Here is a 56,798-nt window from a genome sequence, read left to right as displayed (position 1 = left end):
GCACCGGGGCGCGGTCAAGCGGGCATCGATTGACTTAAGTCTCTCGTGACCGTTTCGTTGCCTTAGTTCGCTCCTTAGTTGAAGTATTTTCGGGCCGCGAACCTGAATAAATTTCGTAATGTCCGGTACATTGCCGGGTCATGAACGCTGACGTCATCGTCGTCGGTGCCGGTCTCGCCGGCCTGGCCGCCGCCCATGAGCTGATCCTCGCCGGCAAACGGGTCGCGCTGGTCGACCAGGAGAACGCCGCCAACCTCGGTGGGCAGGCGTTCTGGTCCTTCGGCGGGCTGCTGTTCGTGGACAGCCCCGAGCAGCGGCGCCTGCGCGTCAAGGACTCGTTCGACCTGGCCTGGAGCGACTGGCAGGGCAGCGCCGCCTTCGACCGCCTCGACGACGAGGACTCCTGGGCGGTGAAGTGGGCCCGGGCGTACGTCGAGTTCGCGGCCGGCGAGAAGCGGGCGTGGCTGTCGTCGCTGGGCATGAGCTGGCTGCCCACGGTGGGCTGGCCGGAGCGCGGCGACCTGCGGGCCGACGGCCACGGCAACTCGGTGCCCCGCTTCCACGTGACCTGGGGGACCGGCACTGGTGTGGTGGCGCCGTTCGTGCGCTCGGTCCAGTCGTCCCCGCTGGTCACGTTCCACTTCCGGCACCGCGTCGACGAGCTGATCGTCTCGAACGGTGCGGTCACGGGCGTACGGGGAAAGGTCTTGACGCCGTTCGACGGCGCTCGCGGGGTGCCGTCCCCGCGCGAGGAGATCTCCGATTTCTCCCTCACGGCCCAGGCGGTCGTCGTCGCCTCGGGCGGCATCGGGGCCAACCACGATTTGGTACGCCGGTACTGGCCCCCGTCACTCGGCACGCCCCCACAGTCGATGATCACGGGCGTGCCCGCGCACGTCGACGGCCGGATGCTGGGCATCTCGGAGACGGCCGGCGCCCGCCTGGTCAACCGCGACCGCATGTGGCACTACACCGAGGGCATCCGCAACTGGGACCCGATCTGGCCCGGCCACGGCATCCGCATCCTGCCGGCGCCGTCGTCGATGTGGTTCGACGCGCTCGGCCGCCGCCTGCCGGCACCGTGCCTGCCCGGCTACGACACGATGAGCACGCTGCGGTACCTGCGGACGACGCCGGACATCGCGGCCTACGACCACTCCTGGTTCATCCTCACCCAGAAGATCATCGAGAAGGAGTTCGCACTCTCCGGCTCCGAGCAGAACCCGGACATCACGGCCGGCGACCGCCGGGCGTTCCTGAAGGAGCGCATCTTCGGCAAGGGCGCGCCGGCCCCGGTGGAGGCGTTCAAGCAGAAAGGCGAGGACTTCGTGGTCGCGTCCTCGCTGGAGGAGCTGGTGGCGGGCATGAACGCGCTGACGGACGAACCATTGCTCGACGTGGCGGCGATCCGCGACCAGATCGAGGCCCGCGACCGCCAGATGGACAACCCGTACAGCAAGGACGCCCAGGTCCAGGGCATCCGAAACTCCCGCCGCTACTGGGGCGACAAAATCGGCCGCACGGCCAGTCCACACCGCATCCTCGACCCGGCGGCGGGCCCGCTGGTAGCGGTGCGGCTCCACATCCTGACCCGCAAAACCTTGGGCGGCATCCAGACAGACTTGAACTCCCGCGCTTTGTCGCCCACCGGCGCCCCGGTCCCCGGCCTGTACGCCGCAGGCGAGGCAGCAGGCTTCGGCGGCGGCGGCGTGCACGGCTACAACGCTTTGGAAGGCACTTTCCTGGGCGGCTGCCTCTTCAGCGGCCGAGCCGCCGGCAAGTCCCTGGCCGCTTCCCTCTAGACCGCCCCCGCCCTTCTACACCGGCCTCATCCACCACGCCCCATTCACGCGCGGTGTCGCTTTCACGCGCAGTGTCGGCTTCCCGCGTGGTGTCGGCTTCCCGCGTGGTGTCGGCTTCCCGCGTGGTTTCGGCTTCCCGCGTGGTTTCGGCTCCTCGCGCGGTGTCGCCTCCACGCGTGGGGGCGGCTTCACGTGGGGCTTCTCGCGCGGTGTCGCCTTTACGCGTGGGATCGGCTTCATGTGAGGGGGTCGGCTTCACGTGAGGGGGGCGGCTTCTCGCGTAGGGGTCGGCTCCTCGCGCGGTATCGCCTTCACGCGCGGCGCCGCGCTCAACTGCGGAGTTTCCCCCCGTCCGCAGCGCTGGCTGCGTCGGCGGTGTTCGCTCGCTCTGCCGGTTTCGCGCCGTCCGCCCTGCCGGCTTCGTCTGCCGCGCCGGCGGTGCCGGACGAGTCCACGCTGGCGGCGGTCCCGGATGAGCTGGCCAGAACAGCGGCGGCGCCGACCACGGCAAGGATGCCCAGCGCGGCAGGCACGGCCCAGCCGTGGCGGATCTCGTCACCCAGCAGCGGAACCGCCACGGCGGCCGGCACGATCACCTCGACCGCCCACAGCAGCGCGGTGACCGGCGCGACGCCGCCCCGGCGCAGGGCGGCCGCATAGGCCGCGGTCCCCGCGATCCCGCTGCAGACGACGACCCACAGCAGCGGCTCCGCCAAGGTCGAGACCCAGGGCGTACGAACGTACACAGCCCGCCCGGCCAGCGCGGTAGCCGAGTACGCGAGCCCGGCCAGCCCCGCCAGGAGCAGCCCTCGCCGATCGGTCCGGGCGGCGAGCAGCACCGCCACCCCCGCGATCACCGCCACGGCGAACCCACCCACGGTCAACACCACTGTCGTCCCGTGGGCCGGCGTCGAGGCCGGCTGTTCCCGGCTGGACAGCCCGATGACGGCGAGCGCGGCCACCATCACCCCGACGGCCACGTAGTCCCGCCGGCGCAGGCGCGTTCGCAGGACCACTCCGGCCAGCAGCACGGTCAGCCCGACCGACCCGGCGAGAACGGCCTGAACCACGTACACCGGAAGGCCCCGCAGAGCCCAGAGCGAAAGCAGCCACCCGCCGCCGTCCCCGGCCAGCCCGGCCAGGTAGAGCGGTGAGGCCGCCAGGGCGAGCACCGTCCCCGGCCGGCGCGCGGCCGCCGCCTGGAGCACGGATCCGCCCGCGTAGGCGACTGCGGCGAGCACAGCGATCAAAAGACTCACAAGTTAGAGAAGCACAAACCTCCCCGTTCCCGGCTATGGAAGTGACCAGCGTTGCTTCGCCGAACCGTCACAGTTCACGACCTGCACGCGGGCCCCCGACCACCGCCCGCCGGACGGATCGGTCAGGCACCCGTTGTTCGAGGCGTTGACCACCAGCTGCCCGGAGACCCGCCATTGGGCCGTGGTCCGCCCGTCGCAGCCGACGATCTGAATCGAGCCGTCCCCCACGACCAGCGCGCACTTGCCGGCCACCCGCAGGGTCCCGTCGGACGCGAAGGTCCACGTCTGCGCGACGGACCGGTTGCACCCGAACACCTGCACGTGATTGCCGTCGAACGGCACCCCACCGTTGAGGTCGAGGCACATCCCGTTCTGCCCCCGGACGACACCGACCCGCTCAGCCGCCGGCGGCACCGGCGCGATCCCGGCGGGCACACTCGGCGTGGCACCGGTCCCACCCGGCACCGTGGTCGTCGTCGCCACAGGCGAGGCCGGCGAGGACGCGATGACCGGCGCCCCACTGGCCCCTGAGCTCGCCGGCGGCGTCGACGCGGCCGGCGCCGATTTCGTCCCGGCCGCCGTAGTCGGCCCCGACCCCGGCCCTGATCCGGCACCCGCGGTCGACCGCGTGCCGCCACCCGGCCCGCTTCCCGCCGCCGATGGCAGACCCGCATCGGCCGGCGCCGACCCAGCAGTCGCCGCAGGCCCGGAAGCCGGCGGCAGCGGCCCCTCGGCGAGCCCTGTCACCTGCGGCCGCACATCCGACCGCAGCGCCGCGTATCCCGCCGCCGCAGCCCCGAGCAACACCACCACGGCGGCCACGGCCACCACGACCAGCCGCCGACGACGGCCGCCCGGCCCTCTCAGCCTCCCCGGCCCTCGCAACCCGCCCGGTCCTCGCCGTCCGCCGGGCAGAATGATCACGGCCGTGGCGTCATCCGCGCCGTCCCGAGTCCGCCGAGCCTCAGCGTCTTTCGCCGCCGCCGGCCAGGTTTGCTCCGACCCGCCGCGGTCACCGCTGCCCGCCGAAACCCCCAGCGCGCCCGAAGCATCCGGCGCAACTGAGGTGTCCGAGGTGTCCGGCGCTTCGGAGTCGCGAAGCACGAACGGCCGGACAAGCAGCGGATCCCGCTCGTCACCCACGTCGTCGCCTGTCACGAAACCCCCGCCGCCGTCGAGCCCTCAAGAGACGATCGACCGACCAACCTACCCGCGATGATCGAGCCCACACCGCCCGCCGAACATCCGACTTTCCACCCGTTGCGCCCGCCCGGACAGCGAACGCCCTCGTTCCGTCGACAAGCCGACACAGGCACAGCCGTCACCACGCTCACTTCCCCGGCGGCGCTCAAGATCGCCAAAAACCTACCTCGTGACCCTCCACGCCCGACACTCGCACCCTTCGTGGAGTCAGCGTTTCCAGAAGGCCTTTCGTGTCGGAGCCGGACCGGGGTCAGCGGGCGGCGGCGTGGCCGCGGCGCCGGCGAAAGCGCTCAAGGTCTGGAGAGCGGCCTCCCACTTCTCGTCGACCGCGGTGTCGCCTCGCAGTAGTGCCACCAGGTCGGCCAACGGCCGGAACGTCTCGTCGCCGGCCGACCCGACCAGAACGTCGAGCCGGCTGGCCAGGTCGTCGAGCAGATCACGCCGCTCCCAGACCGGAAGCCCGGCCGCGTCGCGGAGGCGCTGGACCTCAGTCGCCGCCAGCGAGCGCATCTCGTCGACAGACGGAGCCGAACTGCCCGTACCGGCCAGCTTGGCGAACGACGCCCTCGCCCTCGGCGAGGCGAAGCCCGAGGCGGCAGCCGTCCGCCGGCCGCCGGGCGCGCCGCCGAGCACCGCCCCGGCGCCGGCACCGGCCGACGTCTCAGCGGCGCCGTCGAAGCTCAACAACGCGGGACCGGCCGGCGCCGGCGCGCCCGGCGGCATCGGCGGAGCGAACGACGCCGCCGCCATGCGAAGCATCGCCGGCGCGACGTCGCCCGGCCCCTCCCAGCCCTGGGGAAGCTCGACCGGCTGAGTCACCCGCCGGGTCTGGCCGCCCTCGTTGACGACCCGGCTGTCCACCGCGACGAACGCGGTGAACCGGCACAACACGCCGTACCGCAAGGAGGTGGCGACGATGCGCTGCTCGAGGCTTCGATCGCCGGCCGCGTACGCGTCTTCGAGGTCGCGCAGCCGGGCCCGCGCCCACTGTGCCGTGATCGCGCTTTCCGACCGTTCCTCCAGGGCGATCGTCGTGCTGAACTCACGGTCGTCGCGGGTACGGCCGGTCACCGTGAACCGCCCGCCGGTGGCCGAGCCGGCGTAGCGGCCGCTCACCACGAGGGGGACTCCCGGGTAGATTCCCGGCAGCCGGGCCGGGGTGCGCTCGTCGTCGATCAGGCGCAGTCCCTCGGCGCTGACCCGCAGGCCGGACACGACCGGCGAGCCGATCCGGCGATGGATGTGCTCCATCGCCTCGTCGAGCCGGTCCTCGCTCTCCACCAGTTCGGCCCGGCCCGCGCCCAGGGCGGCCAGCCGGCCCAGGAATCCGGCGTTGACCGCGCGGTCGATGCCGATCGTGTGGATGCGGGTGGTGCCGATCAGCGGCGTGATGTCGTGAACGATCTGGTCCTCGTTGCCGACCTGGCCGTCGGTCACCAGTACGAGCACGCGGTCGCGGTCCTCGCTGGCCCGGAGCAGCCCGAGTCCCTGCGACAGCGGGGTGAGCAACTCGGTGCCACCGCGGGCGCCGGCCCGGGCGAGGTGTTCCACGGCCCGGAAGCGGTTACGGTCGGACGCTTCGACCAGGCCCTCGCCGAGGTCGTCGGGCCGGTCGACCTGGTGGTCGAAGGTGAGCACGGCGAAGCGGTCGGCGCCGGTCAGTGTGTCGACGACGCGGGCGGCGGCGCGGCGCGCGGCCACCATCTTCCACCCGCCCATGCTCCCCGAACGGTCGAGGAGCAGCACCACGTCCTTGGGGCGGGCGGGCGCGGCCTCGGCCGGCGGTAGAACCACCAACTGGTACACGCCGCCGGGCTCCTCGGCCCTCTCGTCGGGCACGCCGATCGCGGTCTCGTCGCCACCCGCGTACGGCAGCCGCAGAATGAAGTCGCGGTCGGCCCGTTCGCCGGGCGTGATGCTCAGCGTGCCGTCCTGGTCGACGACGGTGTGCAGGCTTGACGTGACCTGGCCCAGGGTGAGGCCGGCGGGGTCGATGTCGACGCCGACTGACAACCGCAGCGGGTTGGGGAAGCCGGGCAGCAGAACCGGGGGAGTGATGCGGGAGGCGTCCGGCACGGCATCGGTGTCCTGCGCCTGCCCGTCACCGGCCGACGGGCCGGGCAGCGGGGTGCCCGGGATGTAGCGCGGGGCCACCACGAGCGGGAAGCGGAACGTGGCGGCGCCGTCCTCGAACGGCAGCGGGCCGACGAGGCTCAGCCGGATCGTCACCCGCTCGCCGGGCAGGATGTTCCCGACCCGCATGGTGAAGACGTCGGGCCGTTCCTCCTCGGCGATGGAGGCGCGCTGACCGGCGGCGACGGCTTTGTCGTACGTCTCGCGAGCCGCCGCCCGCTCCTGCAGCTCCGCCTCGATCGTGCGCTCGTCGGCGGTCATGGTCATGCCGGTCACGGCCGCGCGGTCGGACAGCGGAAAGACGTAGGTCGCCTCGAGCGCGACCTCGTGCACGTTGACGAATTCGGTGACCACGACGGTACGGGCGACCAGCCCGCTGATGTGCGCGCGGACGTCGAGGCGGTCGAGTGGCAGGGCGCCGCGGTCGGTGCGCAGGCAGCCGAAGCCGGAGTCGGGCAGGATCCGCACGCGGCTGATCTCGCCGGGGCTCATCGGGGCGACGGAGAAGGTCATACGGAACTCCCATCAATAAGGCCACGTGCGGCGAGCAGATCGATCAGTGGCGCGGCGGCCGCGGCGATGTCGTCGCGGTCGCGCTCGGTCAGGGGGCGGGGGACGATGAGCAGGACGCCGCCCTCGAGGGCGACGCCGGAGACGGGCTGGGCGGTCGCCCGGCGCGCCGGGCGGTCCCTCGCCTCTTCGACGATTGGCGGCGGTCTGTGGAAGGCCTGCTGCCCGGGCGGGTCTGTCCAGAAACGCGGGCGGGTCTTGGTGGCGTCGGGCGGTGGGCCGTCGCCACCCTCACCGTCACTGTCACCGAGCAGATGCTCCGGGATCTGAGCGGCGACGCGCAGGGCCTCCGGGGAGATCCAGGCGAACTCGGCCTGAATCTGCGCGAGGCTCTGGCCCAGTGCCTGGCGGCGCTTGATGGTCACCAGCTGTTGCAGGTGCCGAGGACCGTACAGGGCGGTGCGCCCCCGCATGCCCGACGGCTTGTCGACCAGGCCGATGGTCGTATACCACCGGATCGCCCGCCGGTCGGGCACGTCGCGGACGCGGGCATTGGGCGCACCGGGGTATTCGGCCGCGAGGGCTTCGCGTACCCGTTCCACCAGCTCGTCGATCGTCCACATGCCAACGAGTTTGACACTGTCATCGTGACAGTGTCAATGTGTGCGCATGACCCGATCCGCCGCCGGCAGTTGGGCGCCGCCCCGACTGATCAGCCTGTCCCACCTCAACGACCCCGACACCACCGTCGTCTATCCCGGCGACCCGGCTTTCGAGCTCGAGACGGTGGCCACCATCGGACAGGAGGGGTTCTACCTGCGCCTCGTCCACGAGGGCGAGCACACCGGCACCCACTGGGGTGCGCCCGGCCATTTCAGTTCCGGCCAGCCGCTGGCCGACGAGCTCGACCTGGAGGACCTATGCCTGCCGGCGGTGCGGATCGACGTGCGGGAGCAGTGCGCGCGCGACGCGGACTACGAGGTGACGATCGCCGATGTCGAGGAGTGGGAGCGGCGGCACGGCCGCATCCCGGACGAGTCGATGGTGATCATTTGGACCGGGTGGGACCAGCGCTGGGGCACGGAGGCCTTCCTCAACGCGGATGCCGGAGGAGTGCTCCACCAGCCGGGCTTCGCCCTCGAGACGGTGCGCTGGCTGATCGACACGGGCCGGCTCGGCCGCAGGGGTGGCACGGGGACCGACACCTTCGGCCCCGACCCGGGCCGGGACACCGGTCTGGCGGTGTCCCGGTTGGTCTATCAGCGTCATCGGATCAGCCTGGAGTGCCTGGCCAACCTGGCCGCGCTCCCGCCGACGGGCGCCTACGTCCTCTGCGGCGGCCAGATCAACAAGGCCGGTTCCGGCTCGACCGCGCTCATCTACGGCTTGCTGCCGCCTGGCTGAAGCACGCCGTTGACCGTCAGGCGGTATGGCGCGTACTGCTTGATCTTCTCGGTCGGCTCGTCGTAGGACACGATCGCCACCACCTGGGGATAGGAGGCGAGCCGGGCGAACTCGTCCAGCGTCACGATCTCCACCCGGTCCTCGCCGAGCCCGACGAGCCGCACGTGCCAGTTGTGCACCGCGACGGGCCTGATCGACGTGGGCGAGGTCCATCCGTCCAGCGTGGAGCCATCGCTGAGCGTCTGCCCGTCCAGCGTGATCGTGCCGATCCGCCATCCGCCCCGGCTACCGCCGGCGTCAGTCACGAACCGCAGACCCAAAAGGACGTTCTTTCCCGCGTACGAGGTGAGGTCGTACCGCGCGGAGACGACACCGTTGCTGGTTCCGGTGATCCCGAAACCCAGCGGCCCGACACTGGTGCGGTCGCCGCGCAGCGCCATGTAGGTACGCCCGCCGTCGGTCGACACTGTCACATAGCCGTAGTCGTATCGGTCCTCCAGCGCGTAGGAGGTCTCGAGCGTCAGCGCGGGCTTGCCGGCCGGGACAGTGACGGCCCGGACGGCGTGCGAGTCGAGGTCGTCGGTGTTGCCGGAGAAAAGCGTCTTCTCGGCCACCCGCCAGCCGGTCGGCAGCGGTGGCAGGTGCGTGGCCCCGGCGAAGCTGAGCGACCGGACGGGTGTCGGCAACGGCACGTAATCGGCGCCGTTGGGTGCCGCTCCGGGCTCGGCGTACAGGGCCTTGTTGCCGAGGTTGACCGTCGATCGCAAGCTTTTGGCCGTGACCTTCCCGGCCTCCGTCCCGATCACCGTGCCGCCGGGCTCGCCGGCGATCCGGTCGACCAGCGTCATCGTCTGAAAGTCGTGCAACACGTCGTACAGCGGCACGCCGGTCGGCAGCGCCGCCTGGATCGCGGCCAGGCCCTGGCGCATCCCGTCGCGGTGCAGCAGCGAGATCGTCCGCAGGCCGAACCGGTCCCGCAGATACAGCATGAGCTGATAGACGAGGCCGTAATCGGCCAGCACCTCGCTGGGCGTGCCCTCGTCCCACAGGTTCGGCGAGTTCTGCGGGCCGCCGCAGTCGCGCGGGTTCGCGTTGTACTTCGTCTTGACGGGGCCGAACCCCTGGAAACACATGATGTGCGTGTCGTTGCCGGGCTCGTCGACCTTGGAGCGGGCGTCCACGTAACCGACGAGGGTCTGCGCGAAATCGGCCAGCCCCTCGTTGAGCCACTTGGCCTCCCGCGGGTCGGCGTAATACTCGAGCAGGTGCTGCCACTCGTGGGCGAACGTCGACTCGTACATCCGCGGCCGGGCGGGCCGGCTCGTGCACAGGTCACCGGCCGGATCGTGCGCCGGGTCGGCGCCGAGGCGGTGCTTCCAGTCGTACGCGTCGATGGTCATGACGTTGCGGTCGAACAGCTCGTTGAGCTGCGACGAGAAGAATCCGGCGGTGTAGGTGACCGCCTTGGGGAAAGTGAAGAAGTTGGCGTCGCGGACGTTGTCGACCAGGGTGACCGTCTTGTCGCCGTCACCGGTGAAATCGCCGGCCGCCGTGGCTTTCGTGCCGTCGCGGCTGGGTGGCGTGCTGAAGACCGCGGTCTCCAAGGGGTAGATCTTCCGGTCGAACTCGTCGATCAGATCGGCCACCTGCGCGTCGGTGACCTCCACCGAGTTCTTGCGGCAGTCCGTCGCCGGGAAGGCGAGGTCCTCGGCCACCCACACCTCGATGTGCCGGCCGACCGCCCGCAGCGTGTACTTCTTGCCGTAGAACTGGCCGCTCGTGTCGTCGAGTCCCAGCCAGTTCCGCGCGGTGCCCACCGGTGGTGTCGGCTTCGGCTCGGCCGCCGCCCGGGACCGCACGTGCGGCCGATATCGGGGTTCCTTCGGCAGCACCCGCCCGTCGAAGGTGAACTGGGTGCGGTCGAGCTCGCGGGTGTCCGCGGCCGCGCCGGCCTGGTCCCGATCGGCCATCGCGGGACTGGGTGCGACGGCCAGGGGGATAAGAAGGGCGATCGCCGCAAAGGCTGCGAAGCGGACGCGGTCCATGAACGGGGACGCTACCCGTCACGTGCCGGGCGGACCGGCAACATGCGGCTATTCGAACACCGAGTGGTCGCGATCGCCCTCGGCGCGGCGGCGAGCCCGCCGGCGCAGCTGGACGACGACCATGTCGACCACCGCCACGACGGCCCAGGCGAGCAGCAGCCAGCCCGGAACCGTCCAGCCCGAGCGGAACAGCAGGATCGCCAGCACCGTGCACACGACGAAACCGAACGCGGCGAGGACGAGCCGCAGGTTCAGCGCGCTGTAGGGCTGATCGACCGTGCCGCGACGGCCGGGCGGCTGGGCACCGATGGGCATGCGCCACGGTACCCCCGCCCAGCCGCCGGCAAACTACGAGACCTCGCGGCGCAGGACGCGCCACACGCCGAGAGCGAGCGGCAGCACCACCCACACCGCGGCGGAGACACCGACCCGGGCCCACTCGCCCGAGGTCATGCCCGGCTCCGACATGGCCGTCGTCGTGGTGTTGATGTCGATCCACTCGGCCGCGGTCCGCAGGGCCTTGATCGTCCCGCCGAGGATGCTCCAGACCATCGGCACGGCGAAGAAGGCGACGATCGCCAGCGGCGTGTTCAGCAGCAGGGCACCGAAACCGATGCCCATCAGAACGAAGATCACCTGCAAGGCGACGCCTTGCCAGATCACCGAGCCGTCGATGGTCCAGGAGCCGTCGCCGCCGAGGGCCGCCCCCAGCAGGTTGGCCACGGCGCTCAGCGCCAGCGCCGCCGCGGTCGACGCGACGGCGATCAGCACCCCGGCGATCAGCTTGGCCCCGATGACCCGGCCGCGCGCCGGCACCAGGGTGAACGTGGTCAGCGCGGTGCGCTGCGACCACTCGCCGGTCATGGACAGGATGCCCAGCACCGGCAGGAGCACGGACGAGGGCAGCAGGCCGAACTGGAAGAACTCCTGGAACGTCTGCTCCTCGTCGGGCGCCCAGCCGATCATGATCGCCGAGGTGGCGGCCGTGGCGAAGGCGATCACGATGAGCAGCCACAGCCCGGCCCGGGTGTCGGCCAGCTTCCGCAACTCGATCACGGTGAGCCGGCCGATCGGCACCGGACGGGTGCCGGCCCGCTCGATCTGCGGCGGGGTCTCGAGCACGGCGGTCATCGGACAGCCTCCTTCACGGAATCACCGGCGGTCAGGGTGAGGAACATCTGCTCCAGCCCGCCGCTACCGGCCGGGCGGAGCTCGATCAGTACCAGTCCGGCGTCGGCCGCGGCCCGCCCGATCGCCTCGGCGCCGGCCTGGACGACGACGCCCCCGTCGGTCGTCTTCGTCCCGGCCAGACCGGCGCGCTTGAGCACCAGGTCGAGCCCGGCCGGGTCGAGCGCCCGGACCAGGGTGCCGGAGGCGGCGAGCAGCTCCGCCTTGTCGCCCTGGGCGACGATGCGGCCGCCGCCGATCACGACCAGGTGGTCGGCGACCGCCTCGACCTCGCGGAGCAGATGGGAGGAGAGCAGTACCGTGCCGCCCCGGTCGGCGAACTCCCGCAGCAGGCCACGCATCCAGAAGATGCCTTCCGGGTCGAGGCCGTTCGCCGGCTCGTCCAGAATCAGCACCGCCGGGTCGCCCAGCAGGGCCAAGGCCAGTCCGAGCCGCTGCCGCATGCCGAGCGAGTACGCCCGTACCCGGCGCTTGGCGGCCGTCGCGTTGAGCCCCACCCGGTCCAGCGCGCGGGGCACCTCGCGGGTGTCGACGCCCATGGTGAGCGCGGCCAGGCTGAGGACCTCGCGGCCGGTCCGCCCGGCATGCTGGGCGGAGGCGTCGAGCAGGACCCCGACGTGGCGGCCGGGGTTGCCGAGCCGCCGGTACGGGAGCCCGCTCACGGTAGCCGTTCCGGACGACGGCGGGGTGAGGCCGCAGATCATGCGCATGGTGGTCGACTTGCCGGCGCCGTTCGGCCCGAGGAAACCGGTTACCGTGCCCGGCTCGCAGGAGAACGACACATCGTCGACGGCGGGATGGTTGCCGTACCTCTTGGTGAGATGTTCGACCGTGATCATGCTTCCAGCGTGGCGGTGCCGGCCGGGCCGGCGCGTCGGCCGGAGGTCGCCGGCAAGAAACCTTGGTAGGGGCCGAACACCTACTTTGGTAGGTATCGGCCGACGCGCACCGGCTCGTAAAGTCGCCTTCGTGGGAATGCTGAAGCCTGAGTATCAGTGGCTGTTACCGGCCGGGCTGGAGTCGGCCGTCCCGACGCGCCGATCCACCCGCGACTGGGTGATCGATCTGCTCTGCTTCACGCTTGGTTACGGTTTCACGCTGCTCGTCACGATCGACCTGTTGCAGACCGACCCGAGCGTGGTGCCGGAATGGGACGGGGCGCCGACCTGGATGATCTGGCTCGATTTCGCGGCCGGCACCATCGCGGGGCTCGGCCTGTGGTGGCGGCGTGGCCGCTGGCTGATTCCGCTGGCCACGTTCGCCATGCTGGTCTCACTGTTCTCGGTGGCCGCGGCCATCACCTGCCTGATCGTGCTGTTCACCGTGGCGGTGCATCGCCGGTTCGTGGTCATGGCGGTGTTCGCCGGCGCGGCGGTGCTGACCAACGCCGCCTTCCCCGTGCTGCGGCCCGAGGGCAAGGACCCCTACTGGGAGTCGACGGCGTGGGGTGCGGTCATCATCGTGATCGTCTGCCTCTGGGGCATGGTGGTCCGCTCCCGGCGCCAGCTGGTGCTGTCGCTGCGCGACCGCGCGGAGCGCGCCGAGTCGGAGCAGCAGCTGCGGGTGGCCCAGGCGCGCTCGCTCGAGCGCAACCGGATCGCCCGCGAGATGCACGACGTGCTCGCCCACCGCATCTCGCTGCTGAGCCTGCACGCGGGCGCGCTCGAGATCAAGCCCGACGCGGCGCCGCATGACGTGGCGACCGCCGCCGGCGTCATCCGGGCCAGCGCCCACCAAGCGTTGCAGGACCTCCGCGAGGTGATCGGCGTGCTGCGGGCCGAAGGGCACGAGGGCGCGCCCGAGCCGCCCCAGCCCACGCTCGGCGCGCTGCCCGCCCTGGCCGACGAGTCACGCTCGGCGGGAGTCAAGGTCCGCTTGGATGTACGGATCGAGCCCGCCACCGTGCCGGACGGTACGGGCCGGACGGCGTACCGGATCGTGCAGGAAGGCCTCACGAACGCTCGCAAGCACGCGCCCGGCACGACGGTGGAAGTCGCTGTCGACGGCGCCGCGGGCGATGGCCTGACCATCAACATCCGCAATCCCTGGCCCCTGCTGAACCCGTCGGTCGCCATCCCCGGCACAGGGACGGGGCTGATCGGCCTCACCGAGCGGGCCACCCTGGCCGGTGGTCGCCTGAAACATGGGCGCACCCCCGACAACCAGTTCGCGCTCACCGCGTGGCTTCCGTGGCCCTCGTGAGCTCCGCCCGCGGCCCGATCCGAGGAGTGCGTCGGTGAGTGACAACGCCGGGCCGGCGGGGGAGGCGATCCGGGTGCTGGTCGTCGACGACGACGCGCTTGTTCGGGCTGGGCTGACGATGATCCTGTCGGCGGCCGCCGACGTGGCAGTGGTGGGCGAGGCCTCGGACGGTGCCGAAGTGCCGGGGGCCGTGGCGGCGCACCGGCCCGACGTGGTGCTGATGGACATCCGGATGCCGAAAGTCGACGGGCTCGCTGCGACCGAGACGCTGCGGGCGCGGAGCGGGGCGCCCGAAGTGATCGTGTTGACGACGTTCGACGCGGACGAGTACGTGTTGCGGGCCTTGCGGGCCGGGGCCAGCGGGTTCCTGCTCAAGGACACACCGCCGGCGGAGATCCTGCGGGCGGTTCGGCGGGTGGCGCAGGGTGAGGCGATGCTGTCACCCACGGTGACGCGGCAGCTGATCGCGCATGTGGCGGCGCCGGCGCAACCGTCGCAGGTCCGTGCCGCCGAACGGCTCGACCGGCTCAGCGAGCGGGAGCGGGAGGTCGCTCTCGCGCTCGGGCAGGGGCGGTCGAACGCGGAGATCTCCTCCGACCTGTACATGTCGATCGCCACCGTGAAGGCGCACGTGTCCCGCCTCCTGATCAAGCTGGAGCTGAACAACCGCGTCCAGGTCGCCCTCCTGGTTCACGACGCCGGCCTCGTCTGAGCCCGGCAAGCCGGAGAACGGGCGCCGCGACCGCGCTGGGCGAGGCGAAGCGGACCGCGCATGCGCCGAGTGCGCCTGTGCCCGACGGCAGTCGCAGCGGGCCTGCTGTGGACGAAACGGGTGGGTGGGAGCGCAGCGGGCCGGCTGCGTCTGAGGCGGGGGCGCGGCGGTTCGGCCGTGTCCGAATCGGGTGGGTGGGAACGCAGCGGGCCGGCTGCGTCTGAGGCGGGGGCGCGGCGGTTCGGCCGTGTCCGAATCGGGTGGGTGGGAACGCAGCGGGCCGGCTGCGTCTGCAGCGGGGGCGCGGCGGGTCGGCCGTGTCCGAAGCGGGTGGCGGGGCGCAGGTGGCCGGCCGTGTCCGAAGCGGGTGGGCGGGAGCGCAGCGGGCCGCCGGCGTCCGGAACGGGTGGGCGGGGGCGGCGGGCCGGCTGTGTCCGAAGCGGGTGGGCAGGGGGTGGCGCGGCGGTTGCTCGGCCGTCTGTGGCGGCGGGGCTCGCGATGCGGCCAGTGGACAGCGTGAAGTGGCTGCGTGAAGTGTTCTCTCATGTCACCCGATCGAGTGACAAGTGCTGGTGGTGGGGTTCGTGGGGAAGGGGAGGCTGGGCTGCGTCAACGGTGTTGATTCGGGGTGGAGCTTTGTATGCCGGGTGGTGCATGTGACTCAGTGCGATCTCGTGCGCACGATGTGAAACTGTCGCGCAGCGGGAGGGATCCGGGAGCTGGAGGGCCATCATGAACCACGGTGAGCGGCGGCTGCAGGACACGCTCGGTACTCGGGAGCGGGCGGACGCCTTTGCGGAGCGGCAGACCCTGCACCGCCTCAATGACAGGATGCGGCAGTTCATCGGGCGGCAGGAGATGATGTTCCTGGCGACCGCTGATGCCGGTGGGGAATGTGACAGCACCTTCCGGGCCGGGCCGGCCGGGTTCGTGCGGGTGCTGGACGAGGAGCACCTGAGCTGGCCCGAGTATCGGGGCAACGGGGTCATGGCGAGTCTGGGCAACATCACCGAGAACGGGCACGTCGGGCTTCTCTTCGTCGACTTTCAGGACTCGATCGGGCTGCACGTCAACGGCACGGCTGAGATCGTCGAGGACCCCGGTGTGCAGGATGATGTGCCGCCGGGGCTTCGGGCCCAGGTGTGGGTCGTGGCCCGGGTTCAGGAGGCCTACATCCACTGCGCGAAGCACATTCCGCGCATGATGCCCGTTCCGCGGCAGCGTGGGCGGGAGGCCGCCGTTGAGCAGCCCAAGAAGAGCGACTACTTCGTGCCGGCCCCGGCCCGGCTGCGCCCGATTCCGCCGGCCGACGCGGCGGCGTGAAGGCCAGCGGCGCAAAAGCCAGCGGCGCAAAAGCCAGCGGCGCAAAAGCCAGCGGCGCAAAAGCCAGCGGCGTGAGGGGCTGCGGGCGTGAGGGGCTGCGGGCGTGAAGGGCTGCGGGCGTGAGGGGCTGCGGGCGTGAAGGGCTGCGGGCGTAAAGAGCAGTAGCGGAAAGGGCGGTGGCGCCCCACTTGCACTGGGGGCGCCACCGGGATGCCGTCAGCGGGCCGGCGACAAGGGCCAGAGAGGCTCCTGGGCCAGGCGCTCTGATTCGCGCAGGACGCGGAGGATGTTGCCGCCCGTGAGTTTGTCCAGTTCCGGGCCTGACCAGCCACGGCTGGACAGTTCGGCCAGCAGGCGCGGGTAGCCGGAGACGTCGCGCAGGTCGTCGGGGAGTTCCGTGGTGCCGTCGAAGTCGCCGCCCAGGCCCACGTGGTCGACGCCGGCCACGTCGCGGGCGTGCTCCACGTGGTCGGCCACCAGCGTGGCGGGTACCGGCGGGCGGGGGTTGGCCGACAGCCACGGGGTGAACGACGGGTGCTCCATCGGGTCGGGGCCGGGCCAGTCCTGGACCGCCGACGGCTCCTCGCCGGGGCGGGGCGCCCGGGGCCAGCCCGCCACCGGCAGGCCCAGTCGGGCCAGTTCCTCGTCGGCGGCGGCCGACCAGGCGCGGGCCTCGGCCGAGACGAACGGGGCCACGAACGTGAGCTGGATGACGCCGCCGTTGTCGCGCAGGCGGGTCAGGACGTCGTCGGGGACGTTGCGCGGGTGATCGTGCAGGGCCCGTACGCCGGAATGGCTGAAGATCACTGGAGCGAACGCCGTGTCCAGGGCCGCGTGCATCGTCACCGGGGCGACGTGGGACAGGTCGACCAGCACGCCGATGCGCTGCATCTCGCGGACCACCGCTCGGCCCTCGTCGTTCAGGCCGCCCACCTGGGGTTCCCGCACCGCCGCGTCGGCCCAGGACAGGTTCTCGTTGTGGGTGAGGGTCACGTACCGTACGCCCAAGCGGGCGAACGACCGCAGAACGCCCAGCGACGACGCCAGGCTGTGGCCGCCCTCGATGCCGATCAGCGACGCGATTTTTCCGGCCTCGATGGCGCGGGTGACGTCGTCCGCGCTGTAGGCGATGGCGAAGTCGTCCGGATACGCCGCCACCATCCGGTAGACCGCGTCGACCTGCTCCATGGTCGCCACGACCGCCTCGGGCTCGCTCAGGTCGCCGGGCACGTACACCGACCAGAACTGCCCGCCCACCCCGCCGGCCCGCAGACGGGGGAGGTCCGTCTGCAACTCCGGCCGCGGCTCGTCGAGCCCGTCGACCGCGTATCCGTAGCGTCCGCGCAACTGCATGGGCAGGTCGTTGTGCCCGTCGATGATCGGCATCATCCTGTCTGGCTACCTGAGCGAGGCCGAGAAGCGCAAGTTGAGGAAAACCGCCTCCGCAACCTGACCGCACCGTCCGGGGCACCGGGCGCGCACCGGGCGGCCTGGAATCTCTTTCCCATGCCCGGCCACGAAGGTGCCGGACACAGCGGGGGAGTTCGTCAAGTTGCGTCGTTCGAAGCTGCAGAGGTATTCGGTCCTGACCGCCGTGCTCGCTGGTGCGGGCGCCACCGCCCTGACCGGCACCACGGCCGTCGCCGGCACCGGCGCGACGATCAAGCTCGCCGCCGGTGACGACACCTACGTCTCCACGGTCCGCACCGGCACCGTCTTCGGCGCCGAGGACAAGCTGGTCGCCGGCGTGATCGGCAAGGAGACCAAGACCTCCTTCCTCAAGTTCGCGGTTCCGGCCGGTACGAACGTCGCGTCGGCCCGCCTGACCCTGACCGCGCAGGCGAAGTTCGCCGGCCAGCTCAGCGTTCGCAAGGTGACCAGCACCGCCTGGACCGAGGGCAAGCTGACCGGCGCCACCGCGCCCACGCTCGGCGCCGTCGTCGGCACCGCCACCCCGAGCGGCACCTTCTCCGTCGACCTGGGCAAGTCGATCACGGGCCCGGGCACGTACGCGTTCGCCCTGACCTCGGCGTCGTCGGCCATGCGCTTCAACTCGGCCGAGGCCAAGACCGGCGCCCCGGTCCTCGAGGTGACCACGGAAGGCGACACGTCGCCGCCAGTGCCGGCGGCCGGAAAGGACTGCACGACGGGTGACAAGCTCGTCCCCACCTGCGGTGTCCTCTGGGGCGCGGCGGCCGGCGGCTTCACCGACGCCCCCCGCGACCAGGCCCTCAAGGACTGGGAGAAGCTCAGCGGCCGCACCTCGACCATCTTCCACACGTACCACAAGGGCGACGAGCTCTTCCCGACCAAGGCCGAGATCGCGATGACCGCGGACGCCGCGAACCCGCGCGTGCTCCTGACCAACTGGAAGATCGCGTACGGCTCGAACTGGGCCAAGGTCGCCAGGGGCGAGCAGGACAAGCGCATCGACGCTTTCGCCGCGCGCGCCAAGGCGTACGGCAAGAAGTTCTTCCTCGCCATCAACCACGAGCCGGAGAACGACGTCGTGGCCCGGGCCGGCTCGGGCTTCGAGGCGAAGGACTTCGCCGCGATGTACCGCCACACCATCGAGCGGCTGCGGGCCAAGGGCGCCACCAACGTGATCAACGTGATGGCGTACATGGGCAACGAGAAGTGGATGGCGCAGAGCTGGTGGAAGGACCTGTACCCCGGTGACGACGTCGTCGACTGGATGGGTCTCGACTCGTACGTGAGCGCCGAGAAGGGCTACTACCACTACGGCAAGTTCAACGACCTGCTCGACCGCGCGCCGACCGGCGGTGGCCTCGGCTTCTACGAGTGGGCCACCACCAAGCACGCCGCCAAGCCGCTCATGGTCGCCGAGTGGGGCGCCTACCACCGCGTGGGCAAGACCGCCGACAAGGCGCCGGTCTACCAGAGCGTCCTGCCCGAGCTGGCCAAGCGGCCGGCCATCAAGGCAATCGTGTACTTCGACACCGCCAGGGACGACGAGGGCGACCGCGACATCAGCATCAACAGCACCGCCCCGGCGCTCGCCGCGTTCAAGAAGCTCGCCGCCGACCCGGTCTTCCAGGTCAAGCTGGGCTGATACAGGCGTGGTGGGCGAGGTCAACCGAATCCCAGGTGTCCTGTGACACCCATTGTTCACACTCGTTTGACTTCCCGTAGTGCTCCCTTTCCGTACCGTTAACCACTGACGTGGGAATGCTGGAAAGGGGGTCCGCCATGGCGAAGAAGTCCAAGAAGGACAAGAAGGACAAGAAAGACAAGAAAAAGAAGAAGAAGTAGTCTTCGCGCGGCGGCTCTCCCCAGGGAGCCGCCGCGTTTGTCTCAACTGCCCCGCCCGGATCCCGACCATGCGGGCATGCGGATCCGGGTGGCCCTCGGCTTCGTCGACGCGCTGCTCATCACGACGTCCCTGTTCGTGATCTGCTGGAACCTGGTCATCCAGCCGGCGCTCGCGGCCGGTCATCCGTACGCGATCAGCCATCCGGTGGCCGACATGATCCTGGGCACGGTGGCGCTGTGCGCGCTCGCCCTGGTGCCGTTTCTTCTCGATCCTGTTGATCGTGGCTCGACGCCGACGCGACGGTCCGCTTCCCGAGCTCGTCGATCGAGCGGATCTTCGGATACCGCGTCGGTGACTCGGTCGGCGTCCGGCTGACCGACGTCACCGGCCCGTGATGATCCGCCATGCCGACGGGGTCGAGCGCCGAGCCGAGATGACCATCACGAATCTGCTCGACGACCCGTACATCAAAGGTCTGGTCCTGAACACCCGTGACATCAGTGAGGCCAGCGGCCTCCAGGAGCGTCTGCGCCACGACGCCGGTCACGACGCGCTGACCGGCCTGGCCAACCGCAGCCTGTTCCGCGAGCGGCTGGCCGCGGCCGTCGGCGAGGGCGAGGTGGCGATCCTCTTCCTCGACCTGGACGGCTTCAAGGAGATCAACGACAGTCTCGGACACGCCGCCGGCGACCAGCTGCTCGTGCAGGTGGCGCGGCGGCTGCGCGCCGCCGAGCCGCATCTGGTCGCCCGCCTCGGCGGCGACGAGTTCGCGGTGATCGTGCCGACCGGCTCGCCGGTGGACGTCGCCGACCGCGTCCTCGGCGAGCTCGAAGCCCCGTTCGTGATCGACGGGCGCGAGGTCCGCGCGGGCGCGGGCATCGGCATCGCGTCCTCTGTGGACGCGAGCGACATCGAACAGTTGCAGCGCAACGCCGACCTGGCCATGTACCGGTCGAAGGAGGCCGGCGGCGGCAGATGGACGGCGTACCACCCGAGCATGCACGACGCGCTGATGCGGCGGGTGTCGCTCGCCGACGACCTGCGCCATGCTCTCGACCGCGACGAACTGGTCCTGCACTACCAGCCGCCGGTCGACCTGCGTACCGGCGAGGTAGTGGGTTTCGAGGCGCTGGTCCGCTGGCAGCATCCGGTGCACGGCCTGGTGCCGCCGCTCGACTTCATCGGCGTCGCCGAGTCGACCGGCCTGATCGGGCCGCTGGGCCGCTGGGTCATGGCCACGGCATGCCGGCAGGCGGTGGCCTGGGGCGGCGTGCACATGGCGGTGAACGTCTCGGTCCGCCAGTTCGAGACGGGAGACCTGGCCGGCACGGTCGCCGAGGTTCTGGCCGAAACCGGCATGCCGCCGCACCTGCTCACCTTGGAGATGACCGAGAGTGTCCTGCTCACCGACACCGAGGAGCTGAGCATCCTGCGCGACATGGGCTGCGACTACGCCCAGGGATATCTGCTTTCCCGCCCGCTGCCGGCCTCGGAAGCCCTGAAATTTCTCGCTTGCCCTTTCGAACTAGCCTCCTAGGAAGTTGTACGCGGCGTCGGCCACCCCACCGCATCGGCGCCCTTCCGGGCCCGGCGAAGCGGGCTGAGTGCGACACCGGGCCGTAGCGCCGGCATCCGGGCTGAAGACTCTGGTCACCCTGGCCACCCGAAGCCGTGGGCCGGCGGAGCCCCGCGTCCGGCGGGACGCGGGGCTCCTGTACTGCGTTCGGCCGGTCCGGAGGATCAGCTGGTGGCGGTCTGAGTCAGGTCGAAGATGGTGGTGTTGCCGACCGTGGTGGCGGTGTAATGCTCGGCCACCCAGGCAGCGATCTTGCCGGCCTCCGTGGTGGTGCCGCCCATGCCGCCTCCGCCCATGCCGCCGCCGGAGATGTAGTAGTGGATCTGGCCGGCCGCCACATAGGCCTCGAACTGCTCCAAGGTCGGTGAGGCGTCGCCGCCGTTCCAGCCGCCCAGGGCGATCACCGAGGTGCCGGTGGCCAGTTCGAGATCGGCGGCGGAGGTGGCGCCGCTGACGGCGGCGCTCCACTTCGTGGTGCCGGCCTCGAGGAGGGCGTTCAGCTCCGAGTTGCTGCTCGTGCCCCCACCACCGGGCCCGCCGCCCGCGGTGGCGCCGTCGCTGGTCGCCTCGCCGCCGGTCGCCCCGTCGCCGGTCGCCTCGCCGCCGGCCGACGAGGGTCCGGTCGGCGAGCCAGTGGATGACGAGCTGGACGAAGAGGACGAGCCGGGTGGGGTGCCGTTGGGAGTGAAGGCGCCACCCCGCGTACCGCCACCGAAACCGCCCATGCCGCCGGCGGCGGACGACGGGCCCGACGTGGGGATCGAACCCGTGTGGGCCACCGTGGCCGTCGCCGCCGCGTAGGCGGCGCCTCCCGCGCCGGCCGAGAGGATCGCCGCCACCAGGGCGACCACCCCCCAGCGGCGCAGCCGTGACGCCGGCACCAGCAGCGCCACGGCGAACACCGCGCCCAGTCCCAGCGACGCCCAGCGCAGAATCGGCAGCCAGTCGGCCCGGCCCAGCAGCACCCAGCCCCACACCGCCGTGGCCAGGACCATCGCCGCCAGCATCACTCGGCCCCACACCCGGGTCCGGTAGAGCCACAGCACTCGCCCGCCGGCGCCCACCAGCGCCGCGACGCCCGGAGCCAGCGCCACCGTGTAGTACGGGTGGATCGTGCCGCTCATGTACGAGAACGTCAGGCCGGTGACCAGAACCCAGCCGCCCCACAGGAGCATCGCCGCGCGGGCCCGGTCGGTGCGCGGCGCCGTCCACGTCGCCGCCAGCACCGTGACCAGCGCGATCAGCGCCGCCGGGAGCAACCACGAAATCTCCAGGCCCATCGAGGAGCCGAAGAGGCGGCCGATGCCGGTGGCGCCGCCGAACGACGTGTTCTGGCCGCCACCGCCACCCCCTCCGTTGCCGGAGCCACCGAGGATGCGGCCCAGGCCGTTGTAGCCGAGCGCCAGCTCCCACAGCGAGTTGTTCGTCGACCCCGCGATGTACGGGCGGGACGACGCCGGCCACAGTTCGACCAGCAGCACGTACCAGCCGGCCGAGACGATCAGGGCGAGGCCGGCCACCAGCAGGTCCCGGATCCGCTTGCCCAGCCCCGTCGGCGCCGCCACCAGATAGACCAGCGCGAACGCCGGCAGCACCAGGAACGCCTGCATCATCTTGGTCAGGAAGCCGAAGCCCAGCAGCACGCCGGTCAGCGCCAGCCACTTCCAGGACGCCTTCTCGACCGCCCGGACCGTCGTGTAGGCGCCGGCCGTCATCAGCAGCACGAGCAGGGCGTCCGGGTTGTCGTAGCGGAACATCAGCACCGCGACCGGGGTCAGCGCCAGCGCCGCCCCCGCGGTCAGGCCGGCCGCCGTACCGAACCAGCGCTTCACCGCCGCGTACAGGAACCAGACGCTGGCCACGCCCATCAGGGCCTGCGGGGCCAGGATGGACCAGCTGTTCACGCCGAAGATCCGGGCGGACAGGCCCATGACCCACATCGCAGCGGGTGGTTTGTCGACCGTGATGGCGTTGCCCGCGTCGAGCGAGCCGAACAGCCACGCCTTCCAGCTCTGCGATCCGGCCTGCGCGGCCGCGGCGTAGAAGCTGTTGCCGTATCCGGAGGCGCTCAGGTCCCACAGATAGAGGACGGCGGTCGCCGCGAGCAGCACCAGGACAGGCCACCGGCGCGGTCTGCGAGGGGCCGGGGCCTCGTGCCGGGGCGCGGCCGCCGCTGGTCGTTCCATCAAGGTCGTCATGGCGTCCACGGTCGGCGGCGGGGCCGTGGCGGCTCTGTGGCCGGCCTGTGTGCCGTCTATGAGGTAGTGATCTCCACTGCGTCGCCGTCGCCGCGCTGCGATTCGTGCCAGGATGAGGATGAGAGTCCGGGTTTCGAGCGAGAGACAAGGTCAATGAGCGAACACGTTTCCGACAGCGCCGAATGGCAGGCGCTGCAGGGCCAGGCCGAGAAGTTCTCGGCGGTGCACCTGCGCGACCTGTTCGGCAGCGACTCGAAGCGCGCCGAGCGCTTCACCGCCACGGTGGCCGACCTGACCGTCGACTACAGCAAGAACCTGGTCACCGACGAGGTGGTGTCGGCGCTGCTGGCGCTCGCCGGCAAGGCGAAGCTGACCGAGCGGATCGCGGCGATGTTCGCCGGCGAGCACATCAACGTCACCGAGGACAGGGCCGTGCTGCACACGGCGCTGCGTCTTCCCCGTACGGCCAAGCTCGTGGTCGATGGGCAGGATGTGGTGGCCGAGGTGCACGAGGTGCTCGACCGCATGGGCGCGTTCAGCGACAAGGTGCGCTCGGGGGAGTGGACCGGCCACACCGGTCAGCGCATCCGGACGGTCGTGAACATCGGCATCGGCGGTTCCGACCTGGGCCCGGTGATGGCCTACGAGGCGCTGAAGGCGTACAAGGCGGCCGAGATCGAGTGCCGGTTCATCTCGAACATCGACCCCACCGACCTGTACGAGAAGACGCACGACCTCGACCCGGCGACCACCCTGTTCGTCGTCGTCTCCAAGACCTTCGGCACCCAGGAGACGCTGACCAACGCCACCGAGGCCCGCAACTGGCTGCTCAAGGGCCTCGGCGGTGACAACGCGGCGGTGGCCAAGCACTTCGTGGCGGTCAGCACGAACGCTTCCCGCGTCGCCGACTTCGGCATCGACACCGCCAACATGTTCGGCTTCTGGGACTGGGTGGGCGGCCGTTACTCGCTGCCGTCCGCGGTCGGCCTGTCCGTCATGATCGCGATCGGCAAGGAGCAGTTCGCCGACATGCTCGGCGGCTACCACACCGTCGACGAGCACTTCCGCACCCAGCCGCTGGAGAGCAACGTCCCGGCGCTGCTGGGCCTGCTCAACGTCTGGTACGACACGTTCCTCGGCGCCCAGTCGCACGCGATCCTGCCGTACTCGCAATATCTGCACCGCTTCGCCGCGTACCTCCAGCAGTTGACCATGGAGAGCAACGGCAAGTCCGTACGTCTCGACGGCAGCTCCGTGGGTTACCAGACCGGCGAGGTCTTCTGGGGCGAGCCCGGCACGAACGGCCAGCACGCGTTCTACCAGCTGATCCACCAGGGCACGAAGCTGATCCCGGCCGACTTCATCGGTTTCAGCCAGCCCAACCACGACATCGGCGAGATGCACGACCTGTTCATGTCGAACTTCTTCGCCCAGACGGGTGCGCTTGCTTTCGGCCGTACGCTCGAGCAGGTCCTCGCCGAGGGCACGCCGGAGCAGATCGCGCCGCACCGGGTGATGCAGGGCAACCACCCGACCACGACGATCATCGCGCCGAAGCTGACCCCGGCGGTGCTGGGCCAGCTGATCGCCCTGTACGAGCACATCACGTTCACCCAGGGCACGATCTGGCAGATCAACTCGTTCGACCAGTGGGGCGTCGAGCTGGGCAAGGTCATGGCCAACCAGCTCGCTCCGAAACTGACCGCCTCGTCGGCCCCGGCCGCCGACGACGACTCGTCGACGAACAACCTGATCCAGCTGTACCGCGCCGGCCGCGGCCGCTGATTTCTGTCGTACCCGGGGCCTAGGGTCGTCGTCATGGATTCCACGACGGCCCTGGGCCTTCGCATGTCAGCGCTGTTTCCGCCCGCTCTGTCGTCGGTGGCCGAGGTGGTGGAGTGGTTCGGCGCCATGCAGGCGCAGGATGTGAACAGTGGCCTGTGGTCCTTCGGCGCCCGGCTGCCCGGTTTCACACTGGCCGACGTCGAGGCCGCCGTGGAGAGACGCGAGGCCGTGCGCACGTGGCCGATGCGCGGCACGGTCCACTTCGTCCCGCCCGCGGACGTCCATTGGATGCTCGATCTGATGGGTTCGCGGGCGCTCGCCGGCGCCGCCAAACGCCGGGAGACCATCGGGCTGTCGGAGGCCGACGCCGACCGGGCGGTCGACATCCTGGGCGCGGCGCTGGCCGGGGGAGGGCGCCTGACCCGCGCCCAGTGCTTGGAGGTGCTGGCCGAGAACGGCGTCGCGACCACCGGCCAGCGGGGCTATCACCTGCTTTGGTACGCGGCCCAGCGCGGCGTGACGGTGATCGGCCCGCACATCGGCAAGGAGCAGACCTTCGTCCTGCTCGACGAGTGGGTGCCGTCCCCGCGCCGCCCGTCCCGGGAGGAGGCGCTGGCCCTGATCGCGCTGCGCTACTTCCGCAGCCACGGTCCCGCCACCCGCAAGGATTTCGCCGGCTGGACCGGCCTGACCATGACCGACTGCAAAGCCGGTATCGCGGGGGCCGAACTGGACACCGTCGACGTCGACGGCGTCGAGATGGTCGTCGCGCCCGGCTTCTCCTCCGGCGCGGTCGCGCAGTGGTGGGCGCTGCCGGGCTTCGACGAATACATGCTCGGCTACAAGGACCGCTCTCTGATGGCCACGCCGGAACAGTTGGCGGCGATCATTCCGGGTGGCAACGGGATGTTCCAGTCGACGCTGGTCCGTGACGGCCGCGTCGTGGCGACCTGGAAGCGGGCGATCACCGCCAAGGGCGTCACGATCACCGTCACTCCATTGGTGTCCTTCACCGCGAAAGATCACCGGGCGGCCGAGGAGGCGCTGGCCGTCTACGCGTCCTACCTGGGGATGCCGCTGACTGTTAAGAACCCTTGATATTTATGAAGGTGAACTCCATGATGTGGGTGTCGCACGTCACGCACGCATCGAGGGAGTCGCCATGGGTGTCCGTCGTCTTGTGTTAGCGCTGGTCACCGGGGTGGCGGTGGCGGCCGGCTCGACGGTGCTGGCCGCGCTCCCGGGCTCGGCGGCCGTCGCCTGCTCCGGGGTGACGTGGAGCGAGGGGCCGACGTACACGGCCGGGCAGCAGGTCACCTACAACGCGCACCTCTACCAGGCGCTGGTCACGCACACCGCCTGGGCCGGGGCCGGCTGGAACCCGGCCTCGACGCCGACGTTGTGGAAGGACCTCGGCGCGTGCACCGGCGGCCCGACCACCCCGCCCGTCACGACCCCGCCCGTCACGACCCCGCCCGTCACGACCCCGCCCGTCACCACTCCGCCCGTCACCACCCCGCCCGTCACCACTCCGCCGGCCACCACGCCGCCCGCCACCGGTTGTGCGGTCAAGGGGCGGCCCGCCGGCAAAGTGCTCCAGGGCTACTGGGAGAACTGGGACGGTGCCTCCAACGGCGTACACCCGGGAATGGGCTGGATCCCGATCAACGACAGCCGGATCACGCAGCACGGCTACAACGTGCTGATGGCGGCCTTCCCGGTGATCCGCTCCGACGGCACGGTGCTGTGGGAGAACGGCATGGACGCCGGGGTCAAGGTGCCCACGGCGGCCGAGATCTGCGCGGCCAAGGCCGCCGGCGCCACCGTCCTGATGTCGATCGGCGGGGCCACCGCCGGCGTCGACCTGAGCTCGGCCGCCGTCGCCGACCGGTTCGTCGCCACGATCGTGCCGATTCTCAAGCAGTACAACTTCGACGGCATCGACATCGACATCGAGACCGGCCTCACCGGCGGCGGGAACATCAACACCCTGTCGACCTCGCAGGCCAACCTGATCCGCATCATCGACGGCGTGCTGGCCCAGATGCCCGCGAACTTCGGCCTCACCATGGCCCCCGAGACCGCCTACGTCACCGGCGGCAGCGTCACCTACGGCTCGATCTGGGGCTCATACCTGCCGATCATCAAGAAGTACCTGGACAACGGCCGGCTCTGGTGGCTGAACATGCAGTACTACAACGGCTCGATGTACGGCTGCTCCGGTGACTCCTACTCGGCCGGCACGGTGCAGGGCTTCACCGTGCAGACCCAGTGCCTCAACAACGGCCTCACCATTCAGGGCACGACCATCCGGATCCCGTACGACAAGCAGGTCCCGGGCCTGCCCGCCCAGCCCGGTGCCGGCGGTGGTTACATGACGCCGTCGCTGGTCACCCAGGCCTACAACAGCGTCCCCGGCATCAAGGGCCTGATGACCTGGTCGATCAACTGGGACGGCTCCAAGTCCTGGACGTTCGGCGACAACGTCAAGCGTCTCCAGGGCCGCTGACCCGACAGGATCTGATCACCGGCCCGGACCGTCCCCGGGCCGGTGATTCTGTTCAACGGCCGGCGATCTCCGAACGCATCAGCTCCATCAGCCGGCCCATCCAGTTGGCGCCGCTCGAGTTCCAGTACTTCGAGGCCCAGTCGTTGTAGAGCAACCGCGCGTCACCTGTGCCGAGCAGCGTCGCCGCTATTGCCGGGTGGCGCTAGTCTCCGGTCCGTCCGCCACCCGCTGCGCCCGGCTTTCGGCAACACCGGCCTCGCTCCGGCGGAAATAGCCGAGCGCCTGCTCCCGGAGCTCCGGGGTCACCGTGAGCGTGTGATCCGGGTGCCGGGCCGGAATCGTCGCGCCCGGATCGGCGAGCAGGATCCGCACCGGTACGTCGTTCTGGTCCATGTCGCCGAGCATGTAGATCCGCCTGTGTTCGGGCACCGCCCGGTACAACTCGCGAACAATCTCCAGGTTGGCCCGGGTCGGGGCGGCGGCATACGCCAGCAGCGCGTTCCAGCAGCGCCGGGAGGAGTCCGGCCGATCATTGAGATCGTCAAGCTCGTCGGCGAGCTCGCCGATCACCATCTCGGGAGTCAGCCACGACTCCAGTGCTGGCACGGTTCCCCTTGCCGTACCGGCGATGATCAGCGATGCCCCTTCGGGTGGGGTCAGGGTCAGCGTGCCGTCGTCGAACGCGGCGCGGAGACCGTCGAGATCGGTGGATCCGAACCGCCAGAGGACGACGCCGTCCGCGAAGACACCGAGCGTGCTGAGCGCGTAATGATCGCCTCGGTTGACGAAGACGAGGCGTTGTCGCCCCTCGATGACGTCGTCGCCGACCATGCGCGACGTCGGGGTGCTGTCCGGCATGCCGGCGAGCCTAACGGCACGCGGGGCCGGCCCCGGCTGCTCGGCACCGCGTCTCCATCACCCCTGCAGACACAGACGCACGATCCCGGGGCGAATCACCGGCGCTCGGCGAGCGGGGGGTCGATCACGTCAAGCGCCTCCAGGGCCGCTGAGCAGCTCCCGCACGATGTCCGCGACGTCGCCGGCGCAGCCCCACGAGGTGCTGACGCCGGCGCCGCCGTGCCCGTAGTTGTGGACGAGGTGACGGCCGCCGCCCCGATCCTCGGCCTCCAGCCGCACGGTCGGCCGCATCGGCCGCAGCCCGACCCGGTGACCGAGCAGCGGCGCGTCCGCGACCTCGGGGAACACTGTCGCGCAGCGTTCGACGATGCGCCGCGCGACCACCGGGTCGGGCGCCAGGCTCTCCGAGCCGAAGGTCGCGCACCCGCCGAGCAGGAGAGCGTCGCCCTGCGGAATCAGGTAGGTCATCTCCTCGACGAAGTCGGTGTACTCGAGGAAGAAGTGGTCCAGGCCCGGGTTGCGCACCACCACGAGCTGCCCGCGGCACGCCGTCACCTCCGGATCCGGAACCAGTTCCCGCGAACCCAGCCCGGTGCAGTTGACCACGATCGGCGCCTCCGCGAACCCGTCCTCGAGCCGGTCGAGCCGTCCGGGCACCACCTCACCCGTGAACCGCTTCGCCAGCCAGGACAGGTACACCGGCATGTCCGTGATCGGTGACTCGTAGCGCCAGCCGGTCACGAACCCGGCCGGCAGATCGTCCGGGTCGCACGCGGTGGCCCATTCCGGGATCGCGACCGGCGTCCGGGACGCCTCCACGCCCGGCGTCACCCGCACCCCGGCCGTGGGGTCGGCGGCCAGCCCGGTCAGGACGTCGAAGGTGGTGGCGGTCCACCGCCGTACGTCCGGGTGGTCGGCCAGCTCCGCGTCCCAGATCGCCCCGGCCGCGGCCGAGGTCGTGTCCGCCGACACCGACTCGGCCCGGACCCGTACCCTCAGGCCCTGCTCCCGCAAGCGGATGGCGGTGGTCAGGCCGACGACGCCGGCGCCGACCACGAGAACGTCGAATCTCACACTGCCGAGGTTATGTCCTTCACCATCGAGGCGACGTCGTCCGCGCAACCCCACGACAGGCTGACGCCGGCCCCGCTGTGCCCGTAGTTGTGCACGATGTGCCGGCCGCCGCCCAGCTCCTCGTGCTCGACGCGCACCTCGGGCCGCGACGGCCGGATCCCCGTGCGGTGCCCGAGGATCTCGGCGCCGCCGATGGCCGGGAAGATCTCGCTGCACCGCCGCACGATGGCCTCGGCGATCCGGATGTCGGGCACCGGGTCGGCCTCGCCCTTCTCGGCGCTGCCGCCCAGCAGCAGCACGTCGCCCTGCGGCAGCAGATAGGTCATCTCGCCCAGCTCGTCGGTGTGCTCGGCGAAGAACTCGGTCAGACCCGGATTGTGTACGGCGACGAGCTGCCCCCGGATCGGCTGGACCGTCGGATCGGGCACCAGCTCGCGGGCGCCGACCCCGCTGCAGTTGACCACCACGTCGGTGTCGGCGAACGCGTCGCCCAGGCTGGGCAGCCGCCGGCCGAAGACGAGCTCCCCGCCCGCGGCGATCAGCCGGCGCTGCAGCTCGTGCAGGTAGGCGGGCATGTCGATGATCGGGGCCGTGTAGTGCCATCCGCTGGCGAAACCGCGTGGCAGGTCGGCGGGGGCGCAGTCGCGGTAGCCGGGCAGGCCCACCGCCCAGCCCGGGGTGGGGATCGCGACGCGTGAGGCCTCCACGCCGTCGATGACCCGGACACCCGGGAAGCCGTTCTGTGCCAGCTCGGTGAAGACGTCGTAGGAGCGGGCCGCCCAGTGCTCGACCCGGTCGTGTTTGGCGTAGATCGGGTCCCAGATGGCCCCGGCGGCGGCCGAGCTGCTCTCGCGCGGCTCCTGCTCGGCGCGCAGGCGCACGCGGACACCGCTCTCGGCCAGCAGCACACCTGTGGTCAGGCCGGAGACACCGGCGCCGACGACGAGCACATCGGGTCGGTCTGAGGTCACCTTCCGAAGCTAACTGTCATCGATCCCGTAAAGGGGGGACGTGAGAATTTCTCCGGCGACTGCCGCTTTTGGCGTCCGATCCTTGCCACCTGCCACAATGGATGGTAGGCAATGCCACGTAACGTCGACGTTCGATCACGCACGGTGTTGCAATCCGCCGACCTTTGGGTTCCAATCGAACGGCGGATCCACCGTCGAAGGTTGGGGGCCTGGACGTGGTCATCGTGGGCGAAGTCCACACCGGGCTGCTGCGCGGGCGCGACCCGATGAGCGCGAGCGCGGCGGCGCTGCTGGTCGACCTGGTGGCCGGCGAGCCTGTGCTGCGCCTGGACCGCCCCCGCGCGTACGCCCGCTCACCCGAGCGTCCCGTCGGCGTCGACTGCCCTCTCGGCGTGCCCGCACCCGCCCGTCAGGTGCGCGGCATCGGCACCGTCCTGCAGGGCGCCGCCATCACCGGCGGCCACGTCGTGCAGGGCACGGCCTGGGCCACCCTGGTGCCGGTCACGGGCAGCGCACGCCAGCCCTGGTCGCACTACCTGGCCCGGCCCGGCGTCATCGAGACCGTCGGCCGGTGCCGCCCGGCCGAGCTGGCCGCCGGCTTCGCCGCCGCCGAGCGGGCCCCGAACGCCCTCGACCTGGGCGAAATCGCGGCTCGGGCGTCCGACGTGGTGCAGAGCGCGGTCCCCGACGGCGGCCGGTCCCGCGACCGGTTGCGCCTGCCCCGGACCCGGCTGCGATTCGTCGTCGAGCGGTCCGAGACCGCCGCCCCGCCCCGCTTCGACGTGCACGACGACCAGCTGCGCCTGCTGCACGTGCACGCGGCCGATGACGTCGACGCGCGGCTGCTGGTCGCCTTCGCCGAGGACCTGGCCCTGCACGACTGGCTGCTCACCTCGGTCGACGGCATCGTCGACCGAGCGGCCATCGGCGCCCTGCCGCTCGACGAGTCGCTGCGCCGGCTGCGGCCCGCCGTCGACTACCTGCTGCACCTGTGGCTGCCCGGCGGGCGCGGCGGCGAGCCGGCCGAACGGCTCTGGGAGGTCGTGGAGAGGCGGGCCGCGCTGACCCGGCAGTGGGTGCTGCTGCGCGACCGCATCCGCGACCAGCTCGCGCTCGGGGCGGTGGCGGCCCTGTCCGCGGCGACACCGCGGTGAGCACCCTGTCGCGCCAGTTCGGCGAGGGACCCGGCGTCCTGCGGACGGCGCTGGCCACGCTCGCCACCGGCGGCCTCACCTACCTGATCACCAACGGGCTGGACCAGCCGCAGTCGGTCTGCCTGACACTGTCCGTCCTGATCGGCGGCATCGTGGTGATCATCCGCTTCCTCATCGAGTTCGAGAAGCGCCTGGCCGTCGTCGAGCGGCTGCAGAAGGACGGCATGGAGGACATGAAGAAGCTGGTCGGCGACGCCTTCACCGAGATCAGCGAGGCCACCGCGCTGTTCGGCCTGATCGAGGCCTCGGCCCTGCAGACCGACCTGGTCACCCAGCTGGTGCGCAACTCGACGAACATCTCGCCCGACTCGCCGCCGATCGTCTACCAGTTCGTCCAGGCCAAGATCAAAGAGACGTCCGACTTCCTCAAGCAGCTCGCCGAGGGCGGCACGGTCACCTACTACGGCGAGGACCGCGACTGGCTGCTCGGCCTGACCCGGCACGCCACCGAGAGCGTCGACGCGATAAGCCTGGCCGCCGTCGACCACGACCTGTGGCAGAGCGAGATCGGCCAGCGCTACCTCGACGCCCAGCGCCGGGCGGCCCGGGCCGGCAAGCGGGTGCGGCGCATCTTCGTGCTCGACGTGCCGGACATGGAGCACGAGCCCAGCCTGCGCAAGGCCTACCAGGAACAGCGCGAGATGCTCATCGACGTCCGCCTGCTGGACCGGGCGGCGGTGCCCACCCCGCTCCAGGTCCAGCTGCGCGACCTCATCATCTTCGACGACACCCTGGCGTACGAGACGACACCGACCACCAACGACCCGCAACTGGCGCAGGTGGCCGAGACCCGCCTGGTGTTGACCGACTCGCGGGTCAAGGAGTGCGCGCAGCTCTTCCGGGAGCTGTGGGACGTCTCCCGTGAGCTCGACCCGCACCCTCAGAGCAGGGCGTAACCGATCCGGCCCACCGTCTCCTCGGGCAGGTCGAGACCCTCGGCCCGGGCCCGGTCGCGCACCTGCGCCGCGGCCACCGGATCGATCGCCACGGCGCCCAGGATGGTCCGGACGGCCAGCTCGATCGGCAGGAACCGGGCGTCCATCGCGGTGAAGGACCGGTAGGCCCGAAACGGCGCCGCCTGCGGGTTGAGCCGCACGACGGGCGGCATCCGATCCCACTCGGCCGGCAGCTCGCCCGGGGTGGCCGGCTCCGGCTCGGCGATCGGCTCGCCCAGCCGGCGCACCAGGCCGAGACGCTGCAGCTGCCACACGGCGGCCAGGAACGGGCAGGACCACAGGCGGTCGCCGTCCGGCCGGTCGCTCCACAACTCGACGTCCACGAAGATCGAATGGTTCTGCACGGCGCTCTGCCGGGCCGGCTGCCACTGCCGCGGCGCCGCCATCGCCGAGGTGGGCGCGGACGGGGACCGCTCGCCGTTGCTGAGCCAGCCGGTGATCTTGGTGGCCGGCCGGCCGTTCGCCCCCTCGGCCGGCTCGTCGACCAGATGGTCCTGCACGAGGCGGGCCACGTCGACGTCGCCGGCGCGGGCGCAGCCCGACTCCCGGGCCACGTAGTCGATCGTCAGCCCCTCGGCGCGGGCCGCCTCGACCAGCATCGTGACCACGTCGCGGGGCGTGGAGAACCGGGTGAAGTAGTCGTCGATCAGGAAACACGTGCTGATCCGGGGCCGGCTGCGGGTGACTGCGGCCTCGGTCATGCGGGAGGCGGTCTCGGCCCACGGACGTACGCGCCGGAACTGCTCCCTGAGGTTTTTCTCGCCGCCCTCGAAGTCGTCCATGTAGAGATGGCCGAGCTCGAGCGAGAGGTGCGACAGGGCCACCGAGCGGGTCACAGGCCGACCCACGCGCTCGCGTCGACGATCTTCTTGGACAGGTCCTCGAAGGCGGCGACCGTACGCTCGTTGGCCGTGCGGTGCAGCCACACGTCATCGTTCGAGATCAGCTGCTCCTGCCATTGCAGCACCGGATCGAGCGGCACCTCACCGATCATGTTGAGCCGGCCGACGCCCTTGCGCGAGGCCAGATCCTGCAGGCGCCGGTTGCAGACGTCGAGCCAGGCCAGCTGCTCGGCCCGCAGGCCGGCCTGGTCGGGGGAGGAGGGATCCAGTACGGCCGTACGCACGAACCGGATCGACTCGCGCAGCTGGGCGGTGTCGTGCCCGAGATGCCCGGCGGTCTCGATGATGCCGTACCGGCCGAAGACGAGGCCGCTCGCGGCGATGATGTGCTGCCGGGTCCACCGGTGGAACACCAGCCAGCGCGCCTGCACGTCGCGCAGCGCCGCGTGCTGGGTGGCGGCCAGCACGATCTCCGTCGCGTAGGAGCGCCCGGCGCTGAGGTCGACCAGGATCAGGTCGTACTCCTCGTCGAGCCGCTGGAACAGCGTCACGCACCGGTCGACGATCCCCGGCGCGGAACTGAACTCGCCCCGCCCGGCGTCCCCGGGCACCAGGGTGAGCCGCCCGGCCCCGGCCGGCCGGCTGCGCAACGCCTCACGCTGCGAATCGGCCCACACGTTGATCCGCCGGGGCTCGGGCGACCCCTCGAGCAGGTAGGTGTGCAGGCCGCCGGACTCGACCCCGGCCAGCGCCTCGGGCAGATCGAAGATCGCCCCCGACGTCGGTGACCCGAAATCGAAGTCGAGATAGCACGCGTCGTAGCCCTGCAGCGCGTGCCGGTAGGCCAGGTTGCTGCTGGTCACCGACCGGCCCGTGCCGCCCTTGTCGGACGTCGCGAAGAGCAGCACCTCAGGCCACCCCGCTGTCGGCCCGCCGGGCCGCGGACAGCCGGTCGAGCTTGCGCAGCACCTCGCCGGCGAGGGCCATCGCGACGCCGGGCCGTTCCCGCCGTACCGAGCCGGCCCGCCGCAGCTCCGTGCCGATGCGTTCCAGCTCGACCCGCAACGTCTCGCCCCGGGTGGTGGTGCCGTTGAGCAGCTCACGGTTGTAGAGGTGGTCGGCCTCGTTGAGCATCTCGGCCGCGACCTCGGCCAGCAACAGGCTGCCCAGCGGCGGGTTGTTGATCAGGCGGGCCGCCGCGACCAGGCAGTCCACCACCCGCTTGGTGTAGTACCAGGACACGTCGCGGACGTCGTCGGGAAGGTAGTTGTAGGCACCGGCCGGCCGGTCCCAGAGCCCGTGGTCGTCGCCCTCCCGCAGCATCCGGGCGCGCAAGTGATCCCAGATGGCGTCGGCCAGGTCGAACAGGCGGCTGCGGATCGCGCTGTCGTCCAGCATGCCGGCCAGCGTCAGCGCGCGCCGGAACAGCGTGGGCGAGATGTCGGCGACCGTCCAGGCCAGCCGTGGCCCGCCGATCTCCTCGGTGCCCTCCAGCGGGAAGTGCAGGCCGGGGTACTGCACGTTGACGGCGGTCTCGGGTTGCGTCGAGCGGCGGGTGATCCGGCTGCGGTTGGCCAGTTCCTCCAGGACGCCGGCGACCCGGCTCAGCTCGGCGTTCGAGGCGCGCACGGCCTGCATGTCCTGGATGACGATGCCGCCGACCAGCAGGCTCGAGTAGTCGAACTCGATGCCGTCGGTGGTACGCCAGGGCAGGTCCTCCAGCGGCCAGCGTCCCGAGCCGAAGGTCGCGATGGTCGCCCAGTACGACCGGGTCAACTCGAACCGCAGCTGCAGCGACTGCGCGAGACGGGCCTGCTCGGTGTCGAGCAGGCCGAGCAGGCGGGTCCGCTCCGACGACAACGCCTGAATGGCGTCCATGGCGACGGTCGTGAAGTAGAGGTACGGCGCGTTCTGCGCGACGCCGGTCCGCTGCTCGCCGATCTTCGCGGTGGTCTCGATCTCGGGCGCGTCCCGGACGATGCCCCACGACCAGCCGCACTCGAAGAGCCGGTTCGGATTGTCGAGCTCGCTGCCCTCGGCGGCGCCGGATCCGATCTGGACGTCGTCGCGCAGCCGGGCGTTGATCTCCCGCAGGGTCTCGCGCAGCTCGTCGATCACCTGATGGGCCGGCCGCCGCTCCTGGTTGACGGTGCGCAGCAGCTCACGCCCGGCCGCGCTCTCGACGGTGAAGACGTTCACCGCGAAGCTGCGCAGCAACCCGGCCATCGCCGCCGACAGTCGCAGGCTGGCCGCCCGCTCCAGCTTGTCGACGCTCTCCAGCAGCTGCGGCCGGGTGACCACCTGACGGAAGATCTTCGTGAACCCGATGGTGGCCAGCATCAGGGTGACCGAGATGGAGAACGAGTCGACCACGTCGAGCTCGCGCTGCTCCCGTTTGACCTCGGCGTTCTCGTCCTCGGGCAGGAAGTACGTGTCGCCGGAGAACAGCGGCGTGCCGTCCGGCGCGGTGTACCGCTCGATGTAACCGTTCAGGGCCCGCAGCAACGTCTGCGGGATCTGCAGGTTGTCGCCGAGCGGCTTGAGCGCCTCGAGCACGTCGTTCGCGACAGCGTCGGGACGGTCGAGACGGAACATCGGTATCTCGGTGGCCGGCGACATGATGCACAGCAACTGTTCCGCGTCGCTGATCGAGTTGCTGCCGTTACGCCCGCCCGGAAGCCAGTCGTCGTCGTAATAGGACACCCGAGCCATGGCACGCCAGATGTCCAGAAGCTGCTGGCGAGGCTGGATCTGCATGGTTGCGCCGTCACCTACCCGTCCGTGGGCCTGTGTGGAGGGACGCTACTTCTTCCGGCCGGTGGCCACCATCATTCCGCAGTAGCCATCGCGGAGGTCGTTGCTCTCCACCGTCTTAATGTCCACGTTGCGCGCAACCGGGGCAAGAGCCCGGACGACGTCCTCCTCGGCGATCGAGCAGGCGGGGAAGCGCAGACCGGAGACGACATAGCCGGAGGAGTTGCGCATGAAGGCGGCGGCGAACGGCGCCCCCGCGTTCAGCGAACGGACGAACCGGCGGGTGGCCTCTTCGAACTTGTTCATCCGGACGGTGATGGACTCGGCGACGAAGAACATCGTGCCCATGTCGTACTGCCCGGGAGCCAGGGTGAACACGTTGCCCTCGACCACCTTGGCCTGGCGGTGCAGCAGGTCCCACGGGTTGTTGACGCGTTCGTAGTCCGGGCGGCCCACCGAGACGGCGTCCCAGAACTGCTTCCACGACTCCCGCGGCCGGGCGATCTCGTTCTTCAGCCACTCGCGGTTGGTGAAAGCCCGCTCGAAGAGTGTCACTCCGGAGGAGTACGGCAGCATGGTCAATGCCGGGTACAGGTTGGCCCCACTGCCGACGTCGATCGCCAGCCCCGACTTGTTGCGCGGAATCGCCCGCTGGAAGTAGTCGGAGACGATCTCGATGATGCGGCTGTCGTCCGCGCGCAGCTCGCTGTAGTTGTGGTTGAAGTAGGCCTGTGAGTCGAAGTGGTCCCAGTCCACGTCCTGATCGCCGACGGGCATGGTCGGCGTCACCACAGGATTGATCGGGGGCACAGGCGGTCCTTCCGGCGTTCCGTAGTCGACACGGCCGACGACACCATCAACTGTATGGCCGACCCTAGTCACCAGTCTCGGGGTTGCACATTAAGACATGCCCCGTCCCTTAAGCGATACGCCTCTCGGGCAATCTCTGGTTGGAAATTCGACTCTTTTCGCCCGTAACCCTTCTCCGATTCCTGCCTGTAACCGCCATCCTGCACCGTGTGACCGTTTCCGCGCCACCAGTGTCACCCGTTCGCGAGCGCCTGGGTTGTCACGGGCTCCCTCGGCGGGCTGCCTCCAGGCGACCCAGCGCGTGCAGGACGCGATAGGCGTAGGACGCCGCGACGCCCGGTCGCTCGGGCAGGTTTTCGCGGGCCGCGCGCGTTGCCGCGACACCTTGCGGGCGGCGGCGACGAGGCAGTCGACGACTCGCTCGGTGTACCCCCAGTCGAGTCGCCCTTCCGCGGCGCCCGCTTGCGAGAACACTCCCGCCGGAGAGTCCCACAGACCTTCGCCGGGGCTGTCGGGCCGCCGGCGGAGCGCCAGATGGTCCCCGATCCTGTCGGCGAGATCGATGGCCGCACGTCGTAATGCTCCGCTGGGGCTGATGGCGGCCAGCTCCACCGTGCGTTTGAGAAGCGCCGGGGCAATGTCCACGAGATTCCACGTCAGCTGTGGGCTGGTCGGCGTCTCGCTGCCGATCAACGGAAAGCTCATGCCCTGGTAATGGTTTCGCGCGGCGCCCACGTCGTCACCCGGCATGCGGGCGGTGACACCGTTGCGCTCCGCCAGCCGCTCAAGGATGGTCAACAGCCGGCGCAGCCTGTCCTCGGCGGGTCTCTCGCCCGTCATCTGCGACAAGACCGACCCGGCGACCAGCAAGCTGTAGTACTCGCTTTCACGGCCGTCGGTCGTCCTCCACGGCAGATCCTCGACCGGCCAGGCGCCGTCGGACTCGAGGGTGGCGATGGTCGCCCAATACATCCGGACGAGCTCGGCACGCACCCCCAACTGCTGAACCAACCGGAGTTGCTCGGGGTCGAGCCATGCGGGCAGCATGGTGCGGTTCGCCGCCAACGCCCGCGCCGCTTCCAGGGCGACCGTGGTGAAGTACAGATCGGGCGCGTTGTGGGCGACCCCCTCCGGCTGGCGGCCGATGACGGCGCTGGTCTCGATCGGGGAGGCCCCGCGAACGACGCCCCAGGACCAGCCGCATTCGAAGAGCCACCGGGGGCCTTCGATCGTCACGTCATCGCGCAGCCCGGCTAGGACCTCGCGCAGCGCCTCGTGCAGCTTCTCGGCAGTCTTCTCCGGCTTCTGGCGACCCTGGTCCGCCATCCGCATCAGGTGGGATCCGGCGACGCTGTCCAGGGCAAAGGTGCTGACCGTGAAACTACGAAGAAGGCCCACCATCGCGGCGCTCAGCCGCCTGCTGGCAAGGTCCTCCAAGGTGAGGGCTTGTTCGGCGGCATCGGATTTGGCGACCCGCTGGTGATCCCGCGTGAACCCGATGATCGCCAACATCAACCGCACGGATATGGCGTACGAGTACACCACATCCCATTGATCCTGCTCGGGGCTCGGCTCCATGCCGTCAACGCTGGAACGGAGATACGACCCACCGGAGAAGACGGGAGTGCCGTCCTGGCCGGTGTAGCGGTTGATGTAGGCCGTCAGTATCACGAGCAGCCGCTGCGGTATTTCGATCGCCTCACCCAGGTCGCGCAGAGCGTCCTCGACGTCCGGGCTGAGCAGGTCCGGCCGGCTGATCCGCAGCTGATCGAGCTCTGTGGACGGCGACATGAGGCAGAGAAGCTGCTCGGCGTCGCTGATCGAGTTGCCGCCGCCCGGGCGCCATCGATTCCCTTCGAGCGATGCCCTGACCGTGTATCGCCAGATGTCGAGTATCTGCTGCCGTGGCTGGATGTGCATCGGTGCGCTGTCACCTGCCCAAAGTCGAGTCGGTTCTGAGGCTAGTGGCGTTTATCCGTCTTCCCTGGGCTTGGCGGCGTCCCACAGCTCTTCGAATCGGTGCCGGCGTTTCTCGACCAGCCGGCGGTCGACCACCAGGGCGACGTTGGCGATCAGCGGGGTCACGTTCTTCTTGAGGGTATGGGCGGTGTGGAACTCGTAGCTGATCTGCTGGTCGAAGACGATGAAGTCCTCGAGATCGCTCTGGTGGAGGAAGTAGACGTTCTCCGGGCGCAGGACGCGGGTCTCGACGCCGATCCTCTGATGCGGTTCGAGCAGCTTCCCGAGCTGGTCGACGTCGGTCGCGTCCTCGGTGAGCAGGAACAGCCGCCGGACGCGGACGCCGCGCTCGATGGCCTGGCGCTGGCGGTCGAGGTAGCGCAGGCCCAGGTCGCTCTCCCAGAACTCGCCCTCGTCGACGAAGCCCCGATGCCGGTCGAACGACGTCATGCTGGTGGCGTCGATGCTGCTGCTCGCCGACTCGGTGAGCCCGAGCAGCCAGTCCGGGTCCTCGCCCTCGTGCTCCGCCCGGCCCGATCGAAGCCCGTCGAGCAGATTCGCCAGGTCGCCGATCTGACGGCGCGCGAACAGACGCGGCAGGGCCCCGGCGGGATCCATCCGGCCGGCGGACTCCACCAGCCGCACGAGGCTGTCGCCCCCGAGGCGGTCCTGCGCGCCGGCCAAGTGCGCCGCCGCCTCGCTGATCGTCGTCACCGACTCGATCACCGCGCGGGATCGGTCGGCGACGTCGATCAGGAACTGGACCATCAACGCCACTCCGGCCACGAACACCGCCAGGGTGATTCGCCATATCTCCGGCTGATCGGCGATTCCGGTCAGCAGATAGGCCAGACCGCCGGTGACGGCCGTGACCACGATCTTGATGAACACGTGCGGCCCCCCAGGTTGTCGCGCGCTGCCTCTTCGAGTGTGACCCGCGCCGCAGCGCAAGTTCTTTGATTTTGAAATAGTTGACCGATCAAAGAGGTTGTGGGTGGCAGCGACGGGATGTACGAAGTCCCGGCCAGGACTAGGAGCGGGTCATGCAGTTCGGAATCTTCAGCGTCAGTGACATCACGACGGACCCGACGACGGGCGTGACCCCGACCGAAGGCCAGCGCATCAAGGACATCGTCACGATCGCCAAGCACGCGGAGGAGGTCGGCCTCGACGTCTTCGCGCTCGGCGAGCACCACAACGAGCCCTTCTTCTCCTCCTCGCCGACCACCACCCTCGCGTACATCGCGGCCCAGACCGAGACCCTGCAGCTGAGCACCGCCACCACGCTGATCACGACCAACGACCCGGTCAAGATCGCCGAGGACTTCGCGATGCTGCAGCACCTGGCCGGTGGGCGCGTCGACCTGATGATGGGCCGCGGCAACACCGGGCCGGTCTACCCCTGGTTCGGCAAGGACATCCGGGCCGGCATCCCGCTCGCGATCGAGAACTACGCGCTGCTGCACCAGCTGTGGCGTGAGCACGTGGTCGACTGGCAGGGCAAGTTCCGCACCCCGCTGCAGAGCTTCACCAGCACCCCGCGCCCGCTCGACGACATCCCGCCGTTCGTGTGGCACGGCTCGATCCGCAGCCCCGAGATCGCCGAGCAGGCCGCCTTCTACGGTGACGGCTTCTTCGCCAACCACATCTTCTGGCCCGCCTCGCACACCCAGCGGATGATCGAGCTCTACCGCTCGCGGTTCGCCCACTACGGCCACGGCGACCCCGACCAGGCCATCGTCGGCCTCGGCGGCCAGGTGTTCATGCGCAAGAACAGCCAGGACGCGGTCAAGGAGTTCCGCCCGTACTTCGACAACGCCCCCGTCTACGGCCACGGCCCGTCGCTGGAGGACTTCACCCGCGAGACCCCGCTCACCGTCGGCAGCCCGCAGCAGGTCATCGACCGTACGCTCGGCTTCCGCGACTACGTCGGCGACTACCAGCGCCAGCTGTTCCTGATGGACCACGCCGGCCTGCCCCTCAAGACGGTCCTCGAGCAGCTGGACCTCCTCGGCAGCGAGGTCGTGCCCGTACTGCGCAAGGAGTTCGCCGCCCTCAAGCCGGCCCACGTGCCGGACGCACCCACCCACGCGTCCCTCCTCGCCGCCAAGCTGGAGAAGGACAGCAAGGAAGAGGTCCAGGCATGAAGCAGCGCAACCTCGTCGTCGTCTCGGCCGGCCTGAGCCAGCCCTCGTCGACCCGCCTGCTGGCCGACCAGCTCGCCGCGTCCGTGGTCTCCGCCGCCGCGGACGGCGACGTCGAGCTCACGGTTCAGGTCATCGAGCTACGCGACCTGGCCCACGACATCGCCAACCACCTGCTCACCGGCTTCCCGCCGGCTGCGCTCAAGGACGCCCTGGACGCGGTGGCCGCGGCCGACGCCCTGATCGCCGTCACGCCGATCTTCACCGCCAGCTACAGCGGCCTGTTCAAGTCGTTCTTCGACGTCCTCGACAAGGACGCGCTGGCCGACAAGCCGGTCCTGATCGCCGCCACGGCCGGCACGGCCCGCCATTCGCTGGCCCTGGAGCACGCTCTGCGCCCGATGTTCGCCTATCTGCACGCCGTCGTCGTCCCGACCGCCGTCTTCGCCGCCAGCGACGACTGGGGCGCCGACTCCGCCGACGGCACGCTGCGTTCCCGCATCACCCGCGCCTCCGCCGAGCTGGCTCGCGAGCTTGCCTCCCGCGAGCCCGTCACGGTGGTGGACCCGTTCGCCCTGACGGTCGATTTCAAAGATCTGCTGTAGTACGCGTCGTCGTCCACCCCACCGCAAGCGAGGCCGCCCCGGGTATTCCGGGGCGGCCTCGCTGCCACTCAAGGCCGTGACGCCCGTCTCGCGTGTGGCGGTGGTCAGGCTTTCAGCACATAGCGGTGCTCTCCCGAGAGCACCAGCTCGCCGCGCTGGTTGTGCACGGTCGCCCGGGTGGTCACCCCGCCCGTACCGTCACCCGGCTCCAGCCCGATGATGGTCAGACTGGGGTAGAGCGTGTCCCCGGCGTTGACCTCCCGAGCGTCGCCCCGGGCGCCGTGAACGCCAGCACCCGCGGCCCGTGCACCACCGGCGCCCGGTGCCCGTGCGCTTGGGCGTACACCGCGTCGTAGTGAATCGGATGGTTGTCCGCCGACACGGCCGGAAACGCCGACGCGTGCGCGTCGGTCACGGTCCGGCTGGGCGCGTTGAACACCTCACCGACCCGAAGGTCCGCGAACGTCCGGGCCGCAACGACGGTGTGCTGAGCGGGATCGAATGTCGCCATGCGCCCTGCCTGCCCACCGCACCCGGTTCCGCCATCGGTCGGTTTACTGCCGAGGGCCGAACGCCGTCGTCCCGCCCGGGTCAGCGACGGGCCGCGAACGTGATGTCGCCGCGGGTCTGCGCCCGGATGTGGTCGCTGGCCAGCATCGCGTGCGGGAAGCCGAGCTCGACGGCGCTGGCCCGGTCCAGCCGAGCGAGCTGGGCCGGGGTGAACTCGACGTCCAGCGCGCCCAGGTTCTCCCGCAGCTGCGACGACGTGCGGGCACCGATGATCGGGGAGGTCACCGCGGGGTTCTCCAGGGTCCAGGCCAGCCCGACCTGGGCGGGCGTGCGGCCCAGCTCGACGGCGATCTCCTTGACCACGTCGACGATCGCGAGGTTGCGTTCGGTGACCCCGCCGAGCGCCACGTTGAAGCTCTTGCGGGCGCTGTCGGCGGCTGTGGTGTCCGGCGCGGTCAGGTCCTGCCGGCCGTATTTGCCGGTGAGGACCCCGCCCGCGAGGGGCGACCAGAGGACCGTACCCAGCCCGAGTTCCCGGGCCATCGGCAACAGGTCCCGCTCGCCGGTGCGTTCGACCAGGTTGTACTCCAGTTGCAGCGCGACCAGTGGCGACCACCCGCGCAGGTCGGCGATGGCCTGCATGCGCGAGATCTGCCAGGCCGGGGTGTTGGAGATTCCCACGTACAGGACCTTGCCCTGGCCGACCAGGTCGTCCAGGCCGCGCAGGATCTCCTCCACGGGCGTGGTGAAGTCCCAGACGTGAAGGTAGAGCAGGTCGATGTAGTCGGTTCCCAGCTGTCGCAGGCTGGTCTCGACCGCGCCGGTCAGGCTCTTGCGGCCGGCGCCGCCGGAGTTCGGGTCGCCGGGGGTGCGCAGTGTCGTGTACTTCGTGGCCAGCACCAGGCTTTCCCGGCGGTCGCGAGCGAACTCGCCCAGCATCCGCTCGGAGGTGCCGTTGGTGTAGGTGACCGCGGTGTCGATGAAGTTGCCGCCGCGCTCGACGTAGAGGTCGAACAGCCGGCGGGCCTCGTCGCGGCCGGCGCCCCAGCCCCAGTCGTTGCCGAAGGTAGCGGCGCCGAGCGCGAGCGGCGAGACCCACAGTCCCGAACGGCCCAGCTGCCGGTAGGTGTCAAGGGTGAGTGACATCAGATTCTCCTGAGCGGATGATGAGCGGTGGGAAGGCGGGGGACCGGTCAGGCGCCGAGGCCGTAGCCGCCGGCGACGACGATGTCCTGGCCGGTCACGTAACCGGCCGCGTCCGAGGCGAGGAAGGCGACGACCTCGGCGACGCGCCGGGCGCCGATCCCGACGGTGATGACCACGGAACCGCCGTCTTCGATCAGCGGAAGCGTCTTCTGGAGGGTGAAGTACTGGCCCTTGAAGTTGATGGCGACCTGCTCGTCGAACGAAGCCTCGGTCACCTCGGTCACCGGTGCCGGCCAGGTCCCGCGCGTCGGCGCGGGTCACGAGCGCGTCGGGGAGGGCGGCCCTCGCCTGGGCGATCGTGTCGGGGTTCTGGCCCGTGACGGCGACCCGATATCCGCGGGCGTGCAGCAGTTGCGCGGTGGCCAGGCCGATTCCCGACGTCCCGCCGGTGATGAGCGCTGTGGGCATGGTGACTCCTCGACCCTAAACGGGGATGTCCCCGCTTATCGTCGCCTAGACTAAACGGGGAGTCCCCCGGTTTGCCAAGCCCGTCCGGCCCGAAACTGCGAATGTGATGACGATGACCTCTCGACCCGCCGGCCTCCGCGCCGACGCCCGCCGCAACCGTGAACACCTGATCGCCACCGCGACCGAGGTGTTCGCCTCCGGCGACCGGACGATCTCGCTCGACGCGATCGCCAAACGGGCCGGCGTCGGCAGCGCCACCCTCTACCGGCACTTCCCCACCCGCGAGGACCTGGTCGAGGAGATCTATCGCGACCAGATCCGCCCGCTCCGCGACGAGGCCCGCGCCCTTTTGGCGAGCGAGCCGCCGGTGGGCGCGCTGCACGCCTGGATGGGCCGGTTCGCCGCCTGGGCCACCGAGCGGCGCGGCCTCGGCGATGCCCTGGTCGCCATGAGCGCCACGGGCCGGTTCGGCACCGGCCCGGTCTGCGACGAGGTTCAGCAGATCCTCGGAGAACTCTTGGACGCCGGAGCGCGGGCCGGGCAATTGCGCGGCGACATCGACCCGATCGACGTGGGGAGCATGCTCGCCGGCCTGCTCTCCGTGGCCGGTGGCCCGGAGCACCGCGAACAGCTCGACCGCATGCTCGCGATCCTCATCGACGGGCTCCGGATCCGGGCCGGCGCGGCCACCGGCCGCGCCGGCCCGGGGCTCAGATGAAGCGGCCGCCGGGGAGGAACTGGGTGGGCTTCAGGGGGCGGTCGGTGATGCGGACGTCGCCGATCCAGCCGTAGAAGCCCTGCTCGTACTTCAGGTCGTACGAGGTCGCGCCGATCACGAACGGGCGGCCCACGGTGGCGATGCCGTGCGCGGGCTGGGTGGGGTTGCGGGCGATCTTCGAACCGTTCACGTAGATGATCGAGCGGCGGCCGTCGTTGACGATGGCCACGTGCTGCCAGACACCGGTGGGCAGGGCGTGGCTCCACGAGGTCGGGTTGTGGTCGCCGTCCTCGGTGTAGAGCACGTACTGCAGGAAGCGCTCCCCGGACAGGTTCAGGCTGCACGTGGGCTCGAGCTCGTCGTAGCCGCTCTTCTTGCCGGCGTCGACCGCGCGGCCCTCCCAGCTGAAGACACCCATCCAGCTGTGGTCGCCGACGAACGGCTCGGGCAGCTTGATGAAGGCCTCGATGGTGTAGCCGCCGAGGAACTTCGCGCTGTTGAGCGGGGCCTTGTCACCGGTGTGCAAGATCGCGCCGCGGTTGGGGTTCTTGCCGCCGGCGAAGTACAGGCTGGCGTGCGCCGGCGCGCCCACGTGGTGGTCCTGCGAGAGCGACACGTCGCCGGTGGCGAGACGCCGTACGGTCAAGTGGTTGCCCTTGCCGCTCAGATCCCGCACGACGGCGCCGTCGGCGACCGACTGACCGGCCGTGTCGAACCGCCAGTAGGCGGCGGTGTGCCGGTCGACGACCCGCGCGGCCGGGCGCGGTGCGGGAAGCGCCGGGGGAGCGAAGCCGGCGAACCGCTCATCGAAGTCGATCTCGAGGCTGAACCGGTCGACGTCGCTCGTGAGCTCGATCGTCTCGGCTTCCAGCGGCGTGCGCGGCGACTTCGACAGGAACCAGGGCGAGAACGTCTCCACGTCGATCCGGTTGCGGACCAGGTCGAAGTGGTAGAGCCGGATCATCGCGGCGCCGCCGTAATAGCGGTCCTGGTAGTTCGTGATGTGCACGTGGACGTCGTGCCCGGCGTCGTTCTTGAGCACGGTCCGCCCGGGCGGCCAGTAGTGGCCGTTGAGGGTCAGGAAGATCTGGTCGTTGCCCTTGATCAGCTTGTCCCAGAGCCGCTGGCCGTTGCCGGACAGGTACGCCTTCCCGCCGTCGTCGGCGTAGGCCAGGTCGTGGGTGGTCACGATCGCCGGCGTACGGGAATGGGCCTGGAGAATGCCCTGAGCCCACGTGAGGCCGCCGTCGGAGATGCGCCAGTCGAGCGCGAGGATCAGCCACTGGCGGCCGCCGGCCTCGATCAGGTGCGCGCTGTTGTAGCCGTCGGCCGAGGCGCCCAGGAAGGTCTTGCGGCCGCGGAACCGCGCCGGGCCGAAAGTGGACAGGTAAGCGGTGGTGCCGCGCTGGTCGTTGGTCGAGCTGTTCACGTCGTGGTTGCCGGCCAGGACGCTGTACGGCAGCCGCCCGTCGATCTTCTTGAACGTCTCGCCGGCCAGCTTGATCTCGGCGTCGGTGCCGTGCTCGGTGACGTCGCCCAGGTGCGTCAGGAAGGCGATGTTGTCCTCGGCGCGCTGCTCGAGCAGGTAGGAGAACGTCTCGCGCAGCGGCGCCGGGTCGGCGCTGTCGGCGTCGAACAGATACTGCGTGTCGGGCAGCACGGCCAGGGCGAAGCGCGGGCCGGCCTCGTCGAACTTGCCGGCGGACGAGTGAGCCGAGGCCGGGGTGGCGCCGAGGGCCGGTGCCACCAGGGACACTGCGGGCGCGGCCACGGCCGCGCGGAGAAGGTTACGTCGTTCCACGACCGCGAATATGGCGGCCCAACCCTAAACCCCGGCAAACACCCGGCAAGATCTTCACGCGTTCCACGCGTCGATCGCGGGCCGTCCGTGCTCGAAGGCCAGCGTCGACAGCGTGGCGGTGCCCAGCTTGAGCCGCCCGGCGAACTCGGCCGGCTGCTCGACCCAGCGGGCGCCGGCCACGCGCAGCGCGTGCCCGTGCCCGATCAGGGCGACGTCACCCTGGTCGAGGAACGTGCGCGCGTGCTTCAGCACCCGGTCGATCCGGGCGGCGATCTGCTCCGGCGACTCACCGCCGGGCGCGCCGTCGGTGAACAGCCACCACTCAGGATCGGTCTCGTGGATCGTGGCGGTGGTGATCCCCTCGTACTCGCCGTAGTTCCACTCGGCCAGATCCTCGGTCGTCTCGGTCACGGTGAGGCCGGCCAGCTCCGCGGTCCGCAGTGCCCGCTTGCGCGGGCTGGAGATCACCGCCGCGAACGTACGGTCCTTGACGCGCTCCCCGGCGGCGCGAGCCTGCCGCTCGCCCTCCTCGGTGAGCTCGAGATCGGTGTACGACGTGTGGCGCCCGTTCGCGCTCCACTCGGTCTGCCCGTGCCGGATGAGCACGATCTCGCCCATGGTGTGACTCCTTTGTCCGCCCGCGTTCTTTGTACCCCGCGAAACCGCGGACAAAGGCCCGGTCTTCCGTTCCCACGGGTGCCGTCCACCACACCAAGATCAGCGCACCCGCAGGCCACTCCTGCCGACGGTGCGGCCGGCCAGCTCCCGGTCGAGGGTCTCCTGCGCGTCGCGCATCGCGGCGGCGTACCCGGGCTCGGCCAGCCGCCGCATCCCCTCCTCCGCGGTGACCTGCTCGACCACCGCGCTGATCCACCAGATGTTGCCCCACTCGTCGCGCACCCGCCCGCCGCGCTGCCCGAACGCGTGGGTGGCGCCGGCGGTGACCACCCGAGCGCCGGCGGCGGCCGCGCGATCCATCGCGGCGTCGGCGTCGGGCACGAAGACCCGCAGCAGCGACGGCATGGCCGGCCACTCGGGACGCCGGTCGAACGCGAGCAGAACGGTGTCACCCACCCGGATCTCGGCGTGCCCGATGGTCCCGTCCTCGAGGGGCACGCGGGCGAGCTCGACCCCGTCGAACACGGTGGCGACGAAGTCCAGGAGCCGCCCGGTGTCCGGCGTGACGATCCAGGGCGCGACAGTGGTGTAGCCGTCCGGTGCGTTTCTGGTCATGACCCCGACGCTAGGCGGATTTCAGGCCAGCTTCTGACCTGAGGCCCGGACCAGTGCGGGTACGACGTAGCCGAGCAGCGCCAGCCCGGTTCCCACCCCGGCGACCAGGCCGGGCGCGACCGAGCCGGCGAGCCCGGCGATCAGCGCGACGAGGGCGACCGCGCAGACGACGGCGCCCAGCACGCGCAGCCGGGGACTGCCCAGCACCGGCGCGAGCGGAAAGAAATGCAGCCCGACCACGGCCGAGACCAGGGCCGGGGTGTACGCCGACTGCCCGGCCAGCGACAGCAGAAGCGCCCGGCCCCCGCCGCGGCGAACTCGGTCAGCACGATCAGCAGGTAGCGCCGATCGGCCGCACGGTCGCGCGGTTCCCGGCCCTCGCGCCCGGCTCTGAGGAGAATGGACAGTCCCCACCCCGCGGTCAGCAGGGCGGCCCGCTGGCCACGACCAAAAGCACACGCAGCGCACCGCCGGCCGCCGGAATGCTGAACCAGACTGCCGCGAACAAACCCAGATAGAGGCCGGCGAGGCCGGTCCGCCGCCGAGTCGACGAGTCCACTGTGAGCGCCTTTCCCGAGCACACCGCCACCACCGGGCGGCCCGCCGAGCGTACGGAAGATCACGTCAGTCCGCAGTCCGCCGAAGGTGGTCCGGCGGCGTGACCGTAATTCTCATTGATCTTGTTGGGGCGGTGCTCCTACGATGCGGCGTGAAGTTCTCCACGACGGTGTTCCTCGGGCCCGTGAGCCGCGAGCTTGTCATGCCGGCTCTGACGGCGGCGCTCGCTCCGTTCGACTACAACGGAGAGATCCGCGAGCCGTTCGACCCCAACGCGGTGTGGGATCGGTGGTGGCTGCCCCGAGCGAACCGGCTGCCGCTGCGGCCCGAGCGGGCCGGCGACGTCCGCGCCCTGCGTGTCGACGGCGACGACCGGGAGCGGGCCGCGGTCGCCGCGCCCAAAGGGATCATCGACTTCGAGGCCCTTCGCCGGTCCGCCCGCGACTATGCGGCGGCGGGGTGGGACGCCTGGGCCGGCGTCGTCCGCGCTCATCCGGCGCCGTTGCCGCTGGCGCACTTCGAGGCGGTGTACGCCGACGAGCCCGGGCAGGCCCAGCGGGAGTGGCTCGCCCAGCCGGCCGTTCAGGAGGTCGCCCGGCACGCGGAGACTCAGGAGCACCCGTACTTCACCTTCTCGCTCCTGACCGCGGATCCGGTGGCGGTCTTCGCGGGCGATCGGGAGCACTACCTCGCCGGCATCGCCGCCCAGGCCGTCGCGACGTACGCCTATGTGACGCTGGACGGACAGTGGCTCACTCAGTTCACCGATGATCGCGGATGGCCGGCCCATGTCCGGGAGATGGACCGCTACCTCGACTCAGTGCCGGACGACTGCGTCATCGCTTCGGTCCAGTGCCACATGTGAGGCGGCCTCGCCCGCTTTGGGCAGCGTGAACGACAGGGCCACGGCGACCGCGGTGAAGGCCAGGGTCCACCAGAAGGCCACGTCGAAGGAGCCGGAGTTCGCGAGGACCACGGCCAGGAGGGCCACGCCGACCGAGCCGCCGACCTGTTGGGCGATGCGGGTGACGATGCTGGCGTGCGGGATCTTCTCGTGGGGAAGGCCGACGAAGGCGACCGTCATCAGGGGGATCAGGACGATGCCCAGGCCGAGACCTCGTACGAACAAAGCGGTCATCAGCGGCCAGATCGCGGTGTGCTCGCCGGCGAGGGCGAACGGGACCGTGGCCAGGCCGACCAGGGCGAAGCCGGCCATGGCCACGGCTCGGGGGCCGACGCGGTCGAGCAGGCGGGTGGCGGCCACCCGGGAGAGCAGTGAGCCGACGCCCTGCGGGATGAGCAGCAGGCCCGCTTCGAGGGCGGTGCTGCCGCGCGACTGCTGCCAGTAGAGCGGGAGCAGGAACATCGCGCCGTAGAGGGCGGCCCCGGACAGGAACAGCAGTGACGTCGCGGCCCAGGTGTTGCGGGAGCGCAGCACGTCCAGGTCGACCAGCGCGGCCGGGCCGAGGCGCACCGCGCGCAGGACGAAGGCGGTCAGCAGGGCCGCGCCGGCCGCCAGTGGGATCAGCACGTCGGCGCGCACGAACGAGCCGGACGCGTTCGACAGGCCCCACAGCAGGACTACCAGGCCGGGGGAGAGCAGCGCGAAGCCCCGCGCGTCCAGGCGTACGCGCCGGGACGGGGTGTCGGACGGGATGAGCCGCCACGCCAGGAGCAGGCCGAGCAGGCAGAGCGGGACGTTGACCAGGAACAGCCAGCGCCAGCTGGCCGCGCCCAGGATCAGGCCGCCGATCACCGGGCCGAGGATCGGGCCGACCGCGGCCGGCAGGGCCACCACCGAGACGACGCGGTTGCGGTCGGCCTCGCCGGTCGCCTGCACGACCATCGTGGTCATCAGGGGCAGCATGGCGCCGCCGCCGGCGCCCTGGATCACGCGGAACGCGATGAGGCTGGGCGCGTTCCAAGCGAACGCGCAGAGCACCGAGCCCACCAGGAACAGGGCGAGCGCCGCCATCCACAGGCGTTTGGCGCCGACCCGGCCCTGGAGCCAGCCGACCACCGGGATGACCACGCCGAGCGCGAGCAGGTAGGCCGTGCTGACCCACTGGATCGTGCGCACGTCGGCGTGCAAGTCGGTCGCGAGCTGGTGCAGGGCCACGGCGACGATCGTCGAGTCGAGGATGACGGCCACGCCGCCGGCGATCACCGCCGCGGCGACACGGAACGGGTTGGTCATGACTAACCGCCTTAAGATACGTACCTGTATCTAACGACTTCACGGTAGGGCGGTGCGTTAAGATACGCAAGTGAGTCTTAAGACACGGCGGCGCGGCGCCGAGCTGGAGGGCGCGATCCTCGACGCGGCGTGGGAGGTGCTGGTCGAGCACGGCTACTCCGGCTTCACGTACGAGGCGGTGGCCGCGCGCGCCGGCACCAGCCGCCCGGTGCTCTACCGGCGCTGGCCGCAGCGCGAGGACCTGCTGCTGGCCACCCTTGGCAAGGGGTGGCTGGACCAGCCGATCGAGCTGCCCGACACCGGGAGCCTGCGCGAGGACGCCCTCGAGCTGCTGCGCCGGATCAACGCCGGCCGGGCCCGGATGATGATGACGCTCACCGTGCAGCTGATGGACTACTTCCGCGAGACCGGCACCAACTTCCGGGAGCTGCGCGACACGCTGCGCGGGCCGGGCCGGCCGATCGGCTTCGAGATCCTGATCGAGCGGGCGGTCGAGCGCGGCGAGCTGGCCCGCGGGCCGCGGTCGCCGCGCGTGGTGAGCCTGCCCATGGACCTGCTCCGGCACGAGATGCTGATGACGCTGAGCCCGGTGCCGGACGAGGTGATGGCCGAGATCGTCGACGACGTGTGGCTGCCCCGGCTATGAGGCGCGGGCTCGCGCTGCTCGTGGCCGGCGCGTTCTTCATGGAGATCCTGGACGCCACGGTGATCGCCCCGGCCGCCCCGCACATCGCGGCCGACCTCGGCGTGGCGCCGGTGACGATCAACGTCGCGATCACCGCGTACGTGCTGACCCTGGCCGTTCTCATCCCGATCAGCGGCTGGCTCACCGAGCGCTTCGGGGCCCGGCGGATCTTCATGACGGCCGTGGTCGTCTTCACCCTCGCCTCGGCCGGATGCGCGCTCGCGGTGAACCTGCCGATGCTGGTCGGCACGCGCATCCTGCAGGGTGCCGGCGGCGCCATGATGGTGCCGGTCGGCCGGCTCGTCGTCATCCGCACCACCGCGAAGAAGGACCTGGTGCGCGCCATCGCGTACCTGACCTGGCCCGCGCTCGTGGCCCCGCTGATCGCACCCGCTCTCGGGGGCGTGCTCAGCACGTACGCGAGCTGGCGGTTGATCTTCGTCGTGAATCTGCCCCTGGGGCTGGCCGCGCTGCTGCTGGCCCGCCGGCTGGTCCCGGACGTGCGGGCCGAGAACGCCGGGCGGCTCGACTGGCGGGGTTTCGCGCTGGTCGCGGCCGGGCTGGCCGCGCTGGTGGCCGGGCTCGAGGGGGTGGCCGGGACGCGGCCGCGCTGGCCCCTCGCCTCGGCCGAGCTGATCATCGCGGCGGTGACCCTGTCGGTCGCCGTGCGCTATCTGCTGACCACCGGCAGGCCCCTGCTCGACCTGCGCGTCCTCAAGGTCGCCACCTACCGCGTGACGGCCCTGGGCGGTTCGGTGTTCCGCGCGGTCATCGGCGCGGCGACACCGTTCCTGCTGCCGCTCTTCTTCCAGCTCGGCTTCGGCTGGTCCGCCGCCCAGGCCGGTCTGGCGATGATCGCGCTGTTCGCCGGCAACGTCGGCGTCAAGCCGGCGACCACCCCGATGATGCGCGCGCTCGGCATCCGTTCGATGATGCTGATGGCCGTTCTGGCCTCGGCGGCGATCCTGGTCGCGCTCGCCTTCACGACGAGCGGCACCCCGATCGTCCTGCTGCTCGCGGTGCTGCTGCTCAGTGGCGTCTTCCGGTCGATCGGCTTCACGACCTACAACACGATGGCCTTCGCCGACGTCCCGGCCGAGCGGATGACCGGCGCCAACTCCCTGATGTCGACGATCCAGGAGGTCGGTTCCGGCTTGGGGGTGGCTCTGGGTGCTTTGCTCGTACGGCTGGGGGCGTCGCTCACGAACGCCGAGTTCCGGTTCGCGCTGATCGCGCTGGCGGTGCTGCTCACGCTCCCGGCACTGGAGGCGATCCGACTGCCCCGCAGCGCCGGGAACGAGGTGGCGGGCCGGGCGGCCTAGGCTGCGTTCCGCGGGGCGCGGCGCGACAGCAGATCCTGTAGCGCCCCCAACATGGTTTCTCGGGTGATCACTACGAGTCTCTCGTAGGGAGCCACCCCCGCGTCCGGCGGCAACATGTGCCGCATCTCCGTCGTGCGATCTGTTCCGATGACGGCGAAATTCCCGTCAGCCAGCTCGAAGACGTCCGGACACGTCCCGTTTGTCAGACTCCCACGTTCCGACGGCGGACGGCCCAGCCGCCACTTGATGGGCGATGCCGTCAATGCGCCGGCCGCCATCCGCTGAGTGGCGGGTGGCACGCCCGAATGCTCCTCAGCAACAGAATCCATACCCGAGTCCATTCATGAATCTGTTTTCTTCGATGCACGTCCGTCGCTGGGTGCAAGCCAAACGCGACGGAAGTTGCCCAGCATCAGAAGAACGCCTCCGCCGATGCGGGGTTACGGGCCCGCCAAAAGAATCTTGGGGAGCGATTAGGGAGTGCCCGTGTTGAATGTGGCCCTCCCCGGCTTGCACCCGGGGAGGGCTTCACACACCGCTCGGACTCGGGTTAAGAGGAAACAAGCGGCTGGGGCGAAAGCGACACATTTGGCCATTTTGTCCCACTGGGGACTATTAACGGACACGCCTGCGCGCGGTTACGCCCTGGCGGGTCAGAGTGGTGCTCATTGCCGTCAAGACATCGCACCCTGTGTGCGTGACGCCGATCGGGTAATGGGTCACTTTCGTACTATTCCGGAATAGCACCACAGATCGACCCGGTATGCGGCTGGACGGTCGATGCCACGCTCACCGTATGACCACCTCGTTGGCACCACTTCCGCGCGTTCCGCGCCGGCTGGGCGGCTGGCTGATCGTCGGCAGTCTCTGCGTGACCTTCATCGCGACGATCGTGGCGTTCCCCCTCCTCATTCAGGGCTTGGTGAATGATCGTGATTGGAGGCTTCTTTCCGACGCGGGCCAGGCATACGGCGGGATTTCCGCGATCGTCGCAGGCCTGGGGCTGTGCGGAATTGCGGCATCCGTTGCCCTCCAGGTGCGGCAGACGCGGCTGGCGCAGGCCATCAGTGCTCGCGAGAGGCATTTCGAACTCGTCAAGCTCGGCCTCGAAGACCCCGCCCTGAGTTATCAGGTGGGCGACGAGACGATCGAGACGTACAAGAAAAAGGTATTGATAAACCTTTGGGTCTCGCATTGGCTTCTGGTCTGGGACATCGGCGAGGCGGACGAGCGATTTCTGCACGCCGCCCTTGATGATCTTTTCAAGGAAAGCGCCGCCCGGGAATGGTGGCGACAGCGGGGCGAGAGCTTCTCGATGCTGGACACCCGGCGGCATCGGCAGTTCATGACGATCGTGAGCCGATGCCACGCGGCCGCGGAACGGGCCGCGCAGGTCGCGCCGCCCGCCCCGGACCATGGGAACGCTGCCTAGGAGAGCGTGGCGCGGATGTCGCCCAGGCCGCGGGCCACCAGGAACTCGCCGCCGTCGGCCAGCCGGTCCCAGGCGCCGGCTTGCGCGTTCCACTTGCGCCACAGGCGGCGATCGGTGTGGACGGTCACCCGGGCCGACTCGCCGGGGGCGACGGTCACGGATTCCCAGCCGACCAGGCGTACGGGCTCGTCCGGCTCGACCGGGCGCAGGTAGACCTGCACCACCTCGCGGCTCGGGCGGGTGCCGGTGTTCGTGACGGTCGCGGTGACCGACGGCGCGTCGCCGAGCACGAGCCGCACGTCGGAGTACTCCCACGTCGCGTACCCCAGGCCGTGCCCGAGCCAGAACGCCGGCGCGGCCGCCTTGCCCGCGTAGTAGCCGCGGTAGCCGATGAACGTGCCCTCGTCGTAGCGGAGCTCGCCGTCGACCGGCGTCACCGACCAGGCCGGCGACGCCCCGTCGGCCGCCGGGAACGAGGTGACCAGCCGGCCCGCCGGCTCGATGTCGCCCAGCAGCGCCGCCGCGATCGCGTGGCCGCCCTCCTGGCCCGGCAGCCCGGCCCACAGCACCGCGTCGACCCGGGGCAGCCACGGCATGAGCACCGGGGTGGCCGCGTTGACCACCACGACCGTGCGGCGGGCCGCGCCCGCGACCGCCTCGATCAGCGCGTCCTGCGCGCCGGGCAGGGCCAGGGTGGTCTTGTCGACCGACTCGGTCTCCTGCTCCTCGGTCAGCCCCACGACCACTACCGCGACGTCGGCCGCGGCCGCCGCCCGCACCGCGTCGTCGATCACGTCCACGGTTTCACGTGAAGCCATATTCCCGACAAGTCCGTACAGGCCCATGTCCTCGAAGGCGACAGTCGCCTCGAACAGCAGCGAACCGGGCGACTCCACCACGAACGTCCGCGCCGGGGGAGTGAGCACCTCCTCGCCGATCCCGCCACCGGAGACGCGCAGCGCGAACGGCTCCGCGACCGGCGTCGACCAGTCGCCGACGCCGAGCACGCCCAGCTCCACCGGCCCGGTCGCGGCGACCACGCCGGACAGTCGGGCCGAGGCGGCCGGCGCGGCGAAGTCGTCGTCCATCCCGATCATCGTCTTGGCCAGGGCGCAGTACCGGGTCTCGAGCTCGTTCCCGGTGGCGTCGTAGATCGTCACGTCGATGCCGGGCTGCCCGTTCGACGGCGCGGTCAGGAAGCCGTTGCGCGCCGGCACCGGCCGCGTCCGCACCTCCACCCCGTCGGTCACGGTCACCCGGTCACCGAGCAGTTCGCGCAGCCCTTCCCGCACGCTGACCTGGTGGGGCGGGTTCACCTGGGCCGAGCCGCCGCCCATGTCGATCGTCTCGACCGCGTGCCGGCCGATCAGCGCCACGCTCGACGACCGCTCCAGCGGCAGCGTGCCGCCGTCGTTCTTCAGCACCGTCATACCGGCCGCCGCGAGCCGGGTCAGCTGCTCCCGGCGCACGGCCGACGAGGGCGACGGAAGCGACGAGGGCCAGTCCCGCTGGTCGCCGAGCGCGCCCACGCGCGAGGCGAGCAGCAGCAGCCGGCCCAGATGATCGTCGATCACCGCCTCCTTGACCTCGCCCGCCTCGACCGCCGCCACCAGCGCGTCGCCCCACGGGCCGTCCGGGCCCGGCATGACCAGGTCGAGACCGCCGTTGGCGGCCGCCGCGGCCGTCTTGGTGGCGAACCAGTCCGACATGATCAGGCCCGGGTAGCCCCACTCGCCCTTCACGATCTCGTTGTTGACGTGCTGCTGCTCGGTGGCGGCCTGGCCGTTCACGTCGTTGTAGGCGCCCATGATCGACCAGGCGCCGCCGTCGGAGACCGCGATCTCGAACGGCAGCAGATACAGCTCGCGCAGCGTCGCCTCGTCGACCACGCTGTTCACCGTGTTGCGATCGGTCTCCGACTCGTTGGCCACCAGATGCTTGAGGCAGGCGGCGATCCCGCTGTCCTGCATGCCGCGCACGTACGCCGCGGCCAGCTTGCCGGTCAGGAGCGGATCTTCCGAGTACGCCTCGAACAGCCGCCCGCCGAGCGGACTGCGATGCAGGTTGATCGTCGGGCCGAGCACCACGTGGATCTGCTGGGCCATCGCCTCCTCGGCCAGGAGCTTTCCCACCTCGTAGGCCGAAGCCTCGTCCCACGCCGAGGCCAGCAGCGTCGCGTTGGGAAACAGGGAAACGACCCGCCCGCCCACGAACTTCAGGCCGCGGACGCCGGTCGGACCGTCGGAGAAGCGCATCTCGCCGAGACCGATCGACGGCTCCGGCGCGAGCGAGAAAGCGGAGGCGCCGGTGAGCAGGCGAACCTTGGCCGGCAGATCGAGCGACGTGATGAGGGCGGCGAAGTCGAGCGTCATGGGCATATGGTTACACGTGTAAGTTAGATTGTCAGCATGACGGAATCGGCGACCCGACGGGTGACCAGCGCCGACGTCGCGCGCCTGGCCGGGGTCTCCCGGGCCACGGTCAGCTACGTCCTCAACGACACCCCCCGGCAGACCATCTCGGCCACTACCCGCGGCCGGGTCCTCGAGGCGGCCGCCCAGCTCGGCTACGCGCCCTCGGCCGCCGCCCGCACGCTGCGCACCGGCCGCTCCGACGTGGTGCTCTGCCTGCTGCCCGACTGGCCCATCGGCCCCGAAGTGGGCTCCCTGCTCGGCAACCTGTCGACCGCGCTGGCCCGCCACGGGCTCACCTTCGTCGTGCACCCCGGCAACCACAACGACCGCCCGATGGCCGACCTGTGGAAGGCGCTCACCCCCGCCGCGGTGATCGCCTTCACCGACTTCTCCGACACCGAACTGGCCGCCATGCGCTCGGCCGGGGTCGCGCCGATCGTCGCGCTCGCCCGCAGCCGCGCCCAGGGCCGCGCCGTCGCCGTGCCGCAGGAACTGGTGGGGCGCCGGCAGGCCGAACACCTGATCGCCGCCGGCCACACCCGCCTCGGCTACGCCTACCCCGACGACCAGCGGGTGCGCTTCTTCGCCGAACCACGGCTGGCCGGCGTCCGGGCGGCGGCCACCGCGCGCGGCCTGCCGGTGCCGACGGCGGCCACGGTCGCGCTGGACATCGGCAAAGCCGCCGAGGCCGTACGGGGCTGGCAGGCGACCGGGGTCACCGGCGTGTGCGCGTACAACGACGAGGTCGCGCTGGCCGTGCTCGCCGGCGTACGCCACCTGGGCCTGACCGCACCGGCCGACCTGGCGGTGATCGGCGTCGACGACATCCCGCCGGCCCGCCTGGCCGAACCGCCGTTGACCACGGTGATGACCGATCAGGTGGCGGTCGCCGCCCACCTGGCCGCGACGGTGGTGGCCGCGGTCAACGGGCGCGAAGGCCCCGCCCTGCCCGTGACCAGCATCGTGACAGTGGTCTCCCGGGAGTCCGCGTGACACAACCAACG

At 70.6% G+C, this 56,798-nt stretch carries 49 protein-coding genes and 1 pseudogene; 21 read left to right on the top strand and 29 right to left on the bottom strand.

Translation table 11 applies throughout. The annotated features are described in order from the left end of the window. Window positions 1-140 precede the first annotated feature (140 nt). Window positions 141-1,802, top strand: a complete 1,662-nt coding sequence (locus AB0C26_RS28250) for an FAD-binding dehydrogenase (RefSeq protein ID WP_360253593.1) — start codon at window positions 141-143, stop codon at window positions 1,800-1,802. A 329-nt stretch (window positions 1,803-2,131) separates the two neighbouring features. Here the strand turns inward: AB0C26_RS28250 and AB0C26_RS28245 are convergent, their stop codons facing one another. The 4 genes from AB0C26_RS28245 to AB0C26_RS28230 form a co-directional block, all read right to left on the bottom strand. Then, window positions 2,132-3,043, bottom strand: a complete 912-nt coding sequence (locus tag AB0C26_RS28245) for a hypothetical protein (RefSeq protein ID WP_360253591.1) — start codon at window positions 3,041-3,043, stop codon at window positions 2,132-2,134. 51 nt (window positions 3,044-3,094) lie between these two features. Further along, window positions 3,095-3,475, bottom strand: a complete 381-nt coding sequence (locus AB0C26_RS28240) for an RICIN domain-containing protein (protein WP_360253589.1) — start codon at window positions 3,473-3,475, stop codon at window positions 3,095-3,097. A gap of 996 nt (window positions 3,476-4,471) precedes the next feature. Beyond that, window positions 4,472-6,910, bottom strand: coding sequence for a VIT domain-containing protein (locus AB0C26_RS28235; protein ID WP_360253587.1), 2,439 nt, complete (start codon window positions 6,908-6,910; stop codon window positions 4,472-4,474). Further along, window positions 6,907-7,530: a MerR family transcriptional regulator gene (locus AB0C26_RS28230; RefSeq protein ID WP_360253585.1), complete on the bottom strand. Its 624-nt coding sequence runs from the start codon at window positions 7,528-7,530 to the stop codon at window positions 6,907-6,909. Before AB0C26_RS28230 ends, AB0C26_RS28235 begins: the two co-directional genes overlap by 4 nt. Before the next feature lie 46 nt (window positions 7,531-7,576). Between AB0C26_RS28230 and AB0C26_RS28225 the strand changes: the two genes are divergently transcribed. Further along, complete coding sequence (locus AB0C26_RS28225) at window positions 7,577-8,311, top strand: cyclase family protein (protein ID WP_360253583.1); 735 nt, start codon at window positions 7,577-7,579, stop codon at window positions 8,309-8,311. On the opposite strand, the gene AB0C26_RS28220 is transcribed toward AB0C26_RS28225, so the two are convergent. Genes AB0C26_RS28220 through AB0C26_RS28205 form a run of 4 tightly spaced genes read right to left on the bottom strand, consistent with a single transcriptional unit; the run spans window position 8,287 to window position 12,383 of the window. Next, entirely contained in the window at window positions 8,287-10,356 is a 2,070-nt protein-coding gene (locus tag AB0C26_RS28220; protein ID WP_360253581.1) for a peptidase M6 immune inhibitor A, read from the bottom strand. The two genes, AB0C26_RS28225 and AB0C26_RS28220, sit on opposite strands and share 25 nt — an antisense overlap. A 48-nt stretch (window positions 10,357-10,404) precedes the next feature. Then, the gene (locus AB0C26_RS28215; RefSeq protein WP_360253579.1) at window positions 10,405-10,671 is read right to left on the bottom strand and encodes a hypothetical protein; all 267 of its coding nucleotides are present in this window, start codon (window positions 10,669-10,671) and stop codon (window positions 10,405-10,407) included. 33 nt (window positions 10,672-10,704) lie between these two features. Next, window positions 10,705-11,487 carry an ABC transporter permease gene (locus AB0C26_RS28210; RefSeq protein ID WP_360253577.1) on the bottom strand — a complete coding sequence of 261 codons (783 nt, stop codon included), beginning with the start codon at window positions 11,485-11,487 and terminating at the stop codon, window positions 10,705-10,707. After that, complete coding sequence (locus AB0C26_RS28205; RefSeq protein ID WP_360253575.1) at window positions 11,484-12,383, bottom strand: ATP-binding cassette domain-containing protein; 900 nt, start codon at window positions 12,381-12,383, stop codon at window positions 11,484-11,486. The genes AB0C26_RS28210 and AB0C26_RS28205 overlap by 4 nt, the downstream gene beginning before the upstream one ends. A gap of 136 nt (window positions 12,384-12,519) precedes the next feature. Here AB0C26_RS28205 and AB0C26_RS28200 point away from each other — a divergent pair, with 136 nt between their 5' ends. The 3 genes from AB0C26_RS28200 (at window position 12,520) to AB0C26_RS28190 (ending at window position 15,781) form a co-directional block, all read left to right on the top strand. Then, entirely contained in the window at window positions 12,520-13,746 is a 1,227-nt protein-coding gene (locus AB0C26_RS28200) for a histidine kinase (RefSeq protein WP_360253573.1), read from the top strand. A gap of 34 nt (window positions 13,747-13,780) precedes the next feature. Continuing rightward, a complete protein-coding gene (locus AB0C26_RS28195) occupies window positions 13,781-14,458 on the top strand; it encodes a response regulator transcription factor (protein WP_360253571.1) in 678 nt (225 codons plus the stop codon). Window positions 14,459-15,190: 732 nt separating this feature from the next. Further along, window positions 15,191-15,781, top strand: a complete 591-nt coding sequence (locus AB0C26_RS28190; protein ID WP_360253569.1) for a pyridoxamine 5'-phosphate oxidase family protein — start codon at window positions 15,191-15,193, stop codon at window positions 15,779-15,781. Between the two features lie 216 nt (window positions 15,782-15,997). Here the strand turns inward: AB0C26_RS28190 and AB0C26_RS28185 are convergent, their stop codons facing one another. Further along, a complete protein-coding gene (locus AB0C26_RS28185) occupies window positions 15,998-17,170 on the bottom strand; it encodes a dipeptidase (protein ID WP_360253567.1) in 1,173 nt (390 codons plus the stop codon). A gap of 163 nt (window positions 17,171-17,333) precedes the next feature. On the opposite strand from AB0C26_RS28185, the gene AB0C26_RS28180 reads away from it, so the two are divergent. The 3 genes from AB0C26_RS28180 (at window position 17,334) to AB0C26_RS28170 (ending at window position 20,592) form a co-directional block, all read left to right on the top strand. Further along, a complete protein-coding gene (locus tag AB0C26_RS28180; protein ID WP_360253565.1) occupies window positions 17,334-18,854 on the top strand; it encodes a DNRLRE domain-containing protein in 1,521 nt (506 codons plus the stop codon). A gap of 276 nt (window positions 18,855-19,130) precedes the next feature. Then, entirely contained in the window at window positions 19,131-19,430 is a 300-nt protein-coding gene (locus AB0C26_RS28175; RefSeq protein ID WP_360253563.1) for a hypothetical protein, read from the top strand. Window positions 19,431-19,488: 58 nt separating this feature from the next. Continuing rightward, on the top strand, window positions 19,489-20,592 hold the full coding sequence (locus tag AB0C26_RS28170) for an EAL domain-containing protein (RefSeq protein ID WP_360253562.1): 1,104 nt from the start codon (window positions 19,489-19,491) through the stop codon (window positions 20,590-20,592). Between the two features lie 203 nt (window positions 20,593-20,795). Here the strand turns inward: AB0C26_RS28170 and AB0C26_RS28165 are convergent, their stop codons facing one another. Then, window positions 20,796-22,829 carry a glycosyltransferase family 39 protein gene (locus AB0C26_RS28165; protein WP_360253560.1) on the bottom strand — a complete coding sequence of 678 codons (2,034 nt, stop codon included), beginning with the start codon at window positions 22,827-22,829 and terminating at the stop codon, window positions 20,796-20,798. Between the two features lie 153 nt (window positions 22,830-22,982). On the opposite strand from AB0C26_RS28165, the gene pgi reads away from it, so the two are divergent. The 3 genes from pgi (at window position 22,983) to AB0C26_RS28150 (ending at window position 27,123) form a co-directional block, all read left to right on the top strand. After that, window positions 22,983-24,614 (top strand): glucose-6-phosphate isomerase, encoded by a 1,632-nt coding sequence (pgi, locus tag AB0C26_RS28160; RefSeq protein WP_360253558.1) that lies wholly within the window; start codon window positions 22,983-22,985, stop codon window positions 24,612-24,614. Window positions 24,615-24,647: 33 nt separating this feature from the next. Beyond that, window positions 24,648-25,712, top strand: a complete 1,065-nt coding sequence (locus AB0C26_RS28155; protein ID WP_360253556.1) for a winged helix DNA-binding domain-containing protein — start codon at window positions 24,648-24,650, stop codon at window positions 25,710-25,712. Window positions 25,713-25,776: 64 nt separating this feature from the next. Next, window positions 25,777-27,123 (top strand): carbohydrate-binding protein, encoded by a 1,347-nt coding sequence (locus AB0C26_RS28150; protein WP_360253554.1) that lies wholly within the window; start codon window positions 25,777-25,779, stop codon window positions 27,121-27,123. 186 nt (window positions 27,124-27,309) lie between these two features. Here AB0C26_RS28150 and AB0C26_RS28145 read toward each other — a convergent pair whose 3' ends face one another. The 3 genes from AB0C26_RS28145 to AB0C26_RS28135 all read right to left on the bottom strand — a co-directional run bounded on the left by AB0C26_RS28145 (window position 27,310) and on the right by AB0C26_RS28135 (window position 30,026). Next, complete coding sequence (locus AB0C26_RS28145; protein WP_360253552.1) at window positions 27,310-27,954, bottom strand: hypothetical protein; 645 nt, start codon at window positions 27,952-27,954, stop codon at window positions 27,310-27,312. A 156-nt stretch (window positions 27,955-28,110) separates the two neighbouring features. Further along, window positions 28,111-29,055, bottom strand: a complete 945-nt coding sequence (locus AB0C26_RS28140) for an FAD-dependent oxidoreductase (protein WP_360253550.1) — start codon at window positions 29,053-29,055, stop codon at window positions 28,111-28,113. Further along, window positions 29,052-30,026 (bottom strand): FAD-dependent oxidoreductase, encoded by a 975-nt coding sequence (locus AB0C26_RS28135; protein ID WP_360253548.1) that lies wholly within the window; start codon window positions 30,024-30,026, stop codon window positions 29,052-29,054. Before AB0C26_RS28135 ends, AB0C26_RS28140 begins: the two co-directional genes overlap by 4 nt. 224 nt (window positions 30,027-30,250) lie before the next feature. Here AB0C26_RS28135 and AB0C26_RS28130 point away from each other — a divergent pair, with 224 nt between their 5' ends. Both AB0C26_RS28130 and AB0C26_RS28125 read left to right on the top strand, forming a co-directional pair. Continuing rightward, complete coding sequence (locus tag AB0C26_RS28130; protein ID WP_360253546.1) at window positions 30,251-31,180, top strand: SCO2521 family protein; 930 nt, start codon at window positions 30,251-30,253, stop codon at window positions 31,178-31,180. Further along, complete coding sequence (locus tag AB0C26_RS28125) at window positions 31,177-32,136, top strand: DUF6879 family protein (protein WP_360253544.1); 960 nt, start codon at window positions 31,177-31,179, stop codon at window positions 32,134-32,136. Before AB0C26_RS28130 ends, AB0C26_RS28125 begins: the two co-directional genes overlap by 4 nt. On the opposite strand, the gene AB0C26_RS28120 is transcribed toward AB0C26_RS28125, so the two are convergent. The 6 genes from AB0C26_RS28120 to AB0C26_RS28095 form a co-directional block, all read right to left on the bottom strand. Then, the gene (locus AB0C26_RS28120) at window positions 32,121-33,032 is read right to left on the bottom strand and encodes an SCO2522 family protein (RefSeq protein ID WP_360253542.1); all 912 of its coding nucleotides are present in this window, start codon (window positions 33,030-33,032) and stop codon (window positions 32,121-32,123) included. The two genes, AB0C26_RS28125 and AB0C26_RS28120, sit on opposite strands and share 16 nt — an antisense overlap. Then, the gene (locus AB0C26_RS28115; RefSeq protein WP_360253540.1) at window positions 33,029-33,946 is read right to left on the bottom strand and encodes an SCO2523 family variant P-loop protein; all 918 of its coding nucleotides are present in this window, start codon (window positions 33,944-33,946) and stop codon (window positions 33,029-33,031) included. Before AB0C26_RS28115 ends, AB0C26_RS28120 begins: the two co-directional genes overlap by 4 nt. Before the next feature lies 1 nt (window position 33,947). Continuing rightward, window positions 33,948-35,795 (bottom strand): SCO2524 family protein, encoded by a 1,848-nt coding sequence (locus AB0C26_RS28110; protein WP_360253538.1) that lies wholly within the window; start codon window positions 35,793-35,795, stop codon window positions 33,948-33,950. A gap of 45 nt (window positions 35,796-35,840) precedes the next feature. Continuing rightward, window positions 35,841-36,602: an SCO2525 family SAM-dependent methyltransferase gene (locus AB0C26_RS28105; protein ID WP_360253536.1), complete on the bottom strand. Its 762-nt coding sequence runs from the start codon at window positions 36,600-36,602 to the stop codon at window positions 35,841-35,843. Window positions 36,603-36,692: 90 nt separating this feature from the next. Further along, window positions 36,693-38,522 (bottom strand): SCO2524 family protein, encoded by a 1,830-nt coding sequence (locus AB0C26_RS28100; RefSeq protein WP_360253534.1) that lies wholly within the window; start codon window positions 38,520-38,522, stop codon window positions 36,693-36,695. Window positions 38,523-38,573: 51 nt separating this feature from the next. Then, window positions 38,574-39,452 (bottom strand): DUF6879 family protein, encoded by an 879-nt coding sequence (locus tag AB0C26_RS28095; RefSeq protein WP_360253532.1) that lies wholly within the window; start codon window positions 39,450-39,452, stop codon window positions 38,574-38,576. 152 nt (window positions 39,453-39,604) lie between these two features. Here AB0C26_RS28095 and AB0C26_RS28090 point away from each other — a divergent pair, with 152 nt between their 5' ends. Further along, a complete protein-coding gene (locus AB0C26_RS28090) occupies window positions 39,605-40,708 on the top strand; it encodes an LLM class flavin-dependent oxidoreductase (RefSeq protein WP_360253530.1) in 1,104 nt (367 codons plus the stop codon). Next, a complete protein-coding gene (locus tag AB0C26_RS28085) occupies window positions 40,705-41,310 on the top strand; it encodes a CE1759 family FMN reductase (RefSeq protein WP_360253528.1) in 606 nt (201 codons plus the stop codon). The genes AB0C26_RS28090 and AB0C26_RS28085 overlap by 4 nt, the downstream gene beginning before the upstream one ends. Before the next feature lie 223 nt (window positions 41,311-41,533). Here the strand turns inward: AB0C26_RS28085 and AB0C26_RS28080 are convergent, their stop codons facing one another. The 4 genes and pseudogenes from AB0C26_RS28080 to AB0C26_RS28065 all read right to left on the bottom strand — a co-directional run. Continuing rightward, window positions 41,534-41,821 (bottom strand): MaoC/PaaZ C-terminal domain-containing protein, encoded by a 288-nt coding sequence (locus tag AB0C26_RS28080; protein WP_360253526.1) that lies wholly within the window; start codon window positions 41,819-41,821, stop codon window positions 41,534-41,536. An 80-nt stretch (window positions 41,822-41,901) separates the two neighbouring features. Continuing rightward, the gene (locus AB0C26_RS28075) at window positions 41,902-42,966 is read right to left on the bottom strand and encodes an aldo/keto reductase (RefSeq protein WP_360254028.1); all 1,065 of its coding nucleotides are present in this window, start codon (window positions 42,964-42,966) and stop codon (window positions 41,902-41,904) included. Window positions 42,967-43,013: 47 nt separating this feature from the next. After that, window positions 43,014-43,241 carry an SDR family oxidoreductase gene (locus AB0C26_RS28070; protein ID WP_360254026.1) on the bottom strand — a complete coding sequence of 76 codons (228 nt, stop codon included), beginning with the start codon at window positions 43,239-43,241 and terminating at the stop codon, window positions 43,014-43,016. A gap of 82 nt (window positions 43,242-43,323) precedes the next feature. Beyond that, window positions 43,324-43,434 (bottom strand): annotated as a pseudogene (locus AB0C26_RS28065) (SDR family NAD(P)-dependent oxidoreductase); the annotation flags it as partial. 112 nt (window positions 43,435-43,546) lie between these two features. Here AB0C26_RS28065 and AB0C26_RS28060 point away from each other — a divergent pair. Further along, window positions 43,547-44,152 carry a TetR/AcrR family transcriptional regulator gene (locus tag AB0C26_RS28060; protein ID WP_360253524.1) on the top strand — a complete coding sequence of 202 codons (606 nt, stop codon included), beginning with the start codon at window positions 43,547-43,549 and terminating at the stop codon, window positions 44,150-44,152. Here the strand turns inward: AB0C26_RS28060 and AB0C26_RS28055 are convergent. The 4 genes from AB0C26_RS28055 to AB0C26_RS28040 form a co-directional block, all read right to left on the bottom strand. Continuing rightward, on the bottom strand, window positions 44,145-45,953 hold the full coding sequence (locus AB0C26_RS28055; RefSeq protein WP_360253522.1) for a LamG-like jellyroll fold domain-containing protein: 1,809 nt from the start codon (window positions 45,951-45,953) through the stop codon (window positions 44,145-44,147). The two genes, AB0C26_RS28060 and AB0C26_RS28055, sit on opposite strands and share 8 nt — an antisense overlap. Before the next feature lie 54 nt (window positions 45,954-46,007). Continuing rightward, entirely contained in the window at window positions 46,008-46,571 is a 564-nt protein-coding gene (locus AB0C26_RS28050) for a histidine phosphatase family protein (RefSeq protein ID WP_360253520.1), read from the bottom strand. Between the two features lie 99 nt (window positions 46,572-46,670). After that, window positions 46,671-47,186, bottom strand: a complete 516-nt coding sequence (locus AB0C26_RS28045; RefSeq protein WP_360253518.1) for a VOC family protein — start codon at window positions 47,184-47,186, stop codon at window positions 46,671-46,673. A gap of 21 nt (window positions 47,187-47,207) precedes the next feature. Continuing rightward, the gene (locus AB0C26_RS28040) at window positions 47,208-47,426 is read right to left on the bottom strand and encodes a hypothetical protein (protein WP_360253516.1); all 219 of its coding nucleotides are present in this window, start codon (window positions 47,424-47,426) and stop codon (window positions 47,208-47,210) included. A gap of 469 nt (window positions 47,427-47,895) precedes the next feature. On the opposite strand from AB0C26_RS28040, the gene AB0C26_RS28035 reads away from it, so the two are divergent. Further along, complete coding sequence (locus AB0C26_RS28035) at window positions 47,896-48,609, top strand: hypothetical protein (protein ID WP_360253514.1); 714 nt, start codon at window positions 47,896-47,898, stop codon at window positions 48,607-48,609. Here AB0C26_RS28035 and AB0C26_RS28030 read toward each other — a convergent pair. Next, the gene (locus tag AB0C26_RS28030; RefSeq protein WP_360253512.1) at window positions 48,562-49,941 is read right to left on the bottom strand and encodes an MDR family MFS transporter; all 1,380 of its coding nucleotides are present in this window, start codon (window positions 49,939-49,941) and stop codon (window positions 48,562-48,564) included. The genes AB0C26_RS28035 and AB0C26_RS28030 overlap by 48 nt on opposite strands. A gap of 70 nt (window positions 49,942-50,011) precedes the next feature. On the opposite strand from AB0C26_RS28030, the gene AB0C26_RS28025 reads away from it, so the two are divergent. The 3 genes from AB0C26_RS28025 to AB0C26_RS28015 all read left to right on the top strand — a co-directional run bounded on the left by AB0C26_RS28025 (window position 50,012) and on the right by AB0C26_RS28015 (window position 53,380). Further along, window positions 50,012-50,587 (top strand): TetR/AcrR family transcriptional regulator, encoded by a 576-nt coding sequence (locus AB0C26_RS28025; protein ID WP_360253510.1) that lies wholly within the window; start codon window positions 50,012-50,014, stop codon window positions 50,585-50,587. Then, complete coding sequence (locus AB0C26_RS28020; RefSeq protein WP_360253508.1) at window positions 50,584-51,948, top strand: MFS transporter; 1,365 nt, start codon at window positions 50,584-50,586, stop codon at window positions 51,946-51,948. Before AB0C26_RS28025 ends, AB0C26_RS28020 begins: the two co-directional genes overlap by 4 nt. Window positions 51,949-52,744: 796 nt before the next feature. Further along, window positions 52,745-53,380: a DUF6082 family protein gene (locus AB0C26_RS28015; RefSeq protein ID WP_360253506.1), complete on the top strand. Its 636-nt coding sequence runs from the start codon at window positions 52,745-52,747 to the stop codon at window positions 53,378-53,380. Here the strand turns inward: AB0C26_RS28015 and AB0C26_RS28010 are convergent. Continuing rightward, the gene (locus AB0C26_RS28010; protein WP_360253504.1) at window positions 53,377-55,752 is read right to left on the bottom strand and encodes a glycoside hydrolase family 3 C-terminal domain-containing protein; all 2,376 of its coding nucleotides are present in this window, start codon (window positions 55,750-55,752) and stop codon (window positions 53,377-53,379) included. The genes AB0C26_RS28015 and AB0C26_RS28010 overlap by 4 nt on opposite strands. A gap of 36 nt (window positions 55,753-55,788) precedes the next feature. Between AB0C26_RS28010 and AB0C26_RS28005 the strand changes: the two genes are divergently transcribed. Then, window positions 55,789-56,787, top strand: a complete 999-nt coding sequence (locus tag AB0C26_RS28005) for a LacI family DNA-binding transcriptional regulator (RefSeq protein WP_360253502.1) — start codon at window positions 55,789-55,791, stop codon at window positions 56,785-56,787. Window positions 56,788-56,798 lie beyond the last annotated feature (11 nt).

It is taken from the genome of Actinoplanes sp. NPDC048796 (assembly GCF_040650035.1).
Lineage (GTDB): Bacteria > Actinomycetota > Actinomycetes > Mycobacteriales > Micromonosporaceae > Actinoplanes.
The sequence above is the reverse complement of the archived record's forward strand: the minus strand, read 5'-3'. Positions and strand labels throughout refer to the sequence as shown.

What these genes read in the sequence shown, in the direction of transcription:
- AB0C26_RS28085 (WP_360253528.1), top strand. Translation starts at nt 40,705, where the DNA reads ATGAAGCAGCGCAACCTCGTCGTCGTCTCGGCCGGCCTGAGCCAGCCC.
- AB0C26_RS28015 (WP_360253506.1), top strand. Translation starts at nt 52,745, where the DNA reads ATGACCACCTCGTTGGCACCACTTCCGCGCGTTCCGCGCCGGCTGGGC.
- AB0C26_RS28230 (WP_360253585.1), bottom strand. Translation starts at nt 7,530, where the DNA reads ATGTGGACGATCGACGAGCTGGTGGAACGGGTACGCGAAGCCCTCGCG.
- AB0C26_RS28250 (WP_360253593.1), top strand. Translation starts at nt 141, where the DNA reads ATGAACGCTGACGTCATCGTCGTCGGTGCCGGTCTCGCCGGCCTGGCC.
- AB0C26_RS28045 (WP_360253518.1), bottom strand. Translation starts at nt 47,186, where the DNA reads ATGACCAGAAACGCACCGGACGGCTACACCACTGTCGCGCCCTGGATC.
- AB0C26_RS28190 (WP_360253569.1), top strand. Translation starts at nt 15,191, where the DNA reads ATGAACCACGGTGAGCGGCGGCTGCAGGACACGCTCGGTACTCGGGAG.
- AB0C26_RS28005 (WP_360253502.1), top strand. Translation starts at nt 55,789, where the DNA reads ATGACGGAATCGGCGACCCGACGGGTGACCAGCGCCGACGTCGCGCGC.
- AB0C26_RS28110 (WP_360253538.1), bottom strand. Translation starts at nt 35,795, where the DNA reads ATGCAGATCCAGCCTCGCCAGCAGCTTCTGGACATCTGGCGTGCCATG.
- AB0C26_RS28220 (WP_360253581.1), bottom strand. Translation starts at nt 10,356, where the DNA reads ATGGACCGCGTCCGCTTCGCAGCCTTTGCGGCGATCGCCCTTCTTATC.
- AB0C26_RS28185 (WP_360253567.1), bottom strand. Translation starts at nt 17,170, where the DNA reads ATGATGCCGATCATCGACGGGCACAACGACCTGCCCATGCAGTTGCGC.
- AB0C26_RS28200 (WP_360253573.1), top strand. Translation starts at nt 12,520, where the DNA reads ATGCTGAAGCCTGAGTATCAGTGGCTGTTACCGGCCGGGCTGGAGTCG.
- AB0C26_RS28145 (WP_360253552.1), bottom strand. Translation starts at nt 27,954, where the DNA reads ATGGTCGGCGACGACGTCATCGAGGGGCGACAACGCCTCGTCTTCGTC.
- AB0C26_RS28010 (WP_360253504.1), bottom strand. Translation starts at nt 55,752, where the DNA reads ATGACGCTCGACTTCGCCGCCCTCATCACGTCGCTCGATCTGCCGGCC.
- AB0C26_RS28080 (WP_360253526.1), bottom strand. Translation starts at nt 41,821, where the DNA reads ATGGCGACATTCGATCCCGCTCAGCACACCGTCGTTGCGGCCCGGACG.
- AB0C26_RS28030 (WP_360253512.1), bottom strand. Translation starts at nt 49,941, where the DNA reads ATGACCAACCCGTTCCGTGTCGCCGCGGCGGTGATCGCCGGCGGCGTG.
- AB0C26_RS28075 (WP_360254028.1), bottom strand. Translation starts at nt 42,966, where the DNA reads ATGTCACTCACCCTTGACACCTACCGGCAGCTGGGCCGTTCGGGACTG.
- AB0C26_RS28150 (WP_360253554.1), top strand. Translation starts at nt 25,777, where the DNA reads ATGGGTGTCCGTCGTCTTGTGTTAGCGCTGGTCACCGGGGTGGCGGTG.
- AB0C26_RS28225 (WP_360253583.1), top strand. Translation starts at nt 7,577, where the DNA reads ATGACCCGATCCGCCGCCGGCAGTTGGGCGCCGCCCCGACTGATCAGC.
- AB0C26_RS28100 (WP_360253534.1), bottom strand. Translation starts at nt 38,522, where the DNA reads ATGCACATCCAGCCACGGCAGCAGATACTCGACATCTGGCGATACACG.
- AB0C26_RS28215 (WP_360253579.1), bottom strand. Translation starts at nt 10,671, where the DNA reads ATGCCCATCGGTGCCCAGCCGCCCGGCCGTCGCGGCACGGTCGATCAG.
- AB0C26_RS28165 (WP_360253560.1), bottom strand. Translation starts at nt 22,829, where the DNA reads ATGACGACCTTGATGGAACGACCAGCGGCGGCCGCGCCCCGGCACGAG.
- AB0C26_RS28170 (WP_360253562.1), top strand. Translation starts at nt 19,489, where the DNA reads ATGACCATCACGAATCTGCTCGACGACCCGTACATCAAAGGTCTGGTC.
- AB0C26_RS28235 (WP_360253587.1), bottom strand. Translation starts at nt 6,910, where the DNA reads ATGACCTTCTCCGTCGCCCCGATGAGCCCCGGCGAGATCAGCCGCGTG.
- AB0C26_RS28060 (WP_360253524.1), top strand. Translation starts at nt 43,547, where the DNA reads ATGACCTCTCGACCCGCCGGCCTCCGCGCCGACGCCCGCCGCAACCGT.
- AB0C26_RS28155 (WP_360253556.1), top strand. Translation starts at nt 24,648, where the DNA reads ATGGATTCCACGACGGCCCTGGGCCTTCGCATGTCAGCGCTGTTTCCG.
- AB0C26_RS28090 (WP_360253530.1), top strand. Translation starts at nt 39,605, where the DNA reads ATGCAGTTCGGAATCTTCAGCGTCAGTGACATCACGACGGACCCGACG.
- AB0C26_RS28020 (WP_360253508.1), top strand. Translation starts at nt 50,584, where the DNA reads ATGAGGCGCGGGCTCGCGCTGCTCGTGGCCGGCGCGTTCTTCATGGAG.
- AB0C26_RS28175 (WP_360253563.1), top strand. Translation starts at nt 19,131, where the DNA reads ATGCGGATCCGGGTGGCCCTCGGCTTCGTCGACGCGCTGCTCATCACG.
- pgi (WP_360253558.1), top strand. Translation starts at nt 22,983, where the DNA reads ATGAGCGAACACGTTTCCGACAGCGCCGAATGGCAGGCGCTGCAGGGC.
- AB0C26_RS28205 (WP_360253575.1), bottom strand. Translation starts at nt 12,383, where the DNA reads ATGATCACGGTCGAACATCTCACCAAGAGGTACGGCAACCATCCCGCC.
- AB0C26_RS28210 (WP_360253577.1), bottom strand. Translation starts at nt 11,487, where the DNA reads ATGACCGCCGTGCTCGAGACCCCGCCGCAGATCGAGCGGGCCGGCACC.
- AB0C26_RS28050 (WP_360253520.1), bottom strand. Translation starts at nt 46,571, where the DNA reads ATGGGCGAGATCGTGCTCATCCGGCACGGGCAGACCGAGTGGAGCGCG.